Genomic DNA, 56,325 nt, shown 5'->3' on the forward strand with positions numbered 1-56,325 from the left:
CGGCGCGGTACCCGCGGTGCTTGCTGCTGCGAGCGGCGGGCGTGCCGTTCGCGTGGCGGACTCGGTCGTCGGCACGCTGACGCGCGCCCTTGTCGTACGGGGCCATTGCTACTTTCCGGGGTGCAGACGTCCCACAGCGCCCGGCAGCGACATCGGCGGGGGCTCTTCAGCGGGGAGGGGGTTCTTCCCGTCGCGGATCGACGTGAATCCAGCCCTCGAGCGCACACACACCCAAACGAGACCCGCGGTCACATACCGCGGTGCCGAAGGCCGACCGAGCGAGTCTACGTGACACGAGCCCGCCTGGCCAGCCCGATCGACCGGCTGCCGGCTGCGCGCGGGCCGTCGGCCGCGGGGCGGAGGGGTGCCGGGCCTCCAGACCGTGAGCGGGATCAGGACTCCGCGAGCCGCCGTCGCTGCTCGGCCACGTCGAAGTCGGCGGCGGGCCAGGTGAGCTGGAGGTCCTCGAGCGCGCGGAGCAGGAGCTGCTGCACGGCGAGTCGGGCGTACCACTTGCGGTTCGCGGGGACGACGTACCAGGGCGCCCGGGCCGTCGAGGTGCGCTCGAACACCGTCTGGTACGCCTGCTGGTACTCGTCCCACAGCAGACGATCGTCGATGTCGCCCGGGGTGAACTTCCAGTGCTTGTCGGGGCGGTCCAGCCGGTCGCCGAGGCGCTCGCGCTGCTCGTCCTTCGAGATGTGCAGCATGACCTTGACGATCGTCGTGCCCCGCTCGACCAGACGGTCCTCGAAGTCGACGATCGCGCCGTACCGACGCTCGATCTCCTCGGGCGGGGCGAACGCGCGCACCTTCTGGACGAGGACGTCCTCGTAGTGGGATCGGTCGAACACACCGAGCTGCCCCGCCGCGGGGAGCTGCCGTTCGATGCGCCAGAGGAAGTCGTGCTCGCGCTCCTCGGCGGTGGGAACCCCGAAGCCCGCGTAGTGGACGCCGTTCGGGTCGACCGCGCCGACGACGTGCGAGACGATGCCGCCCTTGCCCGCGGTGTCCATCGCCTGCAGCACGAGGAGCACACGACGCTGGTCGCCGGCGGTGCTCGCGGCGTGCAGGCGTTCCTGCAGGGCGGCGAGGCGGTCGGCACCGGCGGCGAGGGCCTCGAGCCCGTCGATCTTGCGGCCGGGGAAGCCCGGTGTGCCGTCGGGGTCGACGCGGTCGAGGCGGAAGCCATCCTCGACGCGGAGCAGCGGTTCGGGGTCGGTGTTCCAGGCCTTGCGACGGCTCACGGGTCCTCCTGCGGGTCTCGTGCCCATCCTGGCACCCGGCGGATCCCGGCGTACCTGGCGAGATCGGGCGGCCCGGGCGCCCGGTGACTTCGGGTGTACCTGGCGAGATCGGGCACACCTGGTCGATCTGTTCGACCAGGTACGCCCGGGACGACCAGGTGTGCCCGGCTCGACCAGGTACGCCCGGCTCGACCAGGTACGCCCGGCTCGACCAGGTACGCCCGGTTGGACCAGGTGGGCCCGGTTCGGCCGCAGGGAGGAGCCTGCTCGTCCGGACGGCGGACGCAGTGCCGAGCGGGCGGGATTAGCGTGGACGTCGATGAAGACCGGCCGCACCCTGCTCGCGCTCCTCACCGCGCTCGTGGCGACGGCCGTGCTCGGGTCGTGCAGCGGCACACCGGCGGGCGACCGTGACGACGTCGTCACCGCCGACCCCGTGATCTACCCGCTGTCGCTGCGCTACCCCGGCATCGAGGTCGTCGCCGACGTGCCCTACGGTCGGGAACCGCTGCAGCGCCTCGACGTGTGCCTGCCGCCCGACAGCGCACCGGACACCACGGCGACCCCGACGGCCCCGACGTCGACGCCAGCGACGCCGGCCGGTGACGCCACTGCGCGCGCGGACGCACGGGACACCCGTGCTGCCGGCGGCCGACCGGCCGTGATGCTCGTCCACGGGGGCAGCTGGTCGCACGGTGACAAGGCGACGGCCGCCTACCGGGCGGTGTGCCAGTACCTGGCGTCCGAGGGCTTCGTCACCGTGAACGTGGACTACCGCCTCGCACCGACGGACCCGTTCCCGGCGGGGCTCGACGACGTCCGCCGAGCGCTCGACTGGGTGTTCCGACCCGCGACGCTGGGGACCTACGACATCGACCCGGACCGCGTCGGGCTCTTCGGCGGCAGCGCGGGAGGCAACCTCGTGGCGATGCTCGCGGTGACCGACCACGAGTCGGCCGCGTGGGCCGCCGGGGACCGCATCCGCGCGGTCGTCGACCTCAGCGGTCCGACCGACCTCACGACGCGGTCGACCGAGCCGGACGGGGTGTCGGCGTCGTTCCAGCGGAAGCAGCTGCTCTACCTCGGTTGCCGGGACTACACGACGTGCCCGGCGGCACGGGCGGCCTCGCCGGGGTACCACGTCACCGACGAGACCGCTCCGTTCTTCGTGGGGCACTCCACCGACGAGTTCATCCCGCTGTGGGAGTCGCAGGAGTTCGTCGCCACCCTGCGCGAGCACGACGTCCCCGTGACGTTCGTCGCGGTCGAGGGGACGGCGCACTCGATCGCCCAGCTCGACCGAGCGATGAGCGAGCGGGTGGTGGCGTTCCTCCGCGACCGCCTCCGCTGACGGGTCCGGCCGGGCCGTGCCCCGTGCGGGTGGCACCCGGACTCGGGTGTGCGGCGGGATGGGGCGTCCGCGCACACTCGAGGGGTGACCGACACCACGAGCCGTCCCGCGCGCCCCGTCACCGAGTGGCCCACCCGGACCTCCGTCCGGACGTACGCGGAGCTGCTGCTCGGACTGTCGTTCGCCGCCGCCGTGGCCTTCGGCGGATACTCGGCGGCCACCGGGCACATGGCGATCGCCGCCCAGGGTGCCGCCGTCGTGTTCCTCGTGACCCTGACCTGCGTGCTCGTGTCGTGGTTCCGGCAGGTCGACGCCGAGGAGTCCGGCACCAGCGACTGACGCGGGTCTCGGGCATCCGGACCCCGGCGTCCGCCGTCTGACGCCCAACACCCGGCGCCCTCGGTCCGGCACCCGCGACTGACGCCTCGAGCGTCCGGACCCCGGCGCCCGGTGTCAGTGCTCTGCTGCCGCCTCCCGCTCCGCCCGCCGGTCGGCCCGGCGTTCCCGGAAGCCCTCCACCACCGAGTACAGCGCCGGCAGCACGACGAGGGTCAACAGCGTCGAGGACACCAGACCGCCGATCACCACCAGGGCGAGCGGCTGCGAGATGAAGCCCGACTTCCCCGTCAGCCCGACCGCCATCGGCAGCAGCGCGAAGATCGTCGCGAGCGCCGTCATGAGGATCGGCCGGAGTCGGCGGGTCGCTCCCTCGATCAGTGCCTCGCGGACGCGGAGCCCACGGCGGCGGTACTGGTTGACGAGGTCGATGAGCACGATCGCGTTCGTGACGACGATGCCGACGAGCATGAGCAGGCCGATGAGCGACGCGACCCCGAGCGGGATGCCGGTCACGATCTGCAGGAGCAGCGCACCGGTCGCCGCGAACGGCACCGAGAGCAGCAGCAGGATCGGCTGCAGCAGGCTCCGGAAGGTCGCGACCATGATCACGTAGACGATCAGGATCGCGACGAGCACGGCGAGCAGCAGCTGGCTGAACGCCGACGACTGGCTCGACGCCACACCGCCGATCGTCGCCGACGCACCCTTCGGCAGGTCGAGGGCATCGACGGCCGTCGTGACGTTCTGCACCGCCTGTCCGAGGTTCGTCGAGTCGGGCGTGACCGTGATGGTCGCCGTGCGGACGGCGTTCGACGTGGTGATGGTGGTCGGACCGTCGGACTGCTCGACCGTCGCGACGTCGGTCAGCGGAACCTCGCCGCTCGCGGTCGGGATCGACAGCGACTTCAGCGCGTCGATGGTGGTCGGCGGCTCCGGGTCGGCGATGTAGACGTCGAGGGTGGCGTCGTCGATCTCGACGCTGCCGGTGTCCCGCGGCGAGACCGCAGCGGCGACGATCCCGCCGACCTGGGTCTCGGTGAGCCCGCGCTCGGCGGCCTTCGTCCGGTCGACCCGGACGGCCAGGTACGGCTCGGCGGCGGACAGGTTGCTCGACGCCGCGGTGGTGCCGTCGACACCGCGCATCTCGGTGAGGACCTTCTCCGCCGCGGTCTGCAGCTCGGCCTGGGTCGGCGCGGTGACGTCCACCTCGATGTCGCTCGACCCGCCGAAGCCGCCACCGGCGCTCGACAGGCTGACCTCACCGACGCCGTCGATCCGCTCGATACGGTCACGGGCCTCGGACTGGATCGTCGTCTGGTCCACCCCGGCGTCGGTCGTGACGTTGTACTGCACGGAGGCAGATGCGCCGCCGCCGAACGCGGCCTGGATGGACTGGCCGCTCGACCCGATCGTGGTCTGCACGGTCTCGACACCGGAGACGTCCTGCAGCACCCGCTCGACCTTGCGCGCGGCGTCCGACTGCTCGTCGAGACTGGTGCCCGGCTCGAGGTCCTGCGTCACGGTGAAGGTGTTCTGCCCGGAGTCGCCGAGGTAGTTCGTCTTGACGAAGGGCACGGCCGCTGCGGTGCCGCCGAGGACGACCAGGGCGAGCACGAGGACGAGCGCCGGGCGGCCGACCGCCCAGCGGAGGACGGGCAGGTACCCGCGACGCAGCCGGTCGGACGTCCCGGCGTCGTGCAGGTCGTCGGCCGAGGTCAGCGCCCCGGTCGACGTCGGTCCAGCCGCCCCGGACGCAGCCGACACCGGTGCCGACGAGCTCGCGGGCACGGTCTCGGTCGACCCGGTCTCGGTCGATCCGGTGGTCGGCACCGCCGCGTGCCGGTGCGTCTTCGGCGCCCGGAGCCACCAGTACGCGAGCACGGGCACGATCGTCAGCGACACGAACAGCGACGCGAGCAACGCCATCGTGACCGTGAGCGCGAAGGGCCGGAACAGCTCGCCGACGAGCTCGGCGACGAACGCGACCGGCAGGAAGACCGCAACGGTCGTGAGCGTCGAGGCGGTGACCGCCCCGGCGACCTCGCGCACGGCGTCGAGCACCGCCCGCCCGCGGTCGACGCCGGGTTGCAGGTGCCGCTTGATGTTCTCGATGACGACGATCGAGTCGTCGACCACGCGGCCGATCGCGATGGTGAGCGCCGCGAGCGTGATGATGTTGAGGGTGTAACCGGCGGCCTGCATGCCGATCGCGGCGAGCAGCACCGAGGTCGGGATCGAGATCGCGGTCACCAGCGTCGACCGCCACGACAGCAGGAACACCAGGATGACGACGACCGCGAACCCGAGGCCGAGCAGGCCCTCCTCCGCCAGGGAGTCGATGGACTGCTGGATGTAGGGCGCCTGGTCGAACACCACGGTGAACTGCGGGTCGCCGGTGACCTTGGCCTCGATGCCGGGCAGTGCGGCCTTCACCGTCTCGGAGACGTCGACGGTGTTCGCCTCCTGCGTCTTCGTGATCGCGATGGTCAGCGCGGTCTTGCCGTCGACGCGGCTGATCGAGGTGCGCGGCGACTCCTCGATCTGCACCGTCGCGACGTCACCGAGCGAGGTCGGCGTGGAGGCGGTGCTCCCGCCCGCACCGCCGGTCGCGGTCGTCCCGGTGCCGGTCGCACCGGTCTGGCCCTGGCCCGCGGCCGTCCCGCCCGCGGTGCCGTCCCCGGAACCCGCGGAGCCGATGGCCGTGCCGGTGCTGCCGGGAGCGCCCGCGGCACTGCCGGAGTCCGTCGCAGCACCGCCCGTGGACGATCCACCGGCCGACGAGCCGGACGACCCGGACCCGCTCGACGCCGTCAGGGGCAGCCCGCGGATGTCGTCGAGCGACGCGATGCGCTGCCCGGTCTGCACCGAGAGGGTCGTGCCGTCCTGCGTGATCGTGCCACCGGGGATCAGCGTGCCGTTGTCGTCGAGGGCGTCCGAGATCGACTGCGTCGTGAGCCCCCGTGCCGCGAGCTCGTCCTCGTCCGGGGTGATCACGATGCGGCGGCCGGGGTTGCCGAAGACGTCGGCCTGCCGCACGCCGTCGAGCTTCTCGAGGTCGGGCACCGCCGTGGCGTTCAGCCGGTCGACGAGCTGCTCCTGGTTGCCCGAGGCGGTGACGGCGAGCTGCAGCACGGGCAGGTCGTCGAAGGACCCGGTGACGATCTGGGTCTGCACGGTGTCCGGCAGCGACAGGGCGTTCACCGCGGTCTGGATCTTGTCCTCGGCGCTGGCCAGGTTCGACCCGTAGTCGAACGAGGCGGACACCACGCTCTGCCCGGTCGAGGAGGTCGCACTCGTCGACTCGAGGTTCGGCACGACCTGGATGGCCTGCTCGATCTTCGTCGAGACGTCGTTCGACACGACCTCCGGCGTCGCGCCGGGGTAGGCGCTGACGATCGCCACCTGGGGGAACTGGACGCTCGGGATGAGCTCCTGCTTGAGGTTCGTCAGGGCGACGCCGCCGAACACCGCGACGACGATCGTGACGAGCGCGATGAGGGCGCGGTTCCGGAGGCTGAAGACCGAGAGGAGGTGCACGTGCCGATCCTCGCAGTTCCACCTGCGAACCAGACCGCCCGGCGCAGGTCCGTGGACGAACGTGCACCTGCGGACGACCGGGCGTTCAGACCACCGCGGCGAGCGACCCCCGGGTGCCTGCTGCCTCGCCACCGATCCGCGACCACGCGCGCCCGAGCACGTCGACCAGGCGCTCCCGGTCCGCCGCGGCCGTCGTCCAGGGCACCCGGAGGAACCGCTCGAACCCGCCGTCGGGGCCGAACACCCCACCCGATGCCAGGAGCACCCCCTCGGCCCGCGCGGCCAGGACGAGTGCGCTCGACACCGGACGGCCGAGCCCGACCCACGTCGTCAACCCGCCTGCCGGCGACGGGACGTCCCACTCCGGCAGCCGGGCGCGCAGGCCGGCCACGAGCTCGTCGCGACCGGCGCGCAGGAAGGTGCGCCGCCCCTCCAGGACGGCCGCCGTGCGCGGCACGAGCTCGCGCGCGACGAGCTGGTCGAGGACCGGCGTGCCGAGGTCGCCCGTCGGGCGGGCGAGCAGCAGGCGCTGGAGGAGCTCCGGTGCGGCCCGGACCCAACCGATGCGCAGGCCGCCCCAGAAGACCTTCGCGGCGGAGCCGATCATCACGACCGAGGCGCCCGACGGGTCGGCCGCGGCGAGCGGCGGCGCGGGGTCCCCGTCGATGCGGAGCTCCCCCATCGTCTCGTCGGCGACCACGGTCGTGCCGGTCGTCGCGGCGACGTCGAGCAGCAGCCGCCGGGTGTCGGCCGTCATGGTCGCCCCGGTCGGGTTGTGGAGCTCGGGCATGACGTAGGCGACCGCCGGGGCCGTCCGGCGCAGGGTCGTCTCGAGCGCTGCCGCGTCCCAGCCGGCGCGGGCGTCGACGGGCACACCGACGAGTCGCGCACCGGCCTCGCGGAAGGCCTCGTGCGCGTGCGGGTACGTCGGCGACTCGACGAGCACGGTGTCGCCGCGGCGCACGAGGACGCGGGCGAGCAGTGCGATCGCGTGCTGGGCACCGATCGTGACGATCACCTGCGAGGGGTCGGTGGGCAACCCGCGCTCGGTGTACCGGTCCGCGATCGCTGCGCGGAGCCCGGGGTCGCCGACGGTGTCGTAGCCGGTGCCGGCGAGCGCGGCGGGCACGGACCGGACCGCCCGCTCGACGGCGTCGGCGACCTCGGGTGCGGCGTGCAGGGCGGCCTTCCGCAGGTCGAGCAGGTCCCCGGGCACCACGCCGCCGAGCCGCTCGGGGTCGGGCCGACCGGCCAGGTCGCGCGGCAGGTGCACGACGCTGCCGGACCCGCGCAGCGACACCACGAACCCGTCGTCCCGCAGCCGGGCGTAGGCGTTCGCGACGGTCGTCCGGGAGACGCCGAGGGCCTCGGCGAGCCCGCGTTCGGCGGGCAACCGGACGCCCAGCGGCACCCGACCGTCGATGACGAGCACGCGGACGGCGTCGGACAGGGCCTCGTACGCGGGGGCGTCGGTGCCGTCCCGCCAGTCGGCGAGCAGGAGGGCGGCGGCACGGGCGCTGAGGGAGACCGGGGGCACGGGGCCACGCTAGCCCGATTGGCTCTCGACGGCCAGGCCAATCCGGCGGGAGCATCGGTGCATGCGCCGCTCCACCGCCCTCGTGCTCCGCTCCGTCCAGCTCGCCGTCGGGCTCTTCCTCTACGGCGCCTCGACCGCGCTGCAGGTCCGCGCCGTGGTCGGCGTCGGATCGTGGACGGTCCTGACGCAGGGCCTGGAGAACGTGCTGCCCTGGTCGTTCGGCGTCATCACCGTGGCGTCGAGCGTCGTCATCCTGCTGCTCTGGATCCCGCTCCGCCAGAAGCCCGGCATCGGCACGCTCTGCAACGTGCTGGCGATCGGCCCGTCGGCCGACCTGGTGCTCTGGCTCGTGCCGGAGCCCGACGGCCTGGTCCCCCGGATCCTGCTGTTCGCCGCGGGGCTCGCGCTGCTCGCCGTCGCGACGGCCTGCTACATCGGCGCCGGGCTCGGCACCGGCGCCCGGGACGGCCTGATGGTCGGCGTGCACGAGCGGTTCGGCTGGCCGCTGTGGCTCGCCCGTACCGTCATCGAGGTCACCGTCGTCGTGGTGGGATGGCTCCTCGGCGGCGACGTCGGGGCCGGCACGGTGGTCGCGGCGTTCGCGATCGGCCCGATGGTGCAGCCGCTCATGCCGCTCTTCCGCCGCCTGCCGTGGTCCCCGCAACGCCAGGGCAGCACCCCTGGTGGCGGCGCACCGACTGCGGCTAGGGTCGCGCCATGCGACTCGGAGTGTCCTCCTACAGCTACGCCCGCTCGCTCCAGCGCGGTGCACTGACGATCCTCGACGTCGTCGACCGGGTCGCGGACGCCGGTGGCGAGCACCTCGAGATCGCCGCGGGCGGGTTCGGCGACGACCTCCCCCGGCAGCCCGAGCTCGTCGACCGGTTGCGCGAGCACGCCGCCGCCCGCGGGATCGGGCTCGCGAACCACGTGATCGGTGCGGACTTCTCGGACCCGGCGACCGTCGACGCCGAGGTCGCCCGCGTCCACGAGCACCTCGACGTCGCACACCGGCTCGGGATCACGCACCTCCGCCACGACGTCGTCCCCTGGGCCTGGCGGGACGCCGACCACGCGGAGTTCGAGCGGGTGCTCGCGCAGGTGGTGCCGGTCTGCCGCGCGGTCGCCGAGCACGCCGCGACGCTCGGCATCACGACGATGGTCGAGAACCACGGCTTCGCCTTCAACGACAGCGAGCGGATCCTGCGGCTGGTGCACGAGGTCGACCACCCGGGCTTCCGCGCGCTGCTCGACGTCGGCAACTTCGTCTGCCTCGACGACGACCCGCTGCGCGCGGTGCAGCGGGTGCTGCCGGTCGCGGCGGTCGTGCACCTCAAGGACTTCCTGGTGCGCGAGACCCCGCCGGCGGCCGACGGGTGGCTCACCACGCTGGCCGGTCGCGCCGTCCTCGGCACGGTGGTCGGGCACGGCGACCTGCCGCTCGGACGGATCGTCGAGCGGATCGTCGCCAGCGGGTTCGACGGGCCGGTGTCGATCGAGTTCGAGGGACTCGAGGACGACGTCGACGCGGTCGAGCGCGGACTCGCGAACGCACGCCGCCTGTGGGCGGCGGCCGGTGGCTCCTGACGCGACCGCCCGGCGGTCGGGCCGCACCCGCTGACGGCCTGGAGGCGCGGCACCGGCCGGCACCGCGCCTCCAGGCCGTCAGCGGGTCGGGTCAGACGGACCGCACCCGCACCGTCTCGCCGGTCGCGGCCGACTCCTGCGCTGCCAGCACGATCGCCAGGGTGCGCAGTCCCACGGCCGCGTCGGGCTGGGGCTGCTCGCCGGAGCGCACCGCGGCGACGAACGTGTCGAGCATCGCGGCGTCGAAGTCCGGCCCGTAGGGCAGGACGACCGACCGGCCGCTCGCGGCGTCGAGCCCGCGGACGCTGGGCCGGAAGAAGTCGACGTCCACCGATCCCTCGGTCCCGACGACGGTGAGGGCCAGCCCACCCCACGTCGGCGAGGTGTCCGGACGGCTCCACGAGCAGTCGATCGCCGCGATCGTGCCGTCGGCGTAGGTGATGGTGACCAGACCGGCGGTCTCGGCCTGCGCGCGCGACGCGTGCAGCACCCGGTTCGTGACCGCCGTGACGGTCTCGGCCGGCGTGCCGTCCAGGAGCTCGTCGAGCAGGTCCGCGATGTGCACGACGTGGTCGACGATCGCGCCGCCGCCGGACAGTCCGGGTTCCGTGAACCACGAGCGGGTCAGCGGCAGCATGCCGTTGTTGGCACCGCGGACCGAGAACACCTCGCCGAGGCGGCCGGACCGCTTCGTCGCGGCGAGCCGGGCGAAGGTGCTCGCGAAGCGGACCGGGAAGGCGACCATGAGCAGCACGCCGGCGGCCTCGGCGGCGGCGCGCATCGCGAGCCCGTCCTCCCACGTCGTGGCGAGCGGCTTCTCGCACAGCACGTGGGCCCCGGCGGCGGCGGCCTGTTCGACCAGGGCACGGTGCCGGGCGTTCTCGCTCGTGACCACCACGGCGTCGACCCCGCTCGCCAGCAGCTCCTCGACGGTGTCGACGTACGCGACCCCGAGGGCGTCGGCGAGTGCACGACCGCGCAGGTCGACCAGGTCGGTGCCCGTCGAGGTGCCGTCCGGGTCGGTGCCGACGACCTCGACGTCGGGCATCGCCTGCAGCGCGGACAGGTAGGACAGGGCGTGCGTGTGCGCGAAGGACAGCACGCCGATGCGCAGGGCGGTCACGCCGTCGCCCCCTCGTGCGTCCCGGCCGCCGGGGCGGGCTCGAGGTCGACGGGCTGCCCCGTCGCGACCGACCGCAGCGCGGCGTTGACGATGCGGACCGCGGTGGCGCCGTCCTCGGCGGACACGCGGGGCACCACGCCGCCACGGAAGGCCCCGAGGTACTCGCGGATCTCGAGGAAGTACGGGTCCTCGGCGGGGTCGAGCTCGGGCAGGTCGCCGCCGACCCCGGCTTCGTCGAGGAGCTCCGCCGTGTAGTTCCGCTCGGCGCGGGAGTCGTGCGACAGGGACCCGAGGGTGCCGGTCGCCGAGAACTCGGTGACGAACGGCAGGTGCGCCGGCCCCCAGATGCCCGCGACGTGGCTGATCGCCCCGGACGCGTGGGTGAGCAGCACGTGCGCCGCCTCGACCGGGTGGTCGACGGTGCCCTTGCGGACGTGCACCGCGCTGACCCGGACGACGTCGCCGGCGATCCACCGTGCGATGTCCAGGTCGTGGATCATCTGGTCCATGATGATGCCGCCCGAGAGCTCGGGGTCGGCGAACCAGGCGGAGCGGGTCGGGAACGCACCCGAGCGGACGAACCGCAGGACGGCCAGTTCGCCGAGCTGCCCGGCCTCGACCGCGGCCTTGAGACGGACGTACTCGGGGAAGTAGCGGACCACGTGTGCCGGGTAGAGCTGGCGACCGGCCTCGTGCGCGAGCCGGACCAGGTCGTCGGCGTCCGCGTCGGTGCGGGCGAGCGGCTTCTCGCTGATGACGTCCTTGCCGGCGGCGAGCGCCGCGCGCACGACCTCGGCGTGGGCGTACGTGGGGACGACGACGTCCACCACGTCGACGCGGGCGAGGAGTTCGTCGAGCGAGTCGACCACCTCGCCGCCGTGTGCTGCGACGAGGTCCTCGGCGCCGACCTCGGAGAAGACGACGACGTCCCCGATCCGGAGCAGGTTCGGCAGGTGCGCGTGGGCGATCACCCCCGCGCCGACGAGGCCGATCCGGAGTCGCTGAGCGGTCATGGGGTCCTCCTGGTTCGTGGTGGTGCGGTGTCCGTGGTGGGTTCGGCGCCGTGGGCAGCGGTGGTGGCGGCAGGCGGCGCAGGGGCCGACTGCGCTGCGGTCGACTGCGCTGCGGTCGACTGCGCAGCGGTGCGGGCGAGCAGGGCTGCTCCCGCCAGGCCGGCACCGGCGCCCGCGAGGGACTGCTCGATGCGGGGCGCGGGACGCCAGCCGAGCCGCGCGTCCACCGCGGTGCGCAGCGGGGCGAGCAGGCGTTCCCCGGACTCGCCGAGTCCGCCGCCGACGACGACCACCGCCGGATCGAGCACGGCGGACAGGATCGCGATCCCGGCGGCGAGCGCGTCGACCGCGTCGGCCCAGACCGCGGCGGCCACGGGGTCGGTGTCCACGGCGGCGACGATCTCCTCGGTCGCGCCGTCGATCGTACCGCCGGCCGCGCGGTAGCGCCGTCGGATGTTCCGTGCGGAGGCGTACACCTCGACGCACCCGCGCTGCCCGCACGTGCAGGGCTCGCCGCCCGGTCGGACGCACACGTGTCCGACCTCGCCGGCACCTCCGGCTGCCCCGACCACCAGGCGCCCGTCGACGACCAGGCTCGCGGAGACGCCGGTCCCGATCGGGATGAAGACCAGCTCGGCGACGTCCCGGCCCGCCGCGGTGCGTGCTGCGATCTCAGCCGTCGCGGCAGCGCGGGCGTCGTGCGCGACGGCGACGGGGACGCCGTACCGGTCGCGCAGGAGTCCGGCGAGGGGCAGGTCGTGCCAGTCGAGGTTGACCGCGACGACCACCGTCCCGGTCTCGGCGTCGACGACCCCGGGCGTGCAGAGACCGATGGCGGCGAGCGGGTGCCCGGCGGCGGCGGCTGCTGCGGCGAGTCGGTCGACGACGGCGGTGACGGCGGCGAGCGCCGGACCGCCCACGGCGGCGTCCGTGGCCGCCGCGTGCGCGTCGGTCGCCGCGTGCGCGTCGGTCGCCGCGACCGGCGCCAGGGTGGGGACGACCGCGCGGTCGAGGACGACGTCACCGACCCGGACCATCCCCTTGACGGTGGTGCCGCCGACGTCGACGGCGACGACCGCGCCCGATGCCTCCCGGCCGCCGTGCGAGCCCGTGCCCGCGGCGCTCATGCCGTCCGCTCCGTCGCCGCGCGGGCGAGTTCGTCGACGCGTGCCGGTGCGAGCACCTCGTCGATCGCGAGCACCGTCGCCCCGCGGATGCCGGCGTCGCGCGGGGACGAGCTCGCCCGGACGTCGAGGGCGTCCGCGACCATCGGCAGGCACGACCGGTAGAGCTCCCCGCGGATCGTCGCGACCAGGACGGACGACGCCGACATCGCCCCCGCCAGCACGACCTCGCTCGGGTTGCAGAAGTTCACGATGCCGGAGAGCACGCGGCCGATGTGCTCCCCCGCCCGGCGGAGCTCGTCGAGGACGACCGCGTCGCCCTGCGCCGCGAGCGCGAGCACGTCGCTCGTCCCGCCGACCTGCCGTCCGCCCGCGCGCAGCCGCGCCACGATCGCTCCCCCGGACGCCACCGACTCGAGGCAGTCCGGCACGCCGCAGGTGCAGCCGATCGCGGCCTGGCCGTCGACCGGGGTGTGGCTGATCTCGCCGGCGGCACCGCTCACCCCGCGGTGCAGGCGCCCGTCGAGCAGCACCCCCGAGCCGATGCGGGTGCCGAGCTTCACCGCGACGAGCGTGCCCGTGCGGTCGGGGCCCGGACGCTCGGCCAGGGCGATGAGGTTCGCGTCGTTCTCCACGAGGACGGGGGCGTCGGTGTGCTCGGCGAAGAGCTCGGGCAGCACGGCACCGTGCCACGACGGCTCGAACGACGGGGTCGCGATGCTGCCGCCCGGGTACGACACGGGCGCGGGGACGCTGATCGCGGCGCCGCGGAAGCGGGTCGTGTCGAGGCCGGCGTCGCGGGCGAGCTCGACGAACCGGTCCCACAGCGCGGCGACCGACGCCCGCGGTCCTGCGGCGACGGGCACCGTCGCGGCGCCGTGCTCGAGGGCGTCGGTGTCGGCGACGATCCGGCCGGCCAGGTCGGTGAGCACGATGCGCACGTGGTGGGCGCCGAGGTCGGCCGCGGCGACGAAGCCGGCGTCCGCCACGAGTTCGAGCCGCCGGGCACGCCTGCCGCCGCGGGACCCCTCGGCGCCGCTCTCGCGCACGAGCCCGAGCGCGGTCAGTGCGTCGACCCGGGCCGAGGCCGTGGACGGTGCGAGTCCGGTGCTCCTGGCGATGCTCGAGCGCGAGGTCGTGTCCGAGACGCGGATCAGTCGGAGGACGTCCCCGACGGACCCGGGGTTCCGGTCCATGTCCTGGAAGTGCTGCTCGTGCATGCCGACACTGTAGCGACGAAACGGTCGATTATCGAACGAAGTCGTTGCAGATTCGACTGTTTACTTTTGGTGATCGAACGGTAATCTGCTCGAAACAGCCGATTCCTAGCGTTCAACGACGAGCCAAGAGGAGGTCCGCATGACGAGTGCGGTTGAGAACCCGGCCCGGGTGCGTGTCCCCGGTCGACGGTCGTCCACTGCGGACGCGAGCCGGATGGAACGACGCGAGGGCCGAGCGGGCTACGTGCTCATCGCCCCGACGACGGTGCTGCTGGCGCTGTTCTACCTGTACCCACTGGCGCAGACCGTCTTCTACTCGTTCACCGACTGGAACCCCGCGTCCGGCGAGACGAACGGCTTCGTCGGCCTGTCGAACTTCACCGGGCTGTTCCAGGACGGCGAGTTCGTCCGGGCGGCCGGCAACACCGCACTGTACGTGGTGGTCGTGGTGCCGATCACGATGGCCCTCGGGCTGTTCTTCGCGGCACTGCTGGCGCAGCCGTTCCGCGGTCGCGGCGTCTACCGGGCACTGCTCTTCGTGCCGTACATCGCCCCGATCGTCGGCAGCGCGCTGATCTTCAGCTTCATCCTGTCGCCGCTCGGTGGTCTGGTGAACGGCGTGGTCACCGCGCTCGGTGCTCCCCCGATCGGCTTCCTGACGTCCGAGCCGTGGGCCCTGGTCTCGGTGATCGTGTTCTCGATCTGGCAGGGCGTCGGCTACACGATGATCATCTACTCGGCCGCGCTCACGAACATCCCGACGTCCTACATGGAGGCCGCGACGCTCGACGGCGCCGGTCCGATCCGCCGCTTCTTCCGGATCTCGCTCCCCCTGGTGGCCCCGACCACGGGCTTCCTCGCGATCACCGGCGTGATCGGCGCGCTGCAGGTCTTCACGCAGGTCTACGTCCTGACCCAGGGCGGCCCGATCAACTCGAGCGAGACGATCCTCTACTACATCTACAACCAGGGCTTCGTGTTCTTCCACGGTGGCTCGGCCAGCGCTGCCGCCGTGCTCCTGCTCATCGTCGGCATCCTCGTCGCGGTCGTCCAGCTGCGGGTCATCAACCGCCGCGATCCCGTCGAGCTGAACTAGGACCGCCACCGTGACCCAGATCACCTCCCGCACCCTCCCGGCGGACGCACACCGCGCCTCCCGTCCGCACCGCAGCCGCCCGTTCGGCGTGCTGTTCCGCAAGCACTCACCCGCCGTCCTGCGGCACGTCATCCTGCTCGTCGCGGTCGTGCTGTTCTTCGGCCCGTTCCTCTGGATGCTGCTGACGAGCTTCAAGTCCTCGGAGGAGGCACTCGCCTTCCCGCCGACCTTCCTGCCGCGGCAGTGGGAGCTGTCGAACTACACCGACATCTTCACCGTCGCCCCCTTCGGGCTGTACTTCTTCAACTCGACGGTCGTGGCGATCGCGACCACCCTCGGGCAGATCGTGACGAGCCTGGCTGCGGGCTTCGCGTTCTCGCGCCTGAAGTTCCCCGGCAAGAACATCGTGTTCGTCGTCCTGCTCGCCGCGCTCCTCGTGCCGTTCGAGGTCGTGTTCACGCCGCTCATCACCCTGCTGTCGTCGCTGCACTGGCTGAACAGCTACCAGGGCCTCATCGTCCCGAACATCCCGTCGATCCTCGGCACCTTCCTCTTCCGGCAGTTCTTCACGTCGTTCCCGAGCGAGATCGAGGACGCCAGCCGGGTGGACGGTGCCGGGGTGTGGCGGCGGATGTGGTCCGTCGTGACGCCGATGGCGACCCCGATGATCGGGTCCTTCGCGGTCCTGTCGTTCGTCTACAACTGGAACAACTTCTTCTTCCAGTTCCTCGTGGCGTCGCGGACCGAGTTCTTCACCGTCTCCGTCGGCCTCACGCAGCTGCAGTCCGCGAACGCGAGCCAGAGCTTCAACCTGCTGATGGCCGGCTCGACGCTGGCGATCCTGCCGGTCTTCATCGTCTTCATCATCTTCCAGAAGCAGATCGTGTCGGCCATGGCCGGCGGACTCCGCTGATCCCGCACCGCCCCTCGCTCCACTCCTCCTCATCACCCTCCGCTCCACGCGGAGGCACCCTTCGCTCCACCCGAAGTCCGAGAAAGGACGACTCATGCGCAAGCGACTGCTCGGCGCCACGGCCCTCGCCGTGGGTGCCGCACTGGCCCTGTCCGGGTGTTCCGGCGGCTCCGTCACCGGCAACTCCGGCGGCAGCGGCGGCAAGACCACGATCACGGTCTGGCACAACTACACGGGGCCGCAGGCCACCGAGGTGAAGAAGCTCATCGACGAGTACAACTCCTCGCAGGACGAGATCGACGTCCAGCCCCAGTACGCGGCCTCGTCCGACCAGTTCGACGCGAAGCTCATCAACGCGCTGAAGAACGACACCGGTCCCGACATGGTGCTCGGCGACAGCACCCCGCAGCAGACCGGCGAGGTGATCCAGACCGGCAAGGTCCTGCCGCTCGAGGACCACCTGTCGAGCGGTGACGTCACGAAGGACAGCTTCACCGAGGGCATGCTCTCGACCGGCGAGTTCGACGGCAAGCAGTACACGCTGCCGACCGACATCGGCGACTACGCCGTCGTCTACAACAAGGAGATGTTCAAGGCCGCGGGCATCACCGACACCCCGACGACGTGGTCGGAGTTCCAGGACGACGCGAAGAAGCTCACCAAGGGCACGACCCAGTACGGCGCCTACCTGCCGATCGGCACCGGTGAGTGGCCGGTCTTCACCTGGCAGTCGATGCTCTGGGGTGCCGGCGGCGACTTCCTCAACGAGGACAACACCAAGGTCGAGTTCAACAGCGACGCGGGCGTGAAGGCCCTCACCGCGTGGACGGACATGCTGCAGGACGGCTCGGCCTACCCGCAGTCGCTCCTGACCACCTCGACGAACGGCGCCGTCCCCGCGCTCACGTCGAAGAAGGCCGCGATGGCGATCACCGGCGCGTACGACCTGTCGACCATCGACAGCACGCTCGGCAAGGAGAACGTCGGCGTCTTCCCGCTCCCGGGCATCGACGAGCCGGCGATGAACCTCGGCACGAACAACTCGTACATCATCGAGACGACGACCGCGAAGCAGGACGCCTCGTGGAAGTTCCTGCAGTGGTGGCTCAGCCCGAACACCCAGGCGAAGTGGGACATCGCGACCGGCCTGCTCCCCGCGAACCAGGCCACGGCGGACAACGCGACGTGGAAGCAGTACCTGGACGAGAACCCGCGCCTCAAGGCCTTCGCCGACGAGCTCGAGTACGCCAAGGCCCGTCCGTCGATCACCGCGTACGGCGAGGTGAGCGCGGCGCTGTCGACGCAGCTGCAGTCCGCGATGCTGCTGAAGACCAGCCCGAAGGAGGCCCTCGACGCGGCGGCGGAGAAGGCACAGGCGGCGCTGGACGACGCCGCGAAGTAGGCCCGCTCCGCAGGACGGCCCCGCTCCCCACCGGGAGCGGGGCCGTCCTGCATCCTGGCCTGGTGACAACGGGTCACTCGCGATGTACCGTGACTCCACACACGCGATACATCGCGAGTTCGAGGAGGCAACATGGCCCAGGAGAAGTGGCTCGTCGAGGAGCCCAAGGTGATCGACACCGGCATCGTCCGCGCCCTGCGCGTCGGGCTCGCCGGTGGGCAGGTCGACGTCGTGGCCCACGACGAACCGACCGCCCGGGTGGAGGTGCACGGCGTGTCCGGCAAGCCGCTCAAGATCGAGCTGGACGGCGACACGCTCACCATCGACCACCCGCAGGTCCGGTGGGACGACCCGCTCGGCTTCCTCAGGTCGTTCCGCGGTCGCGCCACCGCCGACGTCAGCGTGCTGGTCCCCCGCGACGCACGGGTCACGGTCGGCGTCGTCTCCGCGGGGGCGCTGCTCTCCGGCACGAACCGCGGCGCCTCGGTGAACACCGTCTCGGGCGACGTCGTCGTCGACGGGCTCGCGGGCGACCTCGCCGTGCACGCCGTCTCCGGGGCGACCACGGTCCGCGACCTCGACGGCGCACTGACGGTCCGCACCGTGTCGGGCGACGTCGTGGCGACGGGCGCGATCCCGCGCCTCACGGCCGACGGGGTGAACGCCGACGTGGTGCTCGACCTGCAGGGCACCCCGGACGCCGCACGCATCAACACCGTGTCCGGTTCGGTGAGCGTCCGGCTCGAGGACGGCGTCCCCTACCGCTGCACCGTCAGCACCGCGTCCGGCAAGCTGCAGTTCGACGACTCCGAGATCCGCGGCGTCCGCGGCTCGTACGTCAAGCAGGGCGGCGAGCTGAGCGGGCAGTGGCTCGACCTCAAGGTCAACTCGGTCTCGGGCGACGTCGCGGTCCTGCACGCCCCGCCCGCCCCGGCCGCCCCGACGGACGCCCCGACCGGCGCGGAGGCGTCCGAATGAGCCCCGTCTTCGCGCACGGTCACCTGCGCCTGTCACTGCTCGCCATGCTCGCCGACCGCCCCATGCACGGCTACGAGCTCATCCAGGCCCTCGGCGAGCGCTTCGGCGGCGCGTACGTCCCGAGCGCCGGCACCGTGTACCCGCGGCTCGCCAAGCTCGAGTCCGAGGGGCTCGTCACCAAGACCGTCGACGGCCGCAAGACCGTGTACGCGATCACCGACGCCGGCCGTGCCGAGCTCGACGCCCGCGCCGAGGAGCTCGCCGCGGTCGAGTCCGGGGTCGCCGACTCGGTGCGGTCCCTGGCCGACGGCGTCCGCGCCTCGGTCGGCGAGGCCATGCGCTCGCTCCGAGCGGACCTCGCTGCGAGCGCCCAGGCCCCGCGCGGTCAGACCGCCGACGAGCCCGTCGACGTCCCGACGGAGGGCGCCCGCGCCCTCCGCGAGGTCGAGATGGCGATCGCCGCGTTCCGGCAGCAGGTCCGGGCGGACCTGCGTCGCCGCGCGACGCGCGGGACGCTCACCGAGGACACGGTGACGCGCCTGCGGGACGGCCTGGAGGCCCTGCGCCGCTCCGTCTGACGGCCGCCGGCGGACGGGTGGTGGCGAGCCGCGCCTCCCGTCCGCTGCCCGTCGGCGTGCGTCCGGCGCACGGCCGTCGCCGCCTGTCCGTTCCCACAGTGTTGACTCGGGCGCGCAACTGAGTAGGTTTGCCGCTCGTGACGAACGAGATCCGGTCGCTCAAGGCGCGACTGATCGGCGATCCCCTGCCCTCCGAGAAGCTCGAGGGACAGCTCCTCCCGAAGCACCTGGCGCTGCCGATCTTCGCGAGCGACCCGCTGTCGAGCGTGGCGTACGCCCCGCAGGAGCTCCTCATGATCCTGCTGCTCGGCGGGATGGCGTTCCTGACCTTCGCCCCGTGGGTCGCGGCCGTGGTGGTGCTGCTGCTCGTCGTGGTGGTCGCGTCCTACCGGCAGCTCGTCAAGGCCTACCCGTCCGGCGGTGGCGACTACGAGGTCGCCCACCGGAACCTCGGCGAGAAGGCCGGCCTCGTCGTGGCGAGCGCGCTGCTCGTCGACTACGTCATGACGGTCGCCGTGTCGGTGGCCTCGGGCGTGGACAACATCATCTCGGCCCTGCCGGGACTCGACCCGTTCCGCGTCGAGCTCGCGGTCGCCTTCGTCGTGCTGCTCGCCGGGGTGAACCTGCGCGGCGTCCGCGAGTCGAGCAAGGCGTTCGCGGTGCCGACCTACCTGTTCGTCGGCTCGGTGTTCGTCATGGTCGTCACCGGCCTGGTCCGCACCGCCCTCGGCAACGCCCCCGTCGCCGAGTCCGCCGCGTACACGATCGACAACGTCGAGCACACGACGCAGGCGGCCTTCGTGCTGCTGCTCCTGCGCGCGTTCGCGTCCGGCTGCTCGGCCCTGACCGGTGTCGAGGCGATCGCGAACGGCGTGCAGGCCTTCCGTCGCCCGAAGATCCGCAACGCCCAGACGACACTGGTGCTCATGGGCTCGATCGCGATCGTGCTGTTCGTCGGGCTCATCACGCTCGCGCTCGTCTCGCACGTGCACTACGCCGAGCGCGCGTGCGACCTGCAGGGCTTCACCGCGTGCGCGACCACACCGCAGCGCTCGCTCATCGCGCAGATCGCCGCCGCGACCTTCGGGGGCGGCAGCGTGCTGTTCTTCGTCGTCCAGGCGACGACGGCCGCGGTCCTGCTCCTCGCCGCGAACACGGCCTTCAACGGCTTCCCGCTGCTCGGCTCGATCCTGGCGCGGGACTCCTACGCGCCGAAGGCCCTGTCGACCCGCGGCGACCGCCTCATCTACTCGAACGGCGTCATCGTGCTCGCGCTCGTCGCGGTCGCGCTGCTCGTGGTCTACCGCGCGAACGTCACGAGCCTCATCCAGCTGTACATCATCGGCGTCTTCGTGTCGTTCACGCTCGGCCAGACCGGCATGGTCCGGCACTGGCTGCGCCTGCTGCGCTCGGACCGCGACGGCAGCGCGGACGAGCCCGTCGACCGCGGACAGGTGTGGCGCTCGCTGACGATCAACGCGATCGGCGCGACCTCCACCTTCGTCGTGCTCGTCGTCGTCACCATCACGAAGTTCACGCACGGCGCCTGGCTCGTGTTCGTGATCATGCCCGTGCTGTTCGTCCTCATGCTCGGCGTGAACCGGTACTACCGCGACGTCTCGCACGAGGTCGAGGCGGACGTCGACACGCAGTTCGGCGCGACCGGCGACCACGCGATCGTCCTCGTCAACACACTCCAGAAGCCGGTGCTCAAGGCGATCGACTACGCCATCGCGGCACAGCACGCCGGACTCGAGGCGGTGCACGTCGCGATCGACGACGCCGAGGCCCGCCGGCTGCAGGAGCAGTGGGTCGAGCACGGGATCGAGGTCCCGCTCACCGTCGTGCCGAGTCCCTACCGCGACATCTCGATGCCGCTCATCCGGTACATCAAGGCGCACCGGGCCGAGCACGGGTCCGAGGTCGTCACCGTCTACACGCCGGTCTTCGTCGTCGGGCACTGGTGGGAGACCCTGCTGCACAACCACCGCGGGCGCCGGATCCGCAAGAAGCTCCTGCTGGTGCACGGGGTGACCGTGGCCCTGGTGCCGTGGCTGCTCGACTCGTCGGAACTGCTCTACGGGCGACGCTCCCGTCCGCTGCCGGGGCAGGAACGCCGCGGTGAGCCGGTCCGGCCGGCACTCCGCCGCTCGCCGCAGGGCGTGTCCCACCACGACGCGCAGGAGGACCGTCTGCTCCGGTCCGTCCAGCGGAACAGCCTGCAGCCGGTGGGGTCGCCGGTGCAGCGCGACGGCCTGCAGCCGCGGCGGGCGTCGCGTCCCGCCGGTCCCGCGGAGGGCGTCGACCCGACCCAGTGCACGGGCGAGGTGCACCTCCTCGTCGCCACACCTGCACGCCGTGACGGCGGCCGGTCGTAGCATCGTCGGCGACATGACGATCTCCGACCTGCGCACCTTCGCGACCTTCGACGGCCACGGCGGCAAGGTGTCGAAGCGCGTCGAGGTGCTCGACCACGAACCACCGGTGGCCGGGCCGTACGCCGGACTCGTCGCCGTGCGCGGTGAGCACCCGCTCGGAGCCCTCGACGAACGCCCCGCCGACGACCGCGCCGACCTCGCCCGCGGGGTCGCCAGCATCGGCTGGGTCGACCCGGCCACGCTCCGCGACTGGTACCGACCGGACCGCGTCGTGGTCACGCGGCTCGAGGCACGCCGCTCCGGGCTCGAGCCGGGGCTCTACGCCGACTCGCGTGGCCGCGGTCGCGTGCGGATCGACGGCCTGGAGGGACTGCTCGCCCCCGACGGTCGGCCCGCCTTCCGTGCACTGGCCGGTCCGGTCGACGCCCCGGTGGTCGACGTCCCCCTGCCCACCGACCAGGCGGTGCGCCTGGTCGCCGTGCGCGCCGTCGAGGGTGGTCTCGAGGTCGTGACCACCCCGGTCTCGCCGTTCCTCTCCCCCGGTCGGTACGCCGCGTACGACGCCGACGTGGTCGGGCTGCCGCCCCGGGCGTCCACCGGGCAGGTGTCCGTGCGGGCGGCGGTGCTCATCGACGGGTCGTTGCACGAGGTCGTCCGGATCGACGAGCGGGCGGCGACGATCTGGATCGAGCAGGGCGGCGACGAGGTGCCGATCGCGACGAGCGGCGTCGGACCGGACCTGGTGCGCTACACGGCGACGCCGGTCTGAGCGCCGCCGTCCGCCTGGTCGGGAGCCCGGTCCGCGTGCCGGCGCACGTCCCCTGGGGGACGCCCTCGCTGCGTGTCGTGTCCGGCGTCGCGCGTAGGTTCAGCGCCATGACCGACGCAGCAGACCAGACCCCCGACGAGTCGCACCAGGGCGAGACCCTGGGCGGCGAGCGTCCCGACCCCTCGACGACCGCGAGCAAGGACCCGGAGCAGTGGGTGACCGGCGACGAGCCCATGACCGGACCACAGCGCAGCTACCTCGACACCCTCGCCCGCGAGGCCGGCGAGGAGCTCCCCGCGGACCTCAGCAAGGCCGAGGCGTCCGAGCACATCGACCGCCTGCAGCAGCAGACCGGGCGCGGCGCGGACTCCTGACGCGACACCCTGTCGCCCGACGCCGGTCCCCGCTGTGGTGGACCGGCGTCGGTCGTTCCTGAGCGTCGGTCCCCGATTCGGCGGACCGACGTCTGGGTGACCCCTGGCCGAGTGCGGACAATCCCCCGAGGGCCTCGGGTCGATGACACGTCACCGCATAGCGTCGTCGCCATGCGAACGACATCGACCTCCATCGGCCTGACCGCGCTCCGCATCGTCCTCGGCGTGGTGTTCACCGCGCACGGCGCCCAGAAGTTCGCGCAGGGGATCCCCGGCGTCGCGCAGGGCTTCTCGGGCATGGGCGTCCCGCTCGCCGAGGTCGCGGCACCCCTCGTCGCCGGCCTCGAGCTCGTCGGCGGGATCCTGCTCGTGGTCGGCGTCGCGACTCGGGTCGTCGGACTGCTGCTCGCGGTCGACATGGTCGTCGCGGGCCTGCTCGCCCACGCGACCGCGGGGTTCTTCGCCCAGGACGGCGGCTTCGAGTACGTGCTCGTGCTCGCCGTCGCCTCGCTCGCGATCGCCCTGACCGGGCCCGGGCAGTTCTCGCTCGACGCCCTCGTCCTGCGCTCGGCACGGCGGAAGCGGGGCGTGCCGGAGCCGCTCGCGGCGTGAGCCCTGGTCACCTCTCCGACCGGCCGACGGGGGACGCCGATGGGCAGGTGGGGAACGGGGTACATGGTAGAGTGATCGGCAGATTTCAAACCACGAACCGTTCGGTTCCCCGGGTGGCAACCATGCACCCGCCAGGACCGGACCAGAGCCGATCACGAGGGGGTCACGCATGGGGCGCGGCCGTCAGAAGGCAAAGCACACCAAGGTCGCCCGGGAGCTGAAGTACTTCAGTCCGGACACGAACTACGGTGCGCTCGAGCGAGAGCTCTCCGCCGGGCAACACTCGGACGAGAACTCCTACGTCGACCGCTGGGCTGACCAGTACGGTGAGGAACCGGGCGACGACGAGGACGAGTTCGAGCCCCAGCAGGACCAGGACAAGTCCGCCTGACCCGGACCGTCGACGCCGCGCACCCTCCGGGGTCGCGCGGCGTCGTCGTGTGCGCGGGCTCCGGCGGTCGGCGGGCACGTCCAGCTCGCTGGGCTCGAGCCCTGGTCGCACGACTTGCCGCTCACCTTCGACATGAGCGGCAGTTCGCGCGACCCGAACGATCGCACGCGGCAGGTCGTGCGACCAGGACGGCCGCGCCGGCACCGGTGGAACATCGCCGACGCCGGCCCGAGCGGGTCGACCTCGCCGCACCACCGCACGCGGCGGCGAGCTTCGGTCGCACGACTTGCCGCTCACCTTCGACATGAGCGGCAGTTCGCGCGACCGGAACGACCGCACGCGGCAGGTCGTGCGACCAGGACGGCCGCGCCGGCACCGGTGGCACATCGCCGACGCCGTCAGCTCGGCGCAGACGGTGACGCCGCGCGACCGCACGCGGCGGCGAGCTTCGGTCGCAGGACTTGCCGCTCACCTTCGACATGAGCGGCAGTTCGCGCAACCGGAACGACCGCACGCGGCAGGTCGTGCAACCAGGACGGCCGCGCCGGCACCGGTGGAACATCGCCGACGCCGTCAGCTCGGCGCAGACGGTGACGCCGCGCGACCGCACGACGCCGTCAGCTCGGCGCGACCGCACGACGCCGCGCGGCCGACGAGGTCGGGGCGGTGCGCCTCAGCCCGCGTAGGAACCGACGAGTCGGACCGCTCCCCCGTCGACGCCCTTGGCACCCTGCTCGAACCCGTCCAGGTCCCGCGCCGAGGTCGACACCGTGCCGACCGTCCACGCGGGCAGCCCCGCGGCCCGCAGGTCGTCGAGCACCGCCGATGCCGAGGACGCCGCGACGACCGCGAACATCCCGATGCCGAGGTTCCAGGTGCCCTCGGTGTCCTCCACCGGTGTCCCCGCCATGTCCGCGAGCACCCGGAACACCGTCGGGGGCGTCCACGTCGAGCGCTCGACCTCGACCCAGGTGCCGACGGGCAGCACCCGCGCCAGGTTCGCGGCGATGCCACCACCGGTGACGTGGGACAGCGAGTGGACGACGCCGGGTCGGGCGTCGAGCAGGTCGAGCAGCGGCGCGGTGTACAGCCGTGTGGGCTCGAGCAGGGCCTCGCCCACCGAGACCCCCGCGCCGAACTCCGGCAGCTGGTCGGTGTAGCCGATGCCCTTGCCCGACAGGATGTGCCGGACGAGCGAGTACCCGTTCGAGTGCAGCCCGGAGGACTCGATCGCCACGACGACGTCGCCGTCCTCGACGAGGTGCGCGCCGAGCTGGCGTCCGGCCTCGACGACACCGGTCGCGGCACCCGCCACGTCGTAGTCGTCCGGCCCGAGCAGCCCCGGGTGCTCCGCCGTCTCGCCGCCGACCAGGGCGGTCCCGGTCGCCGAGCAGCCGCGGGCGATGCCGGCGACGATGTCGGCGATGCGGTTCGGCACGACCCGGCCGCAGGCGATGTAGTCCGTCATGAAGAGCGGCTTCGCGCCCACCACGACGATGTCGTCGACGACCATGCCGACGAGGTCCTGGCCGATCGTGTCGTGCTTGTCGATCGCCTGCGCGATGGCGACCTTGGTGCCGACGCCGTCGGTCGAGGTCGCGAGCAGCGGACGCTCGTAGTCCTTGAGGAACGAGACGTCGTAGAGCCCGGCGAACCCGCCGACACCACCGAGCACCGATGGGTTGTGGGTCGCCGAGACGGCGGACTTCATGAGTTCGACGGCCAGGTCACCGGCGGCGGTGTCGACACCGGCGGCAGCGTACGGGTTCGGCATGCGTGGTCCTCCGCGGAGCATGGCAGACTTGTTCGGTACCACCCGATCCTACGGTCTGGAGCACTCCGCGAATGTGCGGCATCGTCGGCCTCGTTGCGCAGGGGCCCGTCAACCAATCCATCTACGACGCCCTGCTGCTCCTGCAGCACCGGGGCCAGGACTCGACCGGCATCGCCACGGTCGAGGGTCGCGTCCACCACATGCACAAGACGCGTGGGCACGTCCGTGAGGCATTCCGCACCCGCGACATGCGTGCCCTGCTCGGCACGATGGGGCTCGGACACGTCCGGTACGCCACGAAGGGCGTCGCGAGCAACGAGGAAGAGGCCCAGCCGTTCTACGTGAACGCGCCCTACGGCATCGTGCTCGTGCACAACGGCAACCTGACGAACACCCGCGAGCTCACCCGCGAGCTGTTCGACATCGACCGCCGTCACCTCAACACGACGAGCGACACCGAGCTGTTGGTCAACGTCCTGGCGCACGAGCTCCAGGGCCAGGTCCGCGGCAGCGAGCTCGACGCCGGTCAGGTGTTCGACGCGGTCGAGCGCGTGCACGAGCGCGTCGAGGGCTCCTACGCCACGATCGCCACGATCGCCGGGCACGGCCTGCTGGCGTTCCGCGACCCGTACGGCATCCGACCGCTGATCCTCGGCCACAAGTTCGACGAGGCCGGGCAGCCGGAGTGGGTCGTCGCGAGCGAATCCCTCGTGCTCGAGTCCGGCGGCTACGAGGTCGTCCGCGACATCGCTCCGGGCGAGGCCGTGTTCATCGAGATGAACGGCCAGATGCACGCCCGCCAGTGCGCGAAGGACCCGCGCCTGGTGCCGTGCTCGTTCGAGTACGTCTACCTCGCGCGTCCCGACTCCGTCATGAACGGCATCTCGGTGTACGACGCCCGCCTCCGTCTCGGCAACCGCCTGGCCGACACGATCGCGCAGTACGCCCCGACCGGGGACATCGACGTGGTCATGCCGATCCCGGACTCGTCCCGACCCGCGGCCATGCAGGTCGCGCAGAAGCTCGGCATCGACTACCGCGAGGGCTTCTTCAAGAACCGCTACGTCGGCCGCACGTTCATCATGCCCGGGCAGGCGGAGCGCAAGCGTTCGGTGCGCCAGAAGCTCAACGCGATGTCGTCCGAGTTCAAGGGCAAGAACATCCTGATCGTCGACGACTCGATCGTCCGCGGCACCACGAGCCGCGAGATCGTCGAGATGGCACGAGCAGCCGGTGCGAACGAGGTCACGTTCACGAGCGCCGCTCCCCCGGTCCGGTACCCGCACGTGTACGGCATCAACATGCCGACCCGCGCCGAGCTGATCGCGCACGACCGGAAGATCCCGGAGATCAACCGCGTGCTCGGCAGCGACCACCTCATCTACCAGGAGGTCGCGGACATGCGTGACGCGATCATCGAGGGCTCGGACGTCACCGACCTCGAGATGAGCTGCTTCACCGGTGAGTACGTCACCGGCACGGTGAGCCCGGAGTACCTGTCGTGGGTGGAGGCGAACCAGCTCAGCTGAGTCGCGTCGCCACGGCGACCACGGAACGGACGGGAGGCTCCCCACCAGCTGGTGGGGAGCCTCCCGTCCGTCGTGCGGTGCAGACCGTCAGTGGTCGGTACGTTCCGCGGGTCCGCCCGCGTCACCGTGCTCCTCGACCTCGCCGTCGACGGTCTCCTCGGCCGGCTCGACCTCGACGCGCTCCGCCGTCAGGCGGGCGGCGCGGCGGGCGAACACGCGGTCGAGGACGATCGCCACGACGGCCCCGACGAAGGCGCCGATCGTGACACCCCAGAGCGAGAAGTAGCCGACCAGCGTGCCGAAGTCGGCGTCCTGCTGGTCGCCGCGGTCGATGTCCATGGTGAGCGTCACGACCAGCAGGGTCGCGAGGAAGCCGAGCACCGCGCCGCCGACGATGAACACGCCGAACTTCGGTGCGCGGCGGATGGTGACCTCGTCCGCCGAGCTGACGGCGCTCGGAGCCGGCGTCGCGGCCGGCGCTGCCGGGCGGTCTTCGGGTCGGTCGGTGTCGCTCACCCGACCATTGTCCCCCACTGTGGGACGTCCGTCGGCCTGTTGCGCGTCGACCGATCCGGGGCATGATGTCCCTACCGGTCGGTATCCACGGAACGCAGTCCGTCGGACACCGACCACCCGGTCGAGGACGATGTCGGAGCCCGGGAACGGGATCCGTGAGCCGGGGGGAGCAGGCGGACGACCAGGAACGGGAGGTGACGGGGTGCGCGAACAGTCCGTCCGTGGGCGTCGCCGCCCCCGCACGCCCGGACGCGTCCCGTGGCCGATCGTGCAGCGTCGCGAGGAGGACCGCGCGGTCTCCGTCGTCGCCGAGCACCGCTGGAGCGTCGCGATCGTCGGCGCACCGGGGCTCGGCAAGACCTCCACCGCCGCCCGCGTCACCGACCGCGTCGCCCGCCGTGACCCCACCGGTCGCACGGTCGTCGTGCCGATCACCGCGGTCGAAGCCGGTCGCTCGATGCCGTTCGGCGCCGTGGCGGACCGCTTCGGTGAGCTGCCGGCGGCCCTGGCGGACCTGGTCGACGACGCCTCGGCCGCACGCCGACTGCGCGAGACCGACGACCTGGCCGACCGCGACGTCGTGCTGCGCGTCGACGACGCCGACCACCTCGACGCCATCTCGGCTCGGTACGTCGCCTGGCTCGTCCGCGACCAGGGTGCGCGGCTCGTGCTGACGTGCCGCGACTTCACCGCACTGTCGGAGCCGCTCCGCGCACTGTGGCAGGACGACCTGCTCGAGCGCATCGACCTCGCCCCGCTCGACCTGCACGAGACCGGCGAGGTCGTCGCACAGGCACTCGGCGCGCAGCTCGAGACCGCCTCGACCGAGCGCGTGCACCGGGCGACCGCCGGCAACCCGCTGTACCTGCGCGAGGTCGTCCGCGCGGCACTGACGTCCGGGGCGCTCGACCAGACCGCGACGGGCTGGTACTGGCGCGGCCGGGTCACCGCGTCGAACAGCCTGGCGGACATGTACCGCACCGAGCTCGGCGCGCTGCCCGAGGACCTCCGTGACGTCGTCGACATCGTCGCGCTCGCCGACCCGATCCCGCTCGTCCGACTGCTCGGGATGGTGTCCGGCGGCGATGTCGACCGGGTCGTCGCGCTGGGCCTGGTCGCCGTCGACTCCGCCGAGGACGGCACGAGCATCGTCCGGTCGTCCCACCCGCTCGTGGGCGAGGTCGTCCGTGGCCTCGTGCCGGTCGCGCGGCGCACGGCACTGTTCGCGCGCGCCAACGCCTTCCGGACCGCCCGGCCGGAGGGAGCGCCGCCCGCCGCCCGGCTCCGCGCCGCGCTCTGGTCGCTCGAGTGCGGAGTGCTGCCGTCGGTCGGCCAGCTCATCGACGCCACCCAGGTCGCCGTCCGGCTGCAGGAGCACGAGAGCGCCGTCGCCCTGGCCTCGGCCGCACTGCGCACCGCGCTCACGGCCACCGAGCGGGTCACCGCCCTCTGCCTGCGGTCCATCGCGCACTCGTACAGCACGGGTCGTGAGGCCGGTCGCGCCGACGCGGAGGCCGCGTGGGACCTCGCCAGGAAGCGCGCCGGCGAGATCGACGACGCCGTCGTGGTCGAGGCGTGCGAGACCCTGGCGAACATCCGGCAGTTCCACGACGACGACGTCGACGCCGCCGTGGCGCTCTCCGAGGCCCTCGCACCCCTCGTCGGTCCGGAGACGGCCGAGCACGTCCGGCTGCTCCGACTGGCCCACCTGGGTTGGGGCGGTCGGTTCGCCGAGGTCCGGGCGGAGATCGAGCGGTCGCGCATCCTCCAGCAGCCGACCGTGCCCGTGTCGCTCCTGTGCCTCGCGCCGTGCGTCACCATGGCACTCGCGACCGAGGGCCGGCTCGAGGAGGCCGCCGCGTTCGCGCGTCGGGCGATCGCCACCGCCGTCGAGCACGTCGAGGCTGCCCCGTGGGGCGTCGGCGAGAACGTCTCGGTGCTGCACCAGGTGCAGGTCTGGCGCGGGGACATGGCCGACCTGGTCACCGAGATCCCGGTCCGACGCGGGAGCCCGTTCCTGAAGTACGACTTCACGCTCGAGCTCATCGGCCTGGGCAACCACGCGATCGGCCAGCGACGGTGGGACGACGCGATCGCCGCGTTCTCGGCGGCGTGCGAGCGCTACGACGTGGCCGACCACGGCGGGTTCGCGGCCTACCCCTGGGCACGACTGGCCATGGCGTACGCGTACGCCGGCGACACCGAGCGCGCAGCGGCGGCACTCGAGCGCGCCCGCACCACACCGGGCCGCGCGATGCGGATCACCGGCGAGCAGGTGGCGGTGTCGATCGCCTGGACCGAGACGGTGCTCGGCAACCCGGCCGGACTCCGACACGCGGACGAGATCATCGAGCGCAGCACCCGTGACGGGTCGTGGCTGCACGTGATGTACGCGGTGACGCAGCACTACACGCACGACATGACGTCCGGGCGGGACACCACCGCGTCGCTCGCCCGCATGCGCGAAGCCGCAGCGCGCGTCGACGGTCCCCTCGCCCGCGCGGTCGTCGAGTACGCGGACGCCGAGCTCGCCGGCGACCGGACGCGGGTCGTGGCGGCGCAGGGGGTCCTCGCCGCGCACGGGATGGCCGTGTCGGCCGGTCGGGTCCGCCCACCGCTGACGAACCGGGAGTACGAGGTCGCGGAACTCGCGGCGCAGGGCCTGAGCAACCGGCGGATCGCGGAGACGCTGAGCCTCAGCGTGCGGACGATCGACGCGCACATGTCGCGGATCTTCGCGAAGTGGGACGTGCACGCGCGGTCGGAGCTGGTGGAGCTGCTCGGCGCCCGCTGACCACGCGTCGGCGTCCTGATGGTCGTCCGGCGGCGTCCTGAACCGCCTCGGAAGCTGACGCAGGGTCAGGAAAGGTCCCCGATGGGACCGCGATCGTTGCGGCTTGCAGCACGACTCGCCGTACCGGTTGACAACGAAGGCAGCATGTCGCGTACCTTGAACCCTGTCGCCGGGTTCGGACCCGTTCGGGTCGGGTCCGAATCCCGGCGACTTCGACGTTACGCGGGTGGTCCTGTCGGTCACATCGGTAGGACCTACCTAAGTCGGTGAGCCAGGCTGTACGACCCGGCCGAGCGCCCCGGCTGCCGGGTCACCCGGCCGCGCGACCGCAGCGGCGCGACCGGCGTCAGACCGCGGTGCGGACCGGCAGGAACGCCGTCAGGTCGGCCCGGGACCCGGACGCACTGACCCGCGACGCCGCCAGGGCCTCGTCCCAGCGAAGCTCGCCCAGCGCCAGGGCCAGCCAGGTCGTGGCGTCGGTCTCCACCACGTTCGGCGGGGTCCCCCGCGTGTGCCGCGGACCGGGGACCGCCTGCACCGCGGCGAACGGCGGGACGCGGACCTCGACGCTGTTGCCGGGGACGTCGTCGGCCAGGCGCTGCAGGGTCCACCGCACCGCGGTCGCGACGTCCGACCGGACGGTCGAACCCGCGCGCACGGCGGCGAGCGCGGAGCGTCCTGCGGCGTCCTCGATCCTCTTCGGCGGCATGTCCACAGGCTAGCCGTCGCATCGCGGACGGCGTGTCGCGCTCGGTAGGCTTGCCGCGTGCGAATCCTCGTCCTCGGTTCCGGTGCCCGCGAGCACGCGATCATCACGGCCCTCCTCGCAGAGCGGGCCGGACACGTCATCACGGTGGCCCCCGGCAACGCCGGCATCGCCGCCGACGTCGAGACCGTGTCGCTCGACCCCACGAACGGCGAGCTGATCGCCGAGTACGCGATCGAGAACGGTGTGGAGCTCGTGGTCGTCGGGCCCGAGGCGCCGTTGATCGCCGGGGTCGCCGACCCGCTCCGGACCCGGGGCATCCCGGTGTTCGGCCCGAGCCGTGCCGCCGCCCAGCTCGAGGGCTCGAAGGCCTTCGCGAAGCGCATCATGTCCGAGGCCGGGGTCCCGACCGGACGCCCCGTGTACGCCGGCACGGTGGACGAGGCAGTGGCCGCGATCGACGAGCTCGGGGCACCGTACGTGGTCAAGGCCGACGGGCTCGCCGCGGGCAAGGGCGTCCTGGTGACCGAGGACCGGCAGGCGGCCGTCGACCACGCCACGTACTGGCTGCAGCACGGCCGTGTCGTGGTCGAGGAGTTCCTCGACGGCGAAGAGGTCTCGCTGTTCTTCCTGAGCGACGGGCACGACGTCCGGGCGCTCAGCCCCGCACAGGACCACAAGCGCCTGGGCGACGGGGACACCGGTCCGAACACCGGCGGCATGGGCGCCTACTCCCCGCTCCCGTGGCTCGCCGAGCGGTGGGAGTCCGAGCAGGCGTTCGTCGCCGAGGTCACCGAGCTCGTGGCGCTCCCCACCGTCCGTCGACTCGAGCACGAGGGGACGCCGTTCATCGGCCTGCTCTACTGCGGGCTCATCGTGACCGAACAGGGCGTCCGCGTCATCGAGTTCAACGCCCGCTTCGGCGACCCGGAGACCCAGGTCGTGCTCCCCCGCCTGACCACGCCGCTCAGCGCCCTGCTGACGGCGGCCGCGACCGGACAGCTCGCGTCGGCTCCGCAACCGGCGTTCAGCACCGACGTCGCGGTCACGGTGGTGCTCGCGAGCGAGGGCTACCCGGAGAACCCGCACACCGGTCGGGTCATCACCGGCATCGACGCTGCCGAGGCGCGCGAGGGCGTGTCCGTGGCGCACGCCGCGACCGCCGTGCTCGACGACGACCTCGTCGCCACCGGCGGCCGGGTGCTGAGCGTCGTCGCGACGGGCACCGACTTCGCACAGGCCCGGGAGCGCGCCTACGCCGGACTCGGCGACATCGCGCTCCAGGGGGCGCAGTACCGCACCGACATCGCCGCGAAGGTCGCACGGTGACGGCCGTGTCCGAGCTGCCCGGCTGGCGGCACGTCTCGTCGGGCAAGGTCCGCGAGCTCTACGTGCCCGCGGGCGTCGACGACGTCGCGAGCGCGTCGGAGCTGCTGCTCGTCGCCTCGGACCGGGTCAGCGCCTACGACTTCGCACTCGAACCCCCGATCCCCGGCAAGGGCGAGCTCCTGACGCGGCTGTCGCGCTTCTGGTTCGACCGCATCGCGGACGTCCCGAACCACCTGGTCGACCCCGGTGCCGGCGGGACCCCGGTGCCGGAGTCCGTGGCCGCCAGGTCCATGCACGTGCTGCCGCTCGCCATGTTCCCGGTCGAGTGCGTCGTCCGGGGGTACCTGGTCGGCAGCGGTTGGGCGGAGTACCGCGAGACGCAGAGCGTGTGCGGTGTCCCCCTGCCCGCGGGGCTGTCCGAGGGCGACCGCCTGCCCGAGCCGATCTACACCCCGGCCTACAAGGCGCCGCAGGGCGAGCACGACGAGAACATCTCCTTCGAGCAGACCGTCGAGCTCGTCGGGCGCGAGGACGCCGAGGCCCTCCGCGACCTGTCGCTGCGCGTCTACGGTGAGGCGGCGGCGATCGCCCTCGAGCACGACGTCGTGATCGCCGACACGAAGTTCGAGTTCGGCCGCGACACCGACGGCACGATCCGGATCGCGGACGAGGTCCTGACCAGCGACTCCAGCCGCTACTGGGACGCCCGCTCCGGCAGCCGCACGGACTCGTTCGACAAGCAGATCGTGCGCGACTGGCTCAGCGCGAACTGGGACCGTCAGGGCACCCCGCCGGTGCTGCCGGCGGAGATCGTGGACCGCACGGCCGCCCGCTACGCGGAGCTCATCGAGCGCCTCGGCGCCTGACCGCCGGGCCGGCGTCGCGGCCCGGCCGGGTGCGTCCCGCCACGCGTCCGCCGATCACGGATCGCGCCCCGGCACGGACGTCGCGCCCTCGCACGGACGTCGCGCCCCGCCACAGCAGGGTGTGTCGTCCGCAGCGGAGCGCGACGTGACCGGGTGCCGGCCGGGAGGCGCGTGGCGGGGCCGCCGCGCGCCTCCCGTCCGACCACATGACGACCGACGACCGACGACCGCCGGTCGCCGGTCGCCGTGGCTCAGTCGCGGACGAGCACGACGACCGTCAGGTCGTCACCTGGGTCGTGCTCGAGCGCGCGGGCGCGGACCCGACCCAGGAACGCGTCGATCTCGGGCTCCTCGCGCCACAGGGCCCCGAGCCGGGACAGCGACTGCAGCGTCGAGTCCCAGAGTTCGAGCGCACCGTCGCTGACGAGCACGAGGACGTCACCCTGCTCGAGCACGAGCGACCCCGACGACCGGGTGAGCCCGGCCGGGTGCAGGCCGATCGGCAGGTCGTTCGACAGGAGCGTCCGTTCACGGCCGTCCGCACGCATCTGCAGGACGAGGCCGTGCCCGGCGTCGACGAAGTCCATCCGTCCGCTGGTCGGATCGAGCCGGCCGTGGAACATGGTGGCGAACGACTCGGCACGGCCGAGGTCCGGCGCGACCTGCTCGTCCAGGGCGGCGATCGCCCGCCCGGGCTCCTCGTCCGGCCGCGCGAGGAGCGCTCCGCGGATCGTCGCCGCCAGCAGCCCGGCGGACATGCCCTTGCCCATCACGTCCGCGACCGTCAGGTGCAGGGCGTCACCGGCGAGGTGCCACTCGTGCAGGTCGCCGGAGACCACCCCGTGCGGGACCGACATGCCGCCGATCCGGTACCCCGGCACCGTGACCGGCGTGGGCTGCAGCCCGGCGAGGACGTTCCGGAGGCGGTCCTCGTCCGCGCCGGCCGCGAGCTCGCGCTCCGCCCACACGCCGAGCTCCTCGAGCAGCGCCAGGTCGTCGGGCTCCAGCGTCCGGGGCTGCGGGTCGACCAGGCAGAGCGTGCCGACCTTGACGTGGTCGTCGCCGACGCGGAGCGGCACACCGGCGTAGAAGCGCACGTTGGGGTCCTCGACGACCATCGGCATGTCGGCGTACCGGTCGTCGGCGCGGGCATCCGGTACGACGATCGGACCGGCCTGGTCGAGCGTGCGGCCGCAGAACGTGTCCCGGAGCGGGATGGTCGGCCCGAACACGGCGTCGCTCTGCTGCGACTTGATGGTGAGGACCTCGGTGCCGGCGAGGTTGAGGAAGGAGCCCGAGACACCGAACGCCTCGCGGGCGATCCGCGTGATGCGCTCGAAGCGTTCCTCGGGCCCGCCGTCGACGACGTCGAGCGCGGCGACGAGGGCCGCGCGGCGGACGGCGTCGGGCGATGATCCGGCGGAGGTCGGTGAGGTCCCCTGGTGCATGCCCTCCACGCTACTGGTCCGTCGTGGGAGCGCCCCTCCCCAGAACGGTGGACCCGGGAGCGCGCGACCGGATCCGCCGGACACGCGCCTCCGTCGGACGCGCGTACCCTCGGCACGGTGATCCGTCGTGCTCCGCTCGTGCTCGCCCTCGGCGCTGCCGCCGCGCTCTCGCTGACGGGGTGCGGCGCCCACGACTCGACCGGGCAGATCTCGGTGACCGTGTCGTCGAACGCTGCGGATCGCCCCTACGAGGTGAAGGTCTTCGCCGCGACCGGCAAGCTGTCCGAGCACCAGCGGGTGTTCCCCGGAGGCACCGCGGACTTCGCCGGGGTCCCGCTCGGCGACGTCACGGTGCGGGCCGGCGACCTGTGCTCCGTCCGGACGACGGTGTCGGGCGACGACGTCACGCGGGTCACGCTCAGCACGACTGGCTGCTGACCGGCCACCGCGACCGGACGGCCCGGCTGCAGGGCCGTCCACCGCGCTGCGCGGGGCCCCTCACCGCGGGTCGGGCACCGCGTCCCACTCCTCGCCGTACCGGCCGAGCACGCTCCACCGCGTGACCGGCCAGGTCACGACGAACGCCCGGCCCACGACGTCGGCCGTCGGCACCGTCCCGTGGATGCGCGAGTCGGCCGACTCGTACCGGTTGTCGCCCATCACCCAGATCCGCCCCGCGGGCACGGTGACGTCGAAGTCCTCCGCCGAGACACGGTCCACGTCGGACGGCCGGACCACGTACGGCTCGTCGACCGCGTGGCCGTTCACGGACAGCCGTCCCTGGGCATCGCAGCACGACACCCGGTCGCCCGGCAGCCCGATCACCCGCTTGATGAGGTCGTCGCCCTGCTCGCTGGTCAGCCAGTCGCCCGGGTCGCGGAAGACCACGACGTCGCCCCGGCGGAGCGGCGCGACGCCCGGCACGAGCTCGTTCACCAGCACGTTGTCCCCGATCAGCAGCGTGCGCTCCATCGAGCCCGACGGGATCGAGAACGCCCGCACCAGGTAGGCCTTCACCAGGAAGGACGCCAGCAGCGCGACGACCACGATGACCGCCAGGTCGCGGACGAAGCGCCACCCGGACCGTACCGGTCGTCCGGCACGGGACTCGTCGGTCTGCTCGCTCAATGCGTCACCACCACCTTCACCAGGCCGATCACGAAGGCCACCGCGGCGAGCACGATGCCACCCCAGAGCCCGAGGAACGTCGGACGCCGTCCGCTGAACCGCTGCAGGAACACCCCGACCATCCCGATGCGGACGACGAGGATGACGATCGCCGCGGTCTGCGCCCACTGCGCCGGCAGCCAGTCCGCCCACGCGACGGCGTAGAGCACCGCGGGGATGAGGCCGGAGGTCGCGATCGGGTTCGCGTCGCGCAGGATCGCCCCGATCGTCTCCCGGTGCTCGGCGTCGTCACCGGTGTCGCCGATGGTGTGCGCCACGAGGTGGGACAGCACGTGCGCCAGGTACGTCAGCACCGCCGTCGCGAGCACCGTGAGCACCGCTGCCCCGTGCTCGATCTGCTCCGGCCCCACCGCGATCGCGACCGCGAGCACGGTGATGTTGCCGTAGATGTACGACGACATGCGGTCGCGCAGACGGTCGACCGGGAAGGTCGCCAGGTCGGGTCGGCGGGAGGGCGGCATGCTCCCATCCTGGCCCGCGCCGCGCCGCGCCGCGCCGACGGGATCCCGTGTGCGATGCCATCCTGGTCGGGCGACGCACCGACGCGTCGCCCGGACGGGAGGCACGACCCATGACTCACGGACCGCTCACCAGCAGACCGCTCGCCCTGGTGACGGGCGTCGGCCGCCGCGCCGGGATCGGTGCCGCGATCGCGACGCGGCTCGCCGCCGACGGTTGGGACCTCGCCCTCTCGTGGTGGGGGCCGTACGACGCGCGCGTGCACGGCGCGGCCGACCCCGACGGGGTGGACGCGGTGGTCGCGGAGGCCGAGCGTGCGGGGGCACGGGTGACGCGCCTCCCGGTCGACCTGGCCGACCCCGAGCAGGCGGCCGCGCTCGTCGGCCGCGCCGAGGCAGAGGCCGGCGTGCCGGTGACCGCCGTGGTGATGTCGCACTGCGAGTCGGTCGACTCGGACTTCGCGACCACGACGGTGGAGTCGTTCGACCGACACCTGGCGGTGAACGTGCGCGCGCCGTTCCTCGTCGTGCAGGCGTACGCGCGGCGGCTCCGCGAGGGTGCAGCCGTACCGGAGGACCGCCGTCGCATCGTCGCGCTGACGAGCGACCACGTCGGGTTCAACCTGCCGTACGGCACGAGCAAGGGCGCACTCGACCGGTTGATCGTCGGAGCTGCCCTCGAGCTCGGTGACGTGCGGGTGAGTGCGAACCTGGTGAACCCGGGCCCGAACGACACCGGATGGATGACCGACGAGATCCGCCGGGCCGCCGTCGCGCAGACCCCGCTCGGGCGCCCGTCGATGCCGACCGACACCGCGGCGCTCGTCGGGTTCCTGCTCGGGCCGGACGGCGGGTGGGTGAACGGCCAGCTGCTGAAGACCGACGGCGGGTTCAGCGCGAAGTAGCCCGTGGTCGCGAGTTGGTTGACGCGTCAACCAAACCGGCGCACACTGGGGGCATGCACACGCAGGACCTGCTCGCAGCCGACACCGGGATGGGCGCCGTCACGCTCCGCGTGGCCGACCTCGACACGATGGTCGCCTACTACCGCGACGGCGTCGGCCTGACGGTGCTGACGAACGCGGGCGGGACCGCCGTGCTCGGTCGTGGGTCGACGCCGATCGTCATCCTCGAGCACGCCCCCGCGATGCGGCACGCCGCTCCGCACGAGGCCGGGCTCTTCCACACCGCGATCCTGTTCGACACGCAGGCCGACCTGGCGGCAGCGCTGTACTCCGTCGCGACGAAGTACCCGCAGACCTTCACGGGCAGCGCCGACCACCTGGTCAGCAACGCGTTCTACTTCCAGGACCCCGAGGGCAACGGCGTCGAGCTGTACTGGGACCGCGACCGCACCGAGTGGTCGTGGACGCACGGGATGATCGACATGGCGACCACCTGGGTCGACCCGAACGCCTTCGTGCAGGAACACCTGACCTCCTCGGCACTCGAGACGGCCAGCACGCGCCCCGGCCGGGTCGGCCACGTGCACCTGTCCGTGGGCGACGTCGCCACCGCGAAGGCGTTCTACGTCGACCGGCTCGGCTTCGCGACGACCGCGGCGATGGGCGACCAGGCGCTGTTCGTCAGCGCGGGCGGGTACCACCACCACATGGCGATGAACACGTGGAACTCCCGCGGGGCCGGGCGCCGGCAGCAGGCACTCGGGCTCGGGCTCGTGCGGATCGAGGTGCCGGGTGCGGACGACCTCGGCGCACTCGTGTCCCGCATGCACGACACCGGGGTGCAGACCGCGGACGACGGTCGGACCGTGGCGTTCGAGGACCCGTGGGCGAACCGCATCGAGGTGACCGCGCCCGGTCGCGGCTGAGCGGCTCGCGCGCGGGCGGTCTGCGCCGAGCCTCGGCTCCGCGGACACGTTCGTGGTCGAGCACACGCGAACATGTCCGCCTGGCCGAGCCTCGGGCCGCACCGATGCGCAGGTGGACCCGGCAGGATGGACGCGTGAGCGAAGACATCCGGTGGGAGGTGGTCGAGGAGAGCGCACTGTCGCTCCCCGACCACGAGGCGATCGCAGCGATGCTCGGGCAGGCGTTCCCGAGCTGGTCGCACTGGTACGTGGGCGGCCGCGACTACGCCGGCATGCAGCCCGAGCGCCGCGTGGTCGGCTGGGGCGAGGACGGCTTGGTGCTCGCGCACGTCGGGATCCGTCGGATGTTCGTCACGGTCGGTGGGCAGGACGTCCTGGTCGGCGACACCGGCATCGTCGCCGTCTCGCCGAGGCTGCAGGGCAGCGGGGTCGGCCGCGAACTCCTCGTCCGCACCCGCGCCGTCCTCGAGGGACTCCGCGTGCCCTACGGCTTCCTCGGCGCCGGCGAGGACCGCATCCCCTTCTACGCGCACATGGGCTGGCACGAGGTCGACGGCGCCGTCGGCACGTTCTCGGCCTTCACGGCCGACGGGGTCGGTGTGAACGAGACCGAGCAGGGCGGCTGGATGGTCCTGCCGGTCGAGGCGCAGCTGGAGGACTGGCCGACGGGCGAGATCATGCTCAACGGACAGCAGGTCTAGGAACGAGGACCGGGCCCCGCCACCAGCCGGGCGAGATCATGCGCAACGGACAGCAGGTCCAGGAGCGACAACACGACGGACGGGAGGCCCGGTACCAGCTGGTACCGGGCCTCCCGTCCGTCGTGTGGCTGACTACGCCTCGACCGCGACCTTCTCCGGGTCCTCGTTCGAACCGGGCGCGCTCGGCGCGACCGCGGCGCGCACGCGCGCACCCAGGTCGGCGTCGACGCTGGTCCAGTAGGCGAACACGCGCTCGCGCAGGTCGTCGCGCGTCACCTTCGAGACGTGGCCGGCGATGTTGCCGACCAGGCGCTCACGCGCGGCGTCGTCGAGGACCTCGCGGTAGAGCGTGCCCGCCTGACCGAAGTCGTCGTCCTCCGGGTGCAGCGTCGCAGCGGAGCGCTGCAGCGCACCGTCGGACTCCCAGCCCGGGACGTCGTCCGTCGCGGTCGGGTCGGCGTGCGCGCCACCCTGGGTGTTCGGCGCGTACACCGGCACCTCCGCCTTCTGGAAGTCGAAGCGCATGGCGCCGTCCTTCGAGTACGAGTGGACCTCGTTCTTCGGGGCGTTCACCGGCAGCTGCGCGTGGTTCGTGCCGACGCGGTAGCGCTGGGCGTCCGCGTAGCTGAAGATGCGCGCGAGGAGCATCTTGTCGGGGCTCGCCGCGATGCCGGGGACGAAGTTCGACGGCGCGAACGCGGCCTGCTCGATCTGCGCGAAGTAGTTCTCCGGGTTGCGGTTCAGCTCCATCGTGCCGACCTCGATGAGCGGGTAGTCCGCGTGCGGCCACACCTTCGTCAGGTCGAACGGGTTGAAGCGGTAGCCCTCGGCGTCCGCGTACGGCATGACCTGCACCTTGAGGACCCACTTCGGGAAGTCCTGGCGCTCGATCGCCTCGTACAGGTCGCGGATGTGGAAGTCGGCGTCCTCACCGGCGATGCGGTCGGCGTCCTCCTGCGTCAGGGTCTTGTGGCCCTGCTGCGTCTCGAAGTGGTACTTCACCCAGAAGCGCTCGCCCTCGGCGTTGATCCACTGGTAGGTGTGCGAGCTGAAGCCGTCCATGTGGCGCCACGACGACGGCAGGCCGCGGTCACCCATGAGCCACGTGACCTGGTGGGCCGACTCCGGGGAGAGGGTCCAGAAGTCCCACTGCATGTCGTGGTTGCGGAGGTGGCTGCCCGGCAGGCGCTTCTGCGAGCGGATGAAGTCGGGGAACTTGATGCCGTCGCGGATGAAGAACACCGGGGTGTTGTTGCCGACGAGGTCGTAGTTGCCCTCTTCGGTGTAGAACTTCAGCGCGAAGCCGCGGGGGTCGCGCCAGGTGTCCGGGGAGCCCTGCTCACCGGCGACGGACGAGAAGCGGGCGAGCATCTCGGTCTGCTTGCCCGGCTGCAGGAACGCGGCACGGGTGTACTGCGACACGTCGTGCGTGACGGTGAAGGTACCGAACGCACCGCCGCCCTTCGCGTGGACGACGCGCTCCGGGACGCGCTCGCGGTTGAACTGGGCGAGCTTCTCGACCAGGTAGTGGTCGTGGAGGGCGAGGGGGCCGTCGGCGCCGACACCCATGGAGTGCTGGTCGCTCGAGACCGGGGCGCCGCTGTTGGTCGTGGTGGTGGGGGTGCCGGCGGGGCCGGTCGTGTTCTGGTCGGACACGGTTCCTCCTCAGGTGGAACGGTTGGTTCGGTCAGGATGGTTCGGGTTGCTCGTGGGGCGCGTCACGTCGGTGTCGCGCCGGGCGGTCTCGTCCGACTCCGGACGTCCCACCCGTGTCAGGCCGTGACGACCTGGGCGTCGTCGCGTTCCGCCGCTGCGCAGCGTTCGCAGATGCCCCAGTACGTGACCTCGGCCGTCGTGACGGCGAAGCCGTGCGTCTCCGACGGCGTGAGGCAGGGGGCGTGGCCGACCGCGCAGTCGACGTCCTCGACCGCGCCGCACATCGTGCAGACGATGTGGTGGTGGTTGTCCCCGGTGCGCCGCTCGTACCGCGCCGGACTGCCCGCGGGCTCGATGCGCCGGACGAGTCCTGCGCCGGTCAGGGCGCCCAGCACCCCGTAGACGGCCTGGTGGCTCGTCGTCGGCAGCTCGACCGAGACCGCGGTGAGGATGTCGTCCGCGGTCGCGTGCGGCATCGATCCCGAGGCACGCAGGACGGCCAGCCGGGGCGTCGTCACCCGCAGGCCGGCAGCCCGGAGCAGGTCGGCGTCGGCGTCCATCAACTTCTTTCTCTTGCATCGGTCAAGACAAGCTCCACCGTACACGGTCGTGGGCTCGGAGCCCAGGGGGCGGCGTGCTGCGCGTGTCGGCGCGCCATCCGGCCGTGCCCGTCCGAAGCGGCGGTGTGAGCCCCCACGGCGACTCCGCGCGCGACTCTCAGGACGATGTATGCCGCTGCTGGCATGCGATGTGTCACGATCCGGCCGCGATCCGCTGGGACGATGCTGATCCAGCCGGTCGGGCGCTAGCGTCACGGCATGTCCACGAAGCAGGGGCCTTCGTCGCGGATCGACTCCGTGCCGGCCAGCAGCGCTCAGGACGTCCGGGGGATCATCGCGCAGCGGGACCTGGTCGTCGACCTCATCAGGACGGCGTGCGTCGTCCTCGTCGTCGTCGTGCACGTCACGATGGTCGGGGTGGCGGTGTCGGCCGACGGCATCGGTGTCACGAGCCCGCTGCAGGAGGCGGCCTGGTACGTCCCCGCGACGTGGGCGGGCCAGGTGATGCCGCTGTTCTTCGCGGTCGGCGGGTTCGCGAGTGCGGTCGGGTGGCGCAGCACGCTCGCTCGGGGCGGCGGTGCGCGGGACTTCGTGGCGACGCGACTCGTGCGGCTCTTCCGCCCGGCGGTGCCGCTGTTCGTGGTGCTGGCACTCGGCCTGGGGATCGCGACGGCCCTCGGCACCCCCGCGGAGCTGCTCGCCGAGGTCGCGTTCGGTATCGGCTCGCCGCTCTGGTTCCTCGCCGCGTACGGCATCACGCAGTGCTGCGTGCCGGTGATGGCACGCCTGCACGCGCGGGCGCCGTTCCGCACGCTCGGTGTCCTGCTGGTCCTCGCGACGGCCGTCGACACGCTCCGCTTCGCGACCGGCACCGCCGAGGTCGGACTCCTCAACCTCGGCCCGGTGTGGCTCTTCGCGCAGCAGCTCGGGTTCCTCTGGGCAGACGGCTGGTTCGCCCGCCGCTCGAGGCTGCTGCTCGCGGCGGTCGCGCTGGCCGGGTACGCCCTCCTCGTCCCACTGACGAGCGTCGGGCTCTGGGCGCCGGACATGCTGCAGGACCTCAACCCGCCGATGCTGCCGCTGGCGGTGCTCGCGGTGTCGCAGGTCTGCCTCGTGCAGCTCGTGCACCGACCGCTCACCCGACTGATGCAGACCCGGGCGGCGCAGGCGACCGTGTTCGTGCTCGGTCGTGACGGCATGGCGATCTACCTCTGGCACCTGCCGCTGTACATCGCCCTGAACGGCGTCGCGCTGCTGCTCGCCGTCCCGTTCCCCGACCCGGGCTCGGTGCCGTGGTGGGCGACGCGGCCGATCGCACTCGTCGTCGTGCTGGCCGCGGCGATCGGTGTGGCCAGGGCGCTGCGCCGGTGGGACCGCCCGCTCCCCCGACTGCAGCCGGGGACCGACCGGGCGGGGTGGCCCGTGGTGACCGTCGCAGCGCTGTGCACGATCGGTCCGGCGTTCGTCGTGATGCAGTGGCACCTGTCCTTCGGCGTCGCGGTCCTCGGCGCGGTCGCCGTGCCGGTCGGGGTGTGGTTGCTCGGCCGGACCCGGCCCGCGCGGACAGCCTCGGCAGCCGTGGGACCAGTGGGCACCTGAGCCGATCCTCACCGCCGCTGCGCATCGGCCCGGCTGCGGCGGGGTCGGACGGGCGGAGGATGACGGAGCCGGCTCGTCCGGCCCGACACCAGGAGGCACCCCACGCCCGAACCCGCCGAGTTCTGGAGCACCTGGCACGTCGATCCCCTGGCCGCGGTGCTGCTGGCGGTCGCCGCGGTGACCTACGGCTGGTGGCTCGTCGGCGCTCGACGCCGTGGGGCCCGGTGGTCCGCCTGGCGCACCGCGTCGTTCCTGGTCGCACTGCTGCTCTTCGCCGTGCTGCAGTTCGGCATCGTCGGGCGGTACGACCAGGAGCTCCGGTGGGCGTTCACGCTCCGGCTCGCCCTGTTGTTCTTCGCGGTTCCGACCTTCGCCGCCCTGGCCGCTCCCGTGTCCCTGCTGCGCCTGGGCGGACCCGCGCACTGGTCCGCCGTCGCCGACCGCGTGGTGCACTCACGGCCGATCCGGGTGCTCGGCAACGCGATCGTCGCCCCCGTGGTCGGGCTGGTGCTCTTCGCGGTGCTGCTCACCCCGCTGTCGGCGGTCGTGCGTGAGTCGAGCGTGTGGGCCGCGCTCGTCACCGTGTCCGTGCCGGTGCTCGGCTTCACGGTGCTCGGGCCGCTGTCCGAGCCGGGGGTCCTCCGCAGTTCGACGTTCGTGACGGTCGAGTTCCTGCTCGCCTTCGTGGAGCTGCTGCTCGACGCGGTCCCCGGCATCGTGCTGCGCGTGTCGGACCACGTGCTCGACGGGTCGCTCGTGCACGCCGTGGGGCAGCCGTGGTTCCCGACCCCGCTGCGCGACCAGCACCTGGCGGGTGACCTGCTCTGGTTCATCGCCGAGGTCGCCGACGTCCCGGTGCTCGTGATGCTGTTCGTGCGGTGGCAGCGGACGGACCGCCGCGAGGCCCGCTCCGTGGACGCCCTGTCCGACGAGGAGATGGCCGAGCTGACCCGGGCGCACCTGCAGCGGCGGGGGTGAGCGGGGCCCGAGGGGGGTCGTGCGGCGCCGTCGTACGACAGATGCGCTGTCGTACGACGAAGATCCTGTCGCACCAGTCCCCGCCGATCCACGCTCTTCCGCTCTGGACGGCAAGAACGACAAGACCGCTGTCGTACGACAGCGGTCTTGTCGTTCTACACCGGCACGACCCGGACGACTGCCCCGCACGACCGGCACCCCGGACGACTGCCCCGCACGAGCGGGACCGGGGTCCGTGTGACGACGACCGCGCCGCAGCGTCAGCGCGCCGCGGCCTCGGGCTCCGCCGCGCCGGGCTGCGTCTCGACCGCGCCGGTCTGCTTCCACGCCGTCGTCTGCTTCGGCTTCGCCAGGAACAGCGCCGCGACGATGGCCGCCACGAGCACCACGGCCGGCAGCACGAGCGACTGCCCCATCGCCGTGGCGAACGGCTGCTGCAGGAACTCCGGCAGCGCGCCGACCTGCTGCTCCGCACCGCCCGAGCCCGTGCCCGACCCGGACGGGAAGTTCGCCGTGATGCGCGCCTCGATCAGCGCCGCGATGCCGGCCGAACCGAGCACCGCACCGATCTGCCGCGTGGTGTTGTAGACGCCCGACCCCGCACCGGCGAGCGCCGGCGGCAGGTTGCGCGTCGCCGAGACCGAGAGCGGACCCCACATGCAGGCGTTCGCGAGCCCGAGGAGCGCGCTCGGCAGCAGCGTCCAGCCCCAGCCGGCGCCCGACCACAGCAGGGCGCCGAACCAGAACAGCCCGCCGGAGAAGCACGCGAGGCCGAACGAGCCGACCCACCGCGGGTTCCACTTGTTGAGGTTCTTGCCGACGAGCGGTGCGAGCGCGGCGGACAGGACGGCCTGCGGCACGAGCAGCAGGGCGGCCTGGGTCGGCGAGAAGCGCAGGACGTCCTGTGCCCAGAGCATGATCGGCAGCGCGAACGACGAGATCGCGACGCCGACGGCCGTGATGGCGATGTTGGCGAGCGTGAAGTTGCGGTCCTTGAACAGGCCGAGCGGCAGCAGCGGCTCACCCTTCTGCACGCCCTGCCACACCACGAAGGCGGCGAGCACGACGATGCCGGTGATGATCAGCGACCAGACCGAGATCGGGCCCGTGATGGTGCCCCAGTCGTAGGTCTCGCCCTCCTGGATGCCGAAGACGAGCAGGAACATGCCGGCGGCGCTGAGCACGATGCCCAGGTAGTCGAAGCGGTGTCCGTGCCGCTCGAAGCGGGGGACGAAGCGCTGCGCGAGCACGAAGGCGACGACGCCGACGGGGACGTTCACGAAGAAGATCCACTCCCAGCCGAGGCCGTCGACGAGCAGCCCGCCGACGATCGGGCCGACGAGCGAGGCGACGCCGGCGACGGCGCCCCACAGGCCCATGGCCGCACCGCGGTTCTGCGGCGGGAAGATGCGCGTGATGACCGCCATCGTCTGCGGGGTCATCATCGCGGCGCCGAGGCCCTGCACGACGCGGGCGAGGATGAGCACCTCGATCGACCCGGCGAGGCCGCACCACAGGCTCGCGAGGGTGAACACCACGAGACCCGCCTGGTACAGCACCTTCGGGCCGAACCGGTCGCCGAGGCGCCCGGTGATGAGCAGCGGCACCGCGTACGCGAGCAGGTAGGCGCTCGTCACCCAGATGACCGCGTTGATGTCGGCGTCGAGCGCCTGCGCGATCGTGGGCGTCGCGACCGACACGATGGTCGAGTCGACGAGGATCATGAAGAAGCCGACGACGAGTGCCCAGAGCGCGGGCCACGGCTTCTTCCCGTGCTGCAGGTCGGCGGACGTGGTGGAGGTCATCGAGTGGTGTCCTGGTCCTTCTGTGGTGCTGGGTCGGGGACGGCGGGGCCGTCCCAGGGGATGTCGCCGCTCGCGATCCGGTCGGCGGTGGCGGTGAGCCACTCGATCTGCGCGGTGAGCATGCCACGCACGTACGACACGTCGAGCCAGTAGCGCTCGGCGAGCTGCTTGGCCTGGAGGCCCGTGGCGGCTTCGTCGTACCCGGCACGTTCCGCGCGGAGTGCGGCAGCGCGTGCGCGCATCGCGGTCACCGCGTCGGTGGCGGTCAGGTTGTCGACGTGGGACACCGCGAGCTGGAACTCGGGGTACTCGTCGGCGGGCTCCGCGATCATGCGCCGGAGTCCGGCGTCGAGCTCCGCGCGGCCGTGGTCGGTGATGGCGTAGGTGGTGCGCTCGGGCCGGTTGCCCTCGCGCGCGGTCCCGAGTGCCTCGGCGTACCCGAGGTCCACGAGGCGTCCGATCTGGTGGTACAGCGTGCTCGGCCGGACCTTGACGTTCTGGTCCTCGTGCCGGTGGAGCATCGTCTGGAACATCTCGTACGGGTGCATGGGCGCCTCGGCGAGCAGGCCGAGCGCGGCGAACGCGAGGGGCGTGAGCGACGCCATCCGTGCCTCCAGACCATGTTCGCGAGCGATTATTCGACTTGGAACATACGCCTTGGACGACTTCTCCACAAGCGGCCCGGCGCGGCGCGCGCGGCCCGTAGACTGATGCCGTCCCACCCAACCCACCCAAGCGCTGGAGTGAACACGTGCCAACCATCGTCGTCGAGGTCATGCCCAAGGCAGAGATCCTCGACCCCCAGGGCAAGGCGGTGGGCAACGCCCTCGCCCGTCTCGGCAAGGCCGACCTGACCGACGTCCGCATCGGCAAGCGCTTCGAGATCGCCGTCGACGGCCCGGTCGACGACGCGAAGCTGGCCGAGGTCCGCGACATCGCGGCCGACGTCTTCTCGAACGCCGTGATCGAGGACGTCGTCTCCGTCACCGTGCAGGACGCGTGACGCGGATGCGCATCGGCGTCATCACGTTCCCGGGCTCGCTCGACGACCGCGACGCCCAGCGCGCGGTCCGCCTCGCAGGAGCCGACCCCGTCGCGCTCTGGCACGGCGACCACGACCTGCAGGGGGTCGACGCGATCGTGCTCCCCGGTGGGTTCTCGTACGGCGACTACCTGCGTGCCGGCGCCATCGCGGCGAAGGCCCCGATCATGGCCGAGGTCATCGACGCCGCAGGCAAGGGCATGCCCGTGCTCGGCATCTGCAACGGGTTCCAGATGCTCGCCGAGGCCCGCCTCGTGCCCGGCGCCCACACCCGCAACGCGCACCAGCAGTTCATCCGCCGCGACCAGAAGCTCCGCGTCGAGACCGCCGGCACCGCCTGGACCTCCGGGTTCAGCGCCGGGCAGGAGATCACGATCCCGCTGAAGAACGCCGACGGCCGGTTCGTCGCCGACGCCGACGAGATCAAGCGCATCGAGGACAACGGCCAGGTCGTGTTCCGCTACGTCGGGGTGAACCCGAACGGGTCGATCGACGACATCGCGGGCGTCTCGAACGAGCGCGGCAACGTCGTCGGGCTCATGCCGCACCCCGAGCACGCGACGGAGCCCGGGTTCGGCCCGGACACCCCCGCGGCGATGGCCTCCGGCACGGACGGCCTCACCTTCTTCACCTCCGTGATCGAGTCGACGCTCGTCAAGTGACGACGACTCCGACGAACACGACTCCAGTGACAGGGAACGACAACACCGTGACGACCCACGTTCGCCCGAAGCCCGACACCGTCCAGGACGCCGCCGCCACCCCCGACAAGGAGCAGCCGTACGAGGCACTCGGGCTCAAGGCCGACGAGTACGCGAAGATCCGCGAGATCCTCGGCCGCCGCCCCACCTCGGGCGAGCTCGCCATGTACTCGGTGATGTGGTCCGAGCACTGCTCGTACAAGTCGTCGAAGAACTACCTCCGTCAGTTCGGCAAGAAGGTCACGCCGGAGATGACGAAGAACCTGATGGTCGGCATGGGCGAGAACGCCGGTGTCGTCGACGTGGGCAACGGTTGGGCGGTGACCTTCAAGGTCGAGTCGCACAACCACCCGTCGTACGTCGAGCCCTACCAGGGCGCCGCGACCGGCGTCGGCGGCATCGTCCGCGACATCATCTCGATGGGCGCACGCCCGGTCGCCGTGATGGACCAGCTGCGCTTCGGTGCGATCGACCACGAGGACACGGCGCGCGTCGTGCACGGCGTCGTCGGCGGCATCTCGTTCTACGGCAACTGCCTCGGCCTGCCGAACATCGGCGGCGAGACCTACTTCGACCCGGTGTACCAGGGCAACCCGCTCGTCAACGCGCTCGCGGTCGGTGTCCTGCGGCACGAGGACCTGCACCTGGCGAACGCCTCCGGTGCCGGCAACAAGGTCGTGCTCTTCGGTGCCCGCACGGGTGGCGACGGCATCGGCGGCGCGTCGATCCTGGCGTCCGACACCTTCACCGAGGGCGGCCCGACCAAGCGCCCGGCGGTGCAGGTCGGCGACCCCTTCGCCGAGAAGGTCCTCATCGAGTGCTGCCTCGAGCTGTTCCGCGAGGAACTGGTCGAGGGCATCCAGGACCTCGGTGCCGCTGGCATCTCCTGCGCGACGAGCGAGCTCGCCTCGAACGGCGACGGTGGCATGCACATCTCGCTCGACGACGTCCTGCTGCGCGACCCCACGCTCACGGCCGAGGAGATCCTCATGTCCGAGAGCCAGGAGCGCATGATGGCGGTCGTCCGCCCGGACAAGCTCGACGCGTTCCTCGCGGTCGTCGGCAAGTGGGAGGTCGAGACGAGCGTCCTGGGCGAGGTCACCGGCACCGGCCGTCTCGTCATCGACTGGCAGGGCCAGGAGATCGTGAACGTCGACCCGCGCACGGTCGCCGTCGACGGTCCGGTGTACGACCGCCCGGTCGCCTACCCGTCGTGGATCGACGCGCTGCAGGCCGACACCGCCGCCTCGCTCGAGCGTCCGACCGACGGTCCGGCCCTCAAGGCGCAGTTCCTGCAGCTGCTCGGCTCGCCGAACCTCGCGTCGAAGAACTGGGTGACGAACCAGTACGACACCTACGTGCTCGGCAACACCGCGCTGTCCTTCCCCGACGACGGCGGCATGATCCGCGTCGACGAGGAGACGGGGCTCGGCGTCACCGTCGCGACCGACGCCAACGGCCGCTACTGCCAGCTCGACCCGAAGCAGGGCGCGCGCCTGGCGCTGGCCGAGGCGTACCGGAACGTCGCCGTCACCGGCGCCGTTCCCGCCGCGGTCACCGACTGCCTGAACTTCGGTTCGCCGGAGAACCCCGAGGTCATGTGGCAGTTCTCCGAGGCCGTCGAGGGCCTGGCTGACGGCTGCATGGAACTCGGGATCCCGGTCACCGGCGGCAACGTGTCGTTCTACAACCAGACCGGCACGACCCCGATCCACCCGACGCCCGTCGTCGGTGTGCTCGGCATCATCGACGACGTCGCCCTGCGCGTGCCCTCGGGCTGGCAGGATGACGGCCACAACGTGTACCTGCTCGGCACGACGAGCCTCGAGCTCGACGGCTCGGCGTGGGCCGGCACCGTCCACGGGCACCTCGGTGGTCGCCCGCCGGCCGTGGACCTCGACCGCGAGAAGGCCCTGTCGGACCTGCTGCACGCGGCATCGGGCGAGCAGCTGCTCACGAGCGCCCACGACCTGGCGGACGGCGGCCTCGGCCAGTCGCTCGCCGAGTCGGTGCTGCGCTTCGGGATCGGCGCACGTGTGGTGCTCGACGAGCTCGAGGAGCGCGACGGCGTCGACACGGCGACCGCGCTGTTCTCGGAGTCGACGGGTCGCGTCATCGTGACCGTGCGCCGCGAGGACGACGTGCGGTTCCGCGGCCTGTGCGAGGGTCGCGGCTTCCCGGTGCTGCGCATCGGTGTGACGGACGCCTCGTCCGGCACGCTCGAGGTGCAGGGCGCGTTCGAGGCGTCGATCGACGAGCTGCGGGGCACGCACGGCGCGACGCTGCCGGCGCGCTTCGGCGACGTGATCGTCGAGGACGTCACCGAGGGCTACGTCGGGCGCGGGCCGCTCGACGACCACGGTTCGTTCTCGCCGCGCACCGACAGCTGACGGCGACCAGGAGCACCGCGACCGCATGCCGATCGTCACCCTGCCCTTCGTCGAGCTCGTCGACCGGTTCGGCCCCGTGCCGGACGGCGTCGAGCTCGACGTGTGGGACGTCGAAGGCCCGTACGACCGCCCCGAGGACGTCGCGCTCACGCTGCTGCCGTTCTACTTCGCGGGTCGTCACCGGTGGCGGTTCGTGCACGACCTGCCGAACCTGCGACTCCTGCAGCTGCCGAGTGCCGGGTACGAGCACGCGCTGCCGCACGCCCCGGCACACGCGCAGGTCGCGAACGGCCGCGGTATCCACGACGACGAGACGGCCGAGCTCGCGGTCGGTCTGGCGCTGACCTCGCTCCGCGAGATCCACACGTTCCAGGCCGACCGCGCCGCAGGGGTGTGGGACGTCCGCACCACTCGATCGCTCGCGGATCGTCGGGTCACGGTGGTCGGCCACGGGGCGATCGGCGCTGCGATCGCCACGCGGTTCGAGGCGATGCGGTGCGACGTCACCGTCGTGGCGCGCACTGCACGGGAGCAGGACGGTCGGCACGTGCACGCGTTCGGGGAGCTCCCGGAGCTCGCGGCCCGGACGGACGTCCTCGTGCTCATCACCCCGCTCACCGACGAGACCGAACACCTCGTCGACCGAGACCTGCTCGCTGCGCTGCCCGACGGCGCCCTCGTGGTGAACGTCGCCCGCGGACGGGTCGTCGACACCGATGCCCTGGTGGCGGAGCTCCAACGCGGGCGGCTGTCGGCAGCGCTCGACGTGACCGACCCGGAGCCGCTCCCGGCCGGGCACCCGCTCTGGACGACGCCGAACACGGTGCTGACGCCCCACGTCGGTGGGAACACGGACCTCAGCGTGCCGCGGACCCTCGAGCTCGTGCGACGCCAGGTGTCCGCGCTGGCAGCGGGCCGGCCCTTCGCCAACGTCGTCCACGGCTGACGCCCGGCTCCCTCAGCGCAGCGGCAGCGCCATCCCGAGGCTCGGCGCGACGTCCTCGAACCCGAGCGAACGGTAGAGCCGCTGACCGGGCGGGTCCCCGACGAGCGTGATGTAGGCGCCTTCCGGCGCGCGGGACCGGATGTCCGCCACGAGCCACTCGACGACGACCCTCCCGAGCCCCCGGCGCTGGTGGTCCGGATCGGTGGCGATGTCGGCGATGTGGAAGTACCACCCGCCGTCCCCGATCGTGCGGCCCATGGCGACGGGGACCCCGTCGGTGTCGACGACGTGCACGGCCGACCTGCTCCCCGCGATAGCCCCGGCACCCTGCGCAGCGTCCTTCGGTGACAGACCGGAGTCCCGTCGCAGGCGCAGGTAGTCGTCCAGCGGCGGCGGCCCGACCACCCGGCGGTACCCGTCGGCGAGCACGCCCGACGCACCGGCCCCGGCCACGGGCACGGGCACGGGCACGGGCGCCCCAGCGCCATCCCCGGCCCCGGCACCAGCGCCGGCCCCAGCCCCGACCTCGGTCACGACCGGGCCGGCACCGGCACGATGCACGCAGGCGACCCGACGGCGATCTGCGCCACGACCTCGCCCGGCACCCCGTCCGCCCCGACGGGCAGCACGGCGATCGCGTCGGACATCTGGTTGGCCACCAGCAGGTACCCGGGCACCTGCGCGAAGTGCCGCGGCCAGACGCCACCGCACGACGCCGACCCGACGACGGTCAGCCCGTCGTCCGCGGTGTCGAGCACCACGATCAGGTCCCGGCCTCGGACCGCGACGACGACCCGTCCGGCCTGGTCGACCTCGACGTGGCTGAGGAGCGACTCCCCCACCGCGCCCTCGAACGCCGGCGCCGAGGCGATCGGCCGCAGCGTCCCGGGGTCGTCGCGGCGCAGGCGGTACACACGTCCGTCGAGCTCACCCGCGACGACGAGGTCCGCGTCCGCGTCCGCGTCCGACCCGGCCCCGGCCCCGGCCCCGAGCCACGCCATGTGCCGCGGCCCGACCCCGGGCCCGAGGTGGTGCACGCGCACGAGATCGATCGCGGGATCAGCCGTCACCCGGAACTCGTGGAGTGCGTCGCCGCCGAGGTCAGCGACGAGCACGGTGCCGTCGGGCGTCGCGATCGACTGGTGGGCGTGCGGCCCCTCCTGCCGGTCCTCGACGGGCCCCTCGACGTCGGGCAGCACGCCGGTGACGAGCGCCGACTCGGGGACGACGACCCGGTCCGCGCTCCCGTGGGTCCCGACGACACCGTCGCTCGCGGTCACCGAGGCGGCGTGCGACTCAGCGGCCTCGAGCGACACCGCGGTCACGGTGCCGGAGACGTAGTTCGTGACGAAGAGCGCGCCGGAGGGGTCGACCCGCACGTGGCAGGGCGCGTCACCACCGGCATCGGCATCCCACCGGTGCTCGAGCGCACCACCGGCGTACCGGAAGGCCGAGACGCGACCGTCCGCGGTCTCGGACACGGCGTAGACCCGGTCGCCGGAGAGCGCGAGGAACGAGGGGTCGTCCATCACGGCGACGGTGGAGGCGGTGGTCCCGTGCACGACCGAGATGCCGGTCGCGTTCCCACCGCCCGTCGCCGTGTACGACCCGACGAGCAGGTGCAGGTCGGCGAGATCCCGCGGGAAGTCGTCGGCCGGGAACCCTGCAGCAGCCCCGCTCACCGCTCGCCGCCGGCGATGCGCTCGTGGTGGTGGATGACCTCGGCGACGATGAAGTTCAGGAACTTCTCCGCGAAGGCGGGGTCGAGGTGCGACTCGGCGGCCAGCTGTCGGAGCCGCGCGACCTGCACCTGCTCACGCCCCGGGTCGGCGGCCGGCATGCCCGCCTCGGCCTTCAGGTAACCGACCCGCTGGGTGTACTTGAAGCGCTCGGCGAGCATGTGGATCACGGCGGCGTCGATGTTGTCGATGCTCTGCCGGATGCTCGCCAGCTCGGCGACCGCATCGTCGTGGACGGGTGTGGACTCGTCGGCACTCATGGCCGCAGCCTACCGGCGGGCCTCCGCCGAGCGGGCTGGTGTGACGGGCGGACACGAGCACTGCTCCGGGGCTGCGAGAATGGAGGCCATGTCGGTCCTGCTCGTGATCTCGGGCGTGTGTGCGGTCCTCGCGGGCCTCGTGCACGTGTACATCTTCTTCCTCGAGTCCGTCGCATGGACGAGTCCTCGCGTGCGTCGCGTGTTCGGCATCGCCTCGGAGTCCGAGGCACAGGCCACCCGCTCCCTCGCGTTCAACCAGGGCTTCTACAACCTGTTCCTCGCGATCGGCGCGATCCTCGGCGTCGTGCTGGTCGTCACCGGCAGCGGTGCGACGGGGTGGACCCTCGTGGTGTTCTCGAGCGCGAGCATGCTCGGCGCCGCGGTCGTCCTGGCCGGCACGGGTCGCCGGTACCTGAACTCGGCGTTCGTGCAGGGCTCGCTGCCGCTCATCGCCCTGCTCTTCGCCTTCATCGGCTCCACCTTCACCGCCGCGTAGCGGAACGCGCGGAACGGCACCAGACGTCGGACGGGAGGCGCGGTGCCGGCCCGCACCGTGCCTCCCGTCCGGCGGCCGCGCACCATCCGTCGCCGCCGGTCGCCACGCCCCCGCACGCACGCACGCACGCAACGAGGGACGCACGCAACGGGAGACGCCGGGTCGCGACTCGCGACCCGGCGTCTCCCGTACTCCCCCTGTGGCTGTCGGTCAGCCGACCTTCTTCGCGAACTCGTCCGGCAGCCGGTCCAGCGCCCACTCGATGGCGGCGGTGGTGCCGAGCGAGAACGCGTTCGACACGTCCGCGTCGTCGACGACGATGGAGTGCCCAGCCTCGACCGACGGCACCTTCTGGAACAGCGGGTCGGACTCGGCCTTCGACGCGTCGACGTAGATCGGCAGGACGACGGTCAGGTCGGCGTCGAGCAGGTCGAGGTTCTCCTCGGACAGGCTCACCGAGAACGCGTCGCCGGCCTGCTGGTCGACGGCCTTCGGGATGGTGAAGCCGAGCTGCTGCATGAAGGTGGAGCGGCTGTCCTTCGAGGCGTACGCGCCGAAGCCGTCCGCCGTGTACGAACCGACGACGGCGGTCTTGCCGTCGAACTCGGGGTGCGCCTTCCGCGCCGCCGCGTACGCGTCGTCGAGGTCGGTCAGCAGCTTCTTGCCCTCGGACTCCTTGCCGAGCGCACGCGACACGAGGTCGACCTGCTGCTCGGTGGTGGTGAGGTAGTTCGCGCCGCCCTTCGGCACCGCGACGGTCGGCGCGATCGCCGAGAGCTTCGCGTAGCGGTCCTTGTCGCCCGAGCTCTTCGTGTCGAGGATCAGGTCCGGCTTGAGCTTGAGGATCTGCTCGTAGCTGGGCTCGAGCGTCTGGATGATCGTCGGCTTCTTCGTGTACGCGTCCTTGAGCCACGGCCCGACGCCGTCGCCACCGAAGGCGAGCCAGTCGCTGGCGCCGACGGGCTGCACGCCGAGTTCGAGCGCCGTCTCCGCGTCTCCCCAGCCGAGGGCGACGACGCGCTTCGGCTGCGAGGGGATCTCGGTCGTGCCGAGTGCGGTCTGGATCGAGACGGGGAACGCGCCGCCCGAGCCCGAGGCGCCGTCGGACGCGGCGGGCGACGAGGAGCCGGAGGTGCACCCGGCGAGGACGAGGGACGCGGCGACGACGGCACCGGCGGCCGCGAGCGCGCGGCGGACGCGGCGCGCTGAGGGGGAGGTTCGGATCACACAGGTAAGGCTACCCTAAGCACCCCAGTCGAGGGCGCTGAGCGGCTAGGCTCCGGACGTGGAGTTCACCGACCCCGACCGGACCCGGCTGGCCGTGCTGGGCTCCCCCATCGCGCACTCGCTCTCCCCCACGCTGCACGCGGCGGCCTACGACGTGCTCGGGTTGCCGTTCACGTACGGGAGGCACGAGGTCGCCTCCGGTGGGCTCGACGCGTTCGTCGCGGTGCTGGGTCCTGACTGGCGCGGGCTCAGCCTGACCATGCCGCTCAAGCGGGACGTCCTGCCGATGCTCGACCGCACCACCCCGCTCGTCGACGAGCTCGGGGTCGCGAACACGGTGGCGTTCCGGCAGGAGGGCGACCGCGTCGTCCTGGCCGGCGCGAACACCGACGTCGAGGGCATCGTCCGACCGGTGGAGGCACTCGGGCACCTGCCGGGCGAGGCAACGATCGTCGGCGGTGGGGCCACTGCGGCGAGCGCCCTCGCGGCTGCGGTGCGGCTCGGCGCGGTCGACGTGCGGCTCTTCCTCCGCGACACCGCGAAGGCCGGCTCCCTCGTGGACCTGGCGGTGCGCCTCGGGGTGACGCTCGAGGTGCTGCCGATCGACTCGCTGCCGGAGACGCGGCACGGGTTCCTCGTGTCGACGCTGCCCGGCGGCGCGGCCGACCCGCTCGAGCTGCTGCCCTCCGGGCCGGACGCGGTGCTGTTCGACGTCGCCTACGAGCCCTGGCCGACCGCCGCGGCCGGACGCTGGGCCGCTGCCGGGGGCCGGGTGCTCAACGGGCTCGACATGCTGACGGAGCAGGCGCTCGGGCAGATCCGGTTCTTCGTGTCCGGCGACGACACCGAGCTGCTGCCGGACGAGGCCGCGGTCCGACGGGCGATGCGGCTCGCGGTCGGGCTGCCGGCGACCATCACCGCCTGACCGTCAGCGCTCAGGCATCACCGCTCAGGCGACCACCCCGCCGACGGTGAACCACGGTTCAGGCGATGACCCCGTCCAGGGTGAACCACGGTTCAGGCGATGACCCCGTCGACGTAGAACCACCGCCCCTGCTCCCGCACGAACTCGCTCGTCTCCTCGAGCGTCCCGCGGTCGTCGTCGGTGCGCCACCAAGCGCGGAAGGCGACCTGCCCGGCGGAGTCGAACGGGCCTCCTGACCGGGTCGACACGATGTCCAGGCGCGTCCAGCGCTGCGACGGGTCGAGCGTCAGCTCGTCCGGCCGGGTGCGCGGGTGCCAGGTGAGCAGCAGGTACTCCGGCAGCCCGAGCGCGAACGCGGTGAACCGGGAGCGCATGAGCCGCTCGGCGGTCGGGGCGGCGGCACCGGCGTGCAGGGGCCCGCAGCACTCGCCGTAGGGGTTGCCGCTCAGGCAGGGGCAGCGCTGTTCGTCGTCCACCCGGGCACGCTAGCAGCGGCCGGTCCTCGCAGCCTCGCGGCGTAGAAGGGTTCCGTGTACCGGCTCGGATGGCAGGTGTTGCGCGGGCGCCTCTGGGAGGTCGTCGACCCGGCGCGGGCCCGTCGTGCCCTGTGGGCCGCGGGAGCCGTCGCCGCGGTCGCCCTCGTCGTGTTCGTCGCGACGGAGTGGGCGTGGGCCTGGGTGGGCCCCGGCGTCCTCCGCCCGGTCGCCGCGATCACCTTCGCGACGCTCGGAGTCCTCGCGGTGGCGTTCTCGTGCTTCCCGACGGCTCGCGAGATCGGTCCCGAGCTCCGGATCAACGGGCGACAGGTGCGACCCGACTGGCAGCTGTCCGTGCGGTGGTCGGTGCAGCCCTACATCGGCCGGCGAGCGCGGCCGGTCGCGCCCGAGGACCGCGAGGCCGTCCTGATCGACGTGCCGCTGTTGCAGCGTGGACTGGTGCGACGGCTCTCGCGGCTCGGGCCGCTCCTGGTGGGGGCGGCCTCCGGCGGGATCACGGCGCTCGTCTCCGGACAGGTCGAGGTCTTCGTGGTCCTGTGGCCCTTCGTGTACCTCTTCACGCTCCCGGACATGGTGGCGCGGCTCGGGCTCGCCGAACGTGCCCGCCTCGCGGCGCTCGAGACGACACCACCCATGCCGGGGCACCGTCCGCTCCGGCGCCGGCACCCGCACGGGTCGAAGGTCCGCCTGCCCGGCGAGTGACGGCTGCGCGCCCGCACCACTGTCGGCCCCGGCGGGCACACTGGGCGCATGTGTGGAAGGTTCGTCGTCTCCGACACCACGGCCGATCTGCTG

55 protein-coding genes (2 of these 55 running past the window's edge) are annotated in these 56,325 nt (G+C 72.4%); 32 read left to right on the forward strand and 23 right to left on the reverse strand.

Annotated features, from left to right (window positions below; genetic code table 11):
• Together Q9R28_RS12510 and Q9R28_RS12515 are read right to left on the reverse strand one after the other, a co-directional pair.
• A protein-coding gene (locus tag Q9R28_RS12510; RefSeq protein ID WP_311206244.1) for a DEAD/DEAH box helicase crosses the window boundary here: on the reverse strand, positions 1 to 106 show its 5' portion. It extends 2,072 nt beyond the left edge of the window; 106 of the gene's 2,178 nt are visible here — the first part of the coding sequence; it begins with the start codon at positions 104 to 106; its stop codon lies beyond the left edge, outside the window.
• Positions 107 to 392: 286 nt separating this feature from the next.
• Entirely contained in the window at positions 393 to 1,274 is an 882-nt protein-coding gene (locus Q9R28_RS12515) for a PPK2 family polyphosphate kinase (RefSeq protein WP_396137162.1), read from the reverse strand.
• Between the two features lie 292 nt (positions 1,275 to 1,566).
• On the opposite strand from Q9R28_RS12515, the gene Q9R28_RS12520 reads away from it, so the two are divergent.
• Positions 1,567 to 2,598 carry an alpha/beta hydrolase gene (locus Q9R28_RS12520; protein ID WP_066652193.1) on the forward strand — a complete coding sequence of 344 codons (1,032 nt, stop codon included), beginning with the start codon at positions 1,567 to 1,569 and terminating at the stop codon, positions 2,596 to 2,598.
• Between the two features lie 84 nt (positions 2,599 to 2,682).
• Positions 2,683 to 2,937 carry a hypothetical protein gene (locus tag Q9R28_RS12525; RefSeq protein WP_271826265.1) on the forward strand — a complete coding sequence of 85 codons (255 nt, stop codon included), beginning with the start codon at positions 2,683 to 2,685 and terminating at the stop codon, positions 2,935 to 2,937.
• 114 nt (positions 2,938 to 3,051) lie between these two features.
• Here Q9R28_RS12525 and Q9R28_RS12530 read toward each other — a convergent pair whose 3' ends face one another.
• Both Q9R28_RS12530 and Q9R28_RS12535 read right to left on the reverse strand, forming a co-directional pair.
• On the reverse strand, positions 3,052 to 6,474 hold the full coding sequence (locus tag Q9R28_RS12530) for an efflux RND transporter permease subunit (protein WP_311206246.1): 3,423 nt from the start codon (positions 6,472 to 6,474) through the stop codon (positions 3,052 to 3,054).
• 85 nt (positions 6,475 to 6,559) lie between these two features.
• The gene (locus Q9R28_RS12535) at positions 6,560 to 8,011 is read right to left on the reverse strand and encodes a PLP-dependent aminotransferase family protein (RefSeq protein ID WP_311206247.1); all 1,452 of its coding nucleotides are present in this window, start codon (positions 8,009 to 8,011) and stop codon (positions 6,560 to 6,562) included.
• A gap of 61 nt (positions 8,012 to 8,072) precedes the next feature.
• Between Q9R28_RS12535 and Q9R28_RS12540 the strand changes: the two genes are divergently transcribed.
• The gene (locus Q9R28_RS12540; RefSeq protein ID WP_245171599.1) at positions 8,073 to 8,786 is read left to right on the forward strand and encodes a YitT family protein; all 714 of its coding nucleotides are present in this window, start codon (positions 8,073 to 8,075) and stop codon (positions 8,784 to 8,786) included.
• The gene (locus Q9R28_RS12545; RefSeq protein ID WP_209684002.1) at positions 8,729 to 9,598 is read left to right on the forward strand and encodes a sugar phosphate isomerase/epimerase; all 870 of its coding nucleotides are present in this window, start codon (positions 8,729 to 8,731) and stop codon (positions 9,596 to 9,598) included. Before Q9R28_RS12540 ends, Q9R28_RS12545 begins: the two co-directional genes overlap by 58 nt.
• Before the next feature lie 91 nt (positions 9,599 to 9,689).
• Here the strand turns inward: Q9R28_RS12545 and Q9R28_RS12550 are convergent, their stop codons facing one another.
• Genes Q9R28_RS12550 through Q9R28_RS12565 form a run of 4 tightly spaced genes read right to left on the reverse strand, consistent with a single transcriptional unit; the run spans position 9,690 to position 14,078 of the window.
• Complete coding sequence (locus Q9R28_RS12550; RefSeq protein WP_311206248.1) at positions 9,690 to 10,721, reverse strand: Gfo/Idh/MocA family oxidoreductase; 1,032 nt, start codon at positions 10,719 to 10,721, stop codon at positions 9,690 to 9,692.
• Positions 10,718 to 11,734: a Gfo/Idh/MocA family protein gene (locus tag Q9R28_RS12555; RefSeq protein WP_066652184.1), complete on the reverse strand. Its 1,017-nt coding sequence runs from the start codon at positions 11,732 to 11,734 to the stop codon at positions 10,718 to 10,720. Before Q9R28_RS12555 ends, Q9R28_RS12550 begins: the two co-directional genes overlap by 4 nt.
• Entirely contained in the window at positions 11,731 to 12,861 is a 1,131-nt protein-coding gene (locus Q9R28_RS12560) for an ROK family protein (protein WP_251155366.1), read from the reverse strand. Before Q9R28_RS12560 ends, Q9R28_RS12555 begins: the two co-directional genes overlap by 4 nt.
• Positions 12,858 to 14,078: an ROK family transcriptional regulator gene (locus tag Q9R28_RS12565; RefSeq protein ID WP_066652175.1), complete on the reverse strand. Its 1,221-nt coding sequence runs from the start codon at positions 14,076 to 14,078 to the stop codon at positions 12,858 to 12,860. Before Q9R28_RS12565 ends, Q9R28_RS12560 begins: the two co-directional genes overlap by 4 nt.
• 139 nt (positions 14,079 to 14,217) lie before the next feature.
• Between Q9R28_RS12565 and Q9R28_RS12570 the strand changes: the two genes are divergently transcribed.
• The 10 genes from Q9R28_RS12570 (at position 14,218) to Q9R28_RS12615 (ending at position 23,569) form a co-directional block, all read left to right on the forward strand.
• On the forward strand, positions 14,218 to 15,174 hold the full coding sequence (locus tag Q9R28_RS12570) for a sugar ABC transporter permease (protein WP_311206249.1): 957 nt from the start codon (positions 14,218 to 14,220) through the stop codon (positions 15,172 to 15,174).
• Between the two features lie 10 nt (positions 15,175 to 15,184).
• The gene (locus Q9R28_RS12575) at positions 15,185 to 16,087 is read left to right on the forward strand and encodes a carbohydrate ABC transporter permease (RefSeq protein ID WP_209684009.1); all 903 of its coding nucleotides are present in this window, start codon (positions 15,185 to 15,187) and stop codon (positions 16,085 to 16,087) included.
• Positions 16,088 to 16,181: 94 nt separating this feature from the next.
• On the forward strand, positions 16,182 to 17,489 hold the full coding sequence (locus Q9R28_RS12580) for an ABC transporter substrate-binding protein (protein WP_311206250.1): 1,308 nt from the start codon (positions 16,182 to 16,184) through the stop codon (positions 17,487 to 17,489).
• A 132-nt stretch (positions 17,490 to 17,621) separates the two neighbouring features.
• Positions 17,622 to 18,467 carry a DUF4097 family beta strand repeat-containing protein gene (locus Q9R28_RS12585; RefSeq protein ID WP_066652169.1) on the forward strand — a complete coding sequence of 282 codons (846 nt, stop codon included), beginning with the start codon at positions 17,622 to 17,624 and terminating at the stop codon, positions 18,465 to 18,467.
• Complete coding sequence (locus Q9R28_RS12590; RefSeq protein WP_066652167.1) at positions 18,464 to 19,045, forward strand: PadR family transcriptional regulator; 582 nt, start codon at positions 18,464 to 18,466, stop codon at positions 19,043 to 19,045. The genes Q9R28_RS12585 and Q9R28_RS12590 overlap by 4 nt, the downstream gene beginning before the upstream one ends.
• Positions 19,046 to 19,173: 128 nt before the next feature.
• Positions 19,174 to 21,423, forward strand: a complete 2,250-nt coding sequence (locus Q9R28_RS12595; RefSeq protein WP_271826255.1) for an APC family permease — start codon at positions 19,174 to 19,176, stop codon at positions 21,421 to 21,423.
• A 13-nt stretch (positions 21,424 to 21,436) separates the two neighbouring features.
• Positions 21,437 to 22,192 (forward strand): hypothetical protein, encoded by a 756-nt coding sequence (locus Q9R28_RS12600; protein ID WP_311206251.1) that lies wholly within the window; start codon positions 21,437 to 21,439, stop codon positions 22,190 to 22,192.
• Positions 22,193 to 22,299: 107 nt separating this feature from the next.
• On the forward strand, positions 22,300 to 22,566 hold the full coding sequence (locus Q9R28_RS12605; protein ID WP_066652161.1) for a DUF3072 domain-containing protein: 267 nt from the start codon (positions 22,300 to 22,302) through the stop codon (positions 22,564 to 22,566).
• A gap of 171 nt (positions 22,567 to 22,737) precedes the next feature.
• Entirely contained in the window at positions 22,738 to 23,178 is a 441-nt protein-coding gene (locus Q9R28_RS12610) for a DoxX family protein (protein WP_251160994.1), read from the forward strand.
• 169 nt (positions 23,179 to 23,347) lie between these two features.
• Positions 23,348 to 23,569, forward strand: coding sequence for a DUF3073 domain-containing protein (locus Q9R28_RS12615; RefSeq protein ID WP_066652157.1), 222 nt, complete (start codon positions 23,348 to 23,350; stop codon positions 23,567 to 23,569).
• Positions 23,570 to 24,242: 673 nt separating this feature from the next.
• Here the strand turns inward: Q9R28_RS12615 and purM are convergent.
• The gene (gene purM / locus Q9R28_RS12620) at positions 24,243 to 25,343 is read right to left on the reverse strand and encodes a phosphoribosylformylglycinamidine cyclo-ligase (protein ID WP_311206252.1); all 1,101 of its coding nucleotides are present in this window, start codon (positions 25,341 to 25,343) and stop codon (positions 24,243 to 24,245) included.
• A 71-nt stretch (positions 25,344 to 25,414) separates the two neighbouring features.
• Between purM and purF the strand changes: the two genes are divergently transcribed.
• A complete protein-coding gene (gene purF, locus Q9R28_RS12625) occupies positions 25,415 to 26,872 on the forward strand; it encodes an amidophosphoribosyltransferase (protein WP_066652154.1) in 1,458 nt (485 codons plus the stop codon).
• An 87-nt stretch (positions 26,873 to 26,959) separates the two neighbouring features.
• Here purF and Q9R28_RS12630 read toward each other — a convergent pair whose 3' ends face one another.
• On the reverse strand, positions 26,960 to 27,388 hold the full coding sequence (locus Q9R28_RS12630) for a hypothetical protein (RefSeq protein ID WP_251160996.1): 429 nt from the start codon (positions 27,386 to 27,388) through the stop codon (positions 26,960 to 26,962).
• A 202-nt stretch (positions 27,389 to 27,590) separates the two neighbouring features.
• On the opposite strand from Q9R28_RS12630, the gene Q9R28_RS12635 reads away from it, so the two are divergent.
• Positions 27,591 to 30,182: a LuxR C-terminal-related transcriptional regulator gene (locus Q9R28_RS12635; RefSeq protein WP_311206253.1), complete on the forward strand. Its 2,592-nt coding sequence runs from the start codon at positions 27,591 to 27,593 to the stop codon at positions 30,180 to 30,182.
• Positions 30,183 to 30,528: 346 nt separating this feature from the next.
• On the opposite strand, the gene Q9R28_RS12640 is transcribed toward Q9R28_RS12635, so the two are convergent.
• On the reverse strand, positions 30,529 to 30,891 hold the full coding sequence (locus tag Q9R28_RS12640) for a sterol carrier family protein (RefSeq protein ID WP_066657743.1): 363 nt from the start codon (positions 30,889 to 30,891) through the stop codon (positions 30,529 to 30,531).
• Positions 30,892 to 30,948: 57 nt separating this feature from the next.
• Between Q9R28_RS12640 and purD the strand changes: the two genes are divergently transcribed.
• Together purD and Q9R28_RS12650 are read left to right on the forward strand one after the other, a co-directional pair.
• A complete protein-coding gene (gene purD / locus Q9R28_RS12645) occupies positions 30,949 to 32,217 on the forward strand; it encodes a phosphoribosylamine--glycine ligase (protein WP_209684027.1) in 1,269 nt (422 codons plus the stop codon).
• A gap of 5 nt (positions 32,218 to 32,222) precedes the next feature.
• On the forward strand, positions 32,223 to 33,083 hold the full coding sequence (locus Q9R28_RS12650) for a phosphoribosylaminoimidazolesuccinocarboxamide synthase (RefSeq protein ID WP_066657742.1): 861 nt from the start codon (positions 32,223 to 32,225) through the stop codon (positions 33,081 to 33,083).
• A 251-nt stretch (positions 33,084 to 33,334) separates the two neighbouring features.
• Here the strand turns inward: Q9R28_RS12650 and Q9R28_RS12655 are convergent, their stop codons facing one another.
• A complete protein-coding gene (locus Q9R28_RS12655) occupies positions 33,335 to 34,531 on the reverse strand; it encodes a PP2C family protein-serine/threonine phosphatase (protein WP_144411228.1) in 1,197 nt (398 codons plus the stop codon).
• Positions 34,532 to 34,648: 117 nt separating this feature from the next.
• On the opposite strand from Q9R28_RS12655, the gene Q9R28_RS12660 reads away from it, so the two are divergent.
• Positions 34,649 to 34,969 carry a hypothetical protein gene (locus tag Q9R28_RS12660; protein ID WP_144411227.1) on the forward strand — a complete coding sequence of 107 codons (321 nt, stop codon included), beginning with the start codon at positions 34,649 to 34,651 and terminating at the stop codon, positions 34,967 to 34,969.
• A 60-nt stretch (positions 34,970 to 35,029) separates the two neighbouring features.
• Here the strand turns inward: Q9R28_RS12660 and lepB are convergent, their stop codons facing one another.
• Positions 35,030 to 35,659, reverse strand: a complete 630-nt coding sequence (gene lepB, locus Q9R28_RS12665) for a signal peptidase I (RefSeq protein WP_066652147.1) — start codon at positions 35,657 to 35,659, stop codon at positions 35,030 to 35,032.
• On the reverse strand, positions 35,656 to 36,180 hold the full coding sequence (locus Q9R28_RS12670) for a hypothetical protein (protein ID WP_209684029.1): 525 nt from the start codon (positions 36,178 to 36,180) through the stop codon (positions 35,656 to 35,658). Before Q9R28_RS12670 ends, lepB begins: the two co-directional genes overlap by 4 nt.
• 110 nt (positions 36,181 to 36,290) lie before the next feature.
• Here Q9R28_RS12670 and Q9R28_RS12675 point away from each other — a divergent pair, with 110 nt between their 5' ends.
• The 3 genes from Q9R28_RS12675 to Q9R28_RS12685 all read left to right on the forward strand — a co-directional run bounded on the left by Q9R28_RS12675 (position 36,291) and on the right by Q9R28_RS12685 (position 38,709).
• Complete coding sequence (locus Q9R28_RS12675; protein WP_066652145.1) at positions 36,291 to 37,082, forward strand: SDR family oxidoreductase; 792 nt, start codon at positions 36,291 to 36,293, stop codon at positions 37,080 to 37,082.
• Between the two features lie 53 nt (positions 37,083 to 37,135).
• Complete coding sequence (locus Q9R28_RS12680) at positions 37,136 to 38,008, forward strand: VOC family protein (RefSeq protein ID WP_311206254.1); 873 nt, start codon at positions 37,136 to 37,138, stop codon at positions 38,006 to 38,008.
• 134 nt (positions 38,009 to 38,142) lie between these two features.
• On the forward strand, positions 38,143 to 38,709 hold the full coding sequence (locus Q9R28_RS12685) for a GNAT family N-acetyltransferase (protein ID WP_311206255.1): 567 nt from the start codon (positions 38,143 to 38,145) through the stop codon (positions 38,707 to 38,709).
• Positions 38,710 to 38,841: 132 nt separating this feature from the next.
• Here the strand turns inward: Q9R28_RS12685 and Q9R28_RS12690 are convergent, their stop codons facing one another.
• Together Q9R28_RS12690 and Q9R28_RS12695 are read right to left on the reverse strand one after the other, a co-directional pair.
• Positions 38,842 to 40,365 carry a catalase gene (locus Q9R28_RS12690; RefSeq protein WP_311206256.1) on the reverse strand — a complete coding sequence of 508 codons (1,524 nt, stop codon included), beginning with the start codon at positions 40,363 to 40,365 and terminating at the stop codon, positions 38,842 to 38,844.
• A gap of 116 nt (positions 40,366 to 40,481) precedes the next feature.
• Entirely contained in the window at positions 40,482 to 40,925 is a 444-nt protein-coding gene (locus Q9R28_RS12695) for a Fur family transcriptional regulator (protein ID WP_066652134.1), read from the reverse strand.
• Positions 40,926 to 41,183: 258 nt separating this feature from the next.
• On the opposite strand from Q9R28_RS12695, the gene Q9R28_RS12700 reads away from it, so the two are divergent.
• The gene (locus Q9R28_RS12700) at positions 41,184 to 42,524 is read left to right on the forward strand and encodes an acyltransferase (RefSeq protein WP_311206257.1); all 1,341 of its coding nucleotides are present in this window, start codon (positions 41,184 to 41,186) and stop codon (positions 42,522 to 42,524) included.
• 156 nt (positions 42,525 to 42,680) lie between these two features.
• Positions 42,681 to 43,502: a cytochrome c oxidase assembly protein gene (locus tag Q9R28_RS12705; RefSeq protein WP_311206258.1), complete on the forward strand. Its 822-nt coding sequence runs from the start codon at positions 42,681 to 42,683 to the stop codon at positions 43,500 to 43,502.
• A gap of 260 nt (positions 43,503 to 43,762) precedes the next feature.
• On the opposite strand, the gene Q9R28_RS12710 is transcribed toward Q9R28_RS12705, so the two are convergent.
• Both Q9R28_RS12710 and Q9R28_RS12715 read right to left on the reverse strand, forming a co-directional pair.
• The gene (locus tag Q9R28_RS12710) at positions 43,763 to 45,307 is read right to left on the reverse strand and encodes a DHA2 family efflux MFS transporter permease subunit (RefSeq protein ID WP_144411226.1); all 1,545 of its coding nucleotides are present in this window, start codon (positions 45,305 to 45,307) and stop codon (positions 43,763 to 43,765) included.
• A complete protein-coding gene (locus tag Q9R28_RS12715; protein WP_066652130.1) occupies positions 45,304 to 45,912 on the reverse strand; it encodes a PadR family transcriptional regulator in 609 nt (202 codons plus the stop codon). Before Q9R28_RS12715 ends, Q9R28_RS12710 begins: the two co-directional genes overlap by 4 nt.
• Positions 45,913 to 46,058: 146 nt before the next feature.
• Between Q9R28_RS12715 and purS the strand changes: the two genes are divergently transcribed.
• From purS to Q9R28_RS12735, 4 genes are read left to right on the forward strand one after another with little or no spacing between them, the layout of a single operon-like run.
• Complete coding sequence (gene purS / locus Q9R28_RS12720) at positions 46,059 to 46,310, forward strand: phosphoribosylformylglycinamidine synthase subunit PurS (RefSeq protein ID WP_066652126.1); 252 nt, start codon at positions 46,059 to 46,061, stop codon at positions 46,308 to 46,310.
• Between the two features lie 5 nt (positions 46,311 to 46,315).
• A complete protein-coding gene (purQ, locus tag Q9R28_RS12725) occupies positions 46,316 to 47,011 on the forward strand; it encodes a phosphoribosylformylglycinamidine synthase subunit PurQ (protein ID WP_066657734.1) in 696 nt (231 codons plus the stop codon).
• 47 nt (positions 47,012 to 47,058) lie between these two features.
• Positions 47,059 to 49,440 carry a phosphoribosylformylglycinamidine synthase subunit PurL gene (gene purL, locus Q9R28_RS12730; RefSeq protein ID WP_311206259.1) on the forward strand — a complete coding sequence of 794 codons (2,382 nt, stop codon included), beginning with the start codon at positions 47,059 to 47,061 and terminating at the stop codon, positions 49,438 to 49,440.
• Positions 49,441 to 49,465: 25 nt separating this feature from the next.
• On the forward strand, positions 49,466 to 50,386 hold the full coding sequence (locus tag Q9R28_RS12735; RefSeq protein ID WP_311206260.1) for a 2-hydroxyacid dehydrogenase: 921 nt from the start codon (positions 49,466 to 49,468) through the stop codon (positions 50,384 to 50,386).
• Positions 50,387 to 50,398: 12 nt separating this feature from the next.
• Here the strand turns inward: Q9R28_RS12735 and Q9R28_RS12740 are convergent, their stop codons facing one another.
• The 3 genes from Q9R28_RS12740 to Q9R28_RS12750 are packed head-to-tail and all read right to left on the reverse strand — an operon-like array spanning position 50,399 to position 52,385.
• Positions 50,399 to 50,857, reverse strand: coding sequence for a GNAT family N-acetyltransferase (locus Q9R28_RS12740; RefSeq protein WP_311206261.1), 459 nt, complete (start codon positions 50,855 to 50,857; stop codon positions 50,399 to 50,401).
• 59 nt (positions 50,858 to 50,916) lie between these two features.
• A complete protein-coding gene (locus tag Q9R28_RS12745) occupies positions 50,917 to 52,068 on the reverse strand; it encodes a beta-propeller fold lactonase family protein (RefSeq protein WP_311206262.1) in 1,152 nt (383 codons plus the stop codon).
• Complete coding sequence (locus tag Q9R28_RS12750) at positions 52,065 to 52,385, reverse strand: chorismate mutase (RefSeq protein ID WP_066652113.1); 321 nt, start codon at positions 52,383 to 52,385, stop codon at positions 52,065 to 52,067. The genes Q9R28_RS12745 and Q9R28_RS12750 overlap by 4 nt, the downstream gene beginning before the upstream one ends.
• Before the next feature lie 88 nt (positions 52,386 to 52,473).
• On the opposite strand from Q9R28_RS12750, the gene Q9R28_RS12755 reads away from it, so the two are divergent.
• Complete coding sequence (locus tag Q9R28_RS12755; protein ID WP_200884129.1) at positions 52,474 to 52,881, forward strand: DUF1304 domain-containing protein; 408 nt, start codon at positions 52,474 to 52,476, stop codon at positions 52,879 to 52,881.
• A gap of 210 nt (positions 52,882 to 53,091) precedes the next feature.
• On the opposite strand, the gene Q9R28_RS12760 is transcribed toward Q9R28_RS12755, so the two are convergent.
• The gene (locus Q9R28_RS12760; protein WP_311206263.1) at positions 53,092 to 54,108 is read right to left on the reverse strand and encodes an iron-siderophore ABC transporter substrate-binding protein; all 1,017 of its coding nucleotides are present in this window, start codon (positions 54,106 to 54,108) and stop codon (positions 53,092 to 53,094) included.
• A 58-nt stretch (positions 54,109 to 54,166) separates the two neighbouring features.
• Between Q9R28_RS12760 and Q9R28_RS12765 the strand changes: the two genes are divergently transcribed.
• The gene (locus Q9R28_RS12765; protein ID WP_311206264.1) at positions 54,167 to 55,033 is read left to right on the forward strand and encodes a shikimate dehydrogenase; all 867 of its coding nucleotides are present in this window, start codon (positions 54,167 to 54,169) and stop codon (positions 55,031 to 55,033) included.
• A gap of 92 nt (positions 55,034 to 55,125) precedes the next feature.
• Here the strand turns inward: Q9R28_RS12765 and Q9R28_RS12770 are convergent, their stop codons facing one another.
• The gene (locus Q9R28_RS12770) at positions 55,126 to 55,509 is read right to left on the reverse strand and encodes a YchJ family metal-binding protein (RefSeq protein ID WP_311206265.1); all 384 of its coding nucleotides are present in this window, start codon (positions 55,507 to 55,509) and stop codon (positions 55,126 to 55,128) included.
• A 54-nt stretch (positions 55,510 to 55,563) separates the two neighbouring features.
• Here Q9R28_RS12770 and Q9R28_RS12775 point away from each other — a divergent pair, with 54 nt between their 5' ends.
• On the forward strand, positions 55,564 to 56,232 hold the full coding sequence (locus Q9R28_RS12775) for a hypothetical protein (protein WP_311206266.1): 669 nt from the start codon (positions 55,564 to 55,566) through the stop codon (positions 56,230 to 56,232).
• 48 nt (positions 56,233 to 56,280) lie between these two features.
• On the forward strand, positions 56,281 to 56,325 hold the 5' portion of the coding sequence (locus Q9R28_RS12780; RefSeq protein WP_251155389.1) for an SOS response-associated peptidase. The gene runs 687 nt beyond the window's last position; only the first 45 of its 732 coding nucleotides appear in the window; its start codon is at positions 56,281 to 56,283; its stop codon lies off the right edge, out of view.

Origin of the sequence: Curtobacterium sp. BRD11, assembly GCF_031844345.1 — a bacterium.
Classification (GTDB): domain Bacteria; phylum Actinomycetota; class Actinomycetes; order Actinomycetales; family Microbacteriaceae; genus Curtobacterium.

Coding starts and splice junctions, on each gene's coding strand:
- Q9R28_RS12605 (WP_066652161.1), top strand. CDS start 22,300: ATGACCGACGCAGCAGACCAGACCCCCGACGAGTCGCACCAGGGCGAG.
- Q9R28_RS12735 (WP_311206260.1), top strand. CDS start 49,466: ATGCCGATCGTCACCCTGCCCTTCGTCGAGCTCGTCGACCGGTTCGGC.
- Q9R28_RS12580 (WP_311206250.1), top strand. CDS start 16,182: ATGCGCAAGCGACTGCTCGGCGCCACGGCCCTCGCCGTGGGTGCCGCA.
- Q9R28_RS12755 (WP_200884129.1), top strand. CDS start 52,474: ATGTCGGTCCTGCTCGTGATCTCGGGCGTGTGTGCGGTCCTCGCGGGC.
- Q9R28_RS12600 (WP_311206251.1), top strand. CDS start 21,437: ATGACGATCTCCGACCTGCGCACCTTCGCGACCTTCGACGGCCACGGC.
- Q9R28_RS12700 (WP_311206257.1), top strand. CDS start 41,184: ATGTCCACGAAGCAGGGGCCTTCGTCGCGGATCGACTCCGTGCCGGCC.
- Q9R28_RS12560 (WP_251155366.1), bottom strand. CDS start 12,861: ATGAGCGCCGCGGGCACGGGCTCGCACGGCGGCCGGGAGGCATCGGGC.
- Q9R28_RS12715 (WP_066652130.1), bottom strand. CDS start 45,912: ATGGCGTCGCTCACGCCCCTCGCGTTCGCCGCGCTCGGCCTGCTCGCC.
- Q9R28_RS12670 (WP_209684029.1), bottom strand. CDS start 36,180: ATGCCGCCCTCCCGCCGACCCGACCTGGCGACCTTCCCGGTCGACCGT.
- Q9R28_RS12570 (WP_311206249.1), top strand. CDS start 14,218: ATGACGAGTGCGGTTGAGAACCCGGCCCGGGTGCGTGTCCCCGGTCGA.
- Q9R28_RS12540 (WP_245171599.1), top strand. CDS start 8,073: ATGCGCCGCTCCACCGCCCTCGTGCTCCGCTCCGTCCAGCTCGCCGTC.
- purQ (WP_066657734.1), top strand. CDS start 46,316: ATGCGCATCGGCGTCATCACGTTCCCGGGCTCGCTCGACGACCGCGAC.
- Q9R28_RS12680 (WP_311206254.1), top strand. CDS start 37,136: ATGCACACGCAGGACCTGCTCGCAGCCGACACCGGGATGGGCGCCGTC.
- Q9R28_RS12750 (WP_066652113.1), bottom strand. CDS start 52,385: ATGAGTGCCGACGAGTCCACACCCGTCCACGACGATGCGGTCGCCGAG.
- Q9R28_RS12695 (WP_066652134.1), bottom strand. CDS start 40,925: ATGGACGCCGACGCCGACCTGCTCCGGGCTGCCGGCCTGCGGGTGACG.
- Q9R28_RS12590 (WP_066652167.1), top strand. CDS start 18,464: ATGAGCCCCGTCTTCGCGCACGGTCACCTGCGCCTGTCACTGCTCGCC.
- purM (WP_311206252.1), bottom strand. CDS start 25,343: ATGCCGAACCCGTACGCTGCCGCCGGTGTCGACACCGCCGCCGGTGAC.
- Q9R28_RS12515 (WP_396137162.1), bottom strand. CDS start 1,274: ATGGGCACGAGACCCGCAGGAGGACCCGTGAGCCGTCGCAAGGCCTGG.
- Q9R28_RS12545 (WP_209684002.1), top strand. CDS start 8,729: ATGCGACTCGGAGTGTCCTCCTACAGCTACGCCCGCTCGCTCCAGCGC.
- Q9R28_RS12610 (WP_251160994.1), top strand. CDS start 22,738: ATGCGAACGACATCGACCTCCATCGGCCTGACCGCGCTCCGCATCGTC.
- Q9R28_RS12655 (WP_144411228.1), bottom strand. CDS start 34,531: ATGCACCAGGGGACCTCACCGACCTCCGCCGGATCATCGCCCGACGCC.
- Q9R28_RS12640 (WP_066657743.1), bottom strand. CDS start 30,891: ATGCCGCCGAAGAGGATCGAGGACGCCGCAGGACGCTCCGCGCTCGCC.
- Q9R28_RS12615 (WP_066652157.1), top strand. CDS start 23,348: ATGGGGCGCGGCCGTCAGAAGGCAAAGCACACCAAGGTCGCCCGGGAG.
- Q9R28_RS12520 (WP_066652193.1), top strand. CDS start 1,567: ATGAAGACCGGCCGCACCCTGCTCGCGCTCCTCACCGCGCTCGTGGCG.
- purF (WP_066652154.1), top strand. CDS start 25,415: ATGTGCGGCATCGTCGGCCTCGTTGCGCAGGGGCCCGTCAACCAATCC.
- Q9R28_RS12675 (WP_066652145.1), top strand. CDS start 36,291: ATGACTCACGGACCGCTCACCAGCAGACCGCTCGCCCTGGTGACGGGC.
- Q9R28_RS12585 (WP_066652169.1), top strand. CDS start 17,622: ATGGCCCAGGAGAAGTGGCTCGTCGAGGAGCCCAAGGTGATCGACACC.
- Q9R28_RS12565 (WP_066652175.1), bottom strand. CDS start 14,078: ATGCACGAGCAGCACTTCCAGGACATGGACCGGAACCCCGGGTCCGTC.
- Q9R28_RS12555 (WP_066652184.1), bottom strand. CDS start 11,734: ATGACCGCTCAGCGACTCCGGATCGGCCTCGTCGGCGCGGGGGTGATC.
- Q9R28_RS12710 (WP_144411226.1), bottom strand. CDS start 45,307: ATGACCTCCACCACGTCCGCCGACCTGCAGCACGGGAAGAAGCCGTGG.